This is a genomic window from Streptomyces sp. Ru71, assembly GCF_002920535.1.
In the GTDB taxonomy this organism is placed as follows: Bacteria; Actinomycetota; Actinomycetes; order Streptomycetales; family Streptomycetaceae; genus Streptomyces.
Genome location: NZ_PQSS01000016.1, coordinates 55,870 through 113,540 on the forward strand (window position 1 = coordinate 55,870; position 57,671 = coordinate 113,540).

39 protein-coding genes and 7 pseudogenes (2 of these 46 only partly in view) are annotated in these 57,671 nt (G+C 70.4%); 17 read left to right on the plus strand and 29 right to left on the minus strand.

Going from position 1 to position 57,671, the window contains the following annotated elements; genetic code table 11:
• Positions 1–186, plus strand: the 3' end of a protein-coding gene (locus C3489_RS12905) for an endonuclease/exonuclease/phosphatase family protein (RefSeq protein ID WP_103781915.1). 867 nt of this gene lie to the left of the window's left edge; 186 of the gene's 1,053 nt are visible here — the last part of the coding sequence; the start codon falls outside the window, past its left edge; the stop codon is at positions 184–186.
• A 125-nt stretch (positions 187–311) separates the two neighbouring features.
• Positions 312–1,520: an MFS transporter gene (locus C3489_RS12910; protein ID WP_103781916.1), complete on the plus strand. Its 1,209-nt coding sequence runs from the start codon at positions 312–314 to the stop codon at positions 1,518–1,520.
• Positions 1,521–1,566: 46 nt separating this feature from the next.
• Here the strand turns inward: C3489_RS12910 and C3489_RS12915 are convergent, their stop codons facing one another.
• From C3489_RS12915 to C3489_RS12930, 4 genes are all read right to left on the minus strand, one after another.
• Positions 1,567–3,321 carry an NAD+ synthase gene (locus C3489_RS12915; RefSeq protein WP_103781917.1) on the minus strand — a complete coding sequence of 585 codons (1,755 nt, stop codon included), beginning with the start codon at positions 3,319–3,321 and terminating at the stop codon, positions 1,567–1,569.
• Positions 3,322–3,926: 605 nt separating this feature from the next.
• Positions 3,927–5,867 carry a protease pro-enzyme activation domain-containing protein gene (locus C3489_RS12920; protein WP_103781918.1) on the minus strand — a complete coding sequence of 647 codons (1,941 nt, stop codon included), beginning with the start codon at positions 5,865–5,867 and terminating at the stop codon, positions 3,927–3,929.
• 170 nt (positions 5,868–6,037) lie between these two features.
• Entirely contained in the window at positions 6,038–6,661 is a 624-nt protein-coding gene (locus C3489_RS12925; RefSeq protein ID WP_103781919.1) for a DUF305 domain-containing protein, read from the minus strand.
• The gene (locus C3489_RS12930) at positions 6,658–7,380 is read right to left on the minus strand and encodes a DUF3105 domain-containing protein (RefSeq protein ID WP_103781920.1); all 723 of its coding nucleotides are present in this window, start codon (positions 7,378–7,380) and stop codon (positions 6,658–6,660) included. Before C3489_RS12930 ends, C3489_RS12925 begins: the two co-directional genes overlap by 4 nt.
• A gap of 171 nt (positions 7,381–7,551) precedes the next feature.
• Here C3489_RS12930 and C3489_RS12935 point away from each other — a divergent pair, with 171 nt between their 5' ends.
• Positions 7,552–7,986 (plus strand): Rrf2 family transcriptional regulator, encoded by a 435-nt coding sequence (locus C3489_RS12935; protein WP_103781921.1) that lies wholly within the window; start codon positions 7,552–7,554, stop codon positions 7,984–7,986.
• 68 nt (positions 7,987–8,054) lie between these two features.
• Here the strand turns inward: C3489_RS12935 and C3489_RS12940 are convergent, their stop codons facing one another.
• On the minus strand, positions 8,055–9,242 hold the full coding sequence (locus tag C3489_RS12940; protein WP_103781922.1) for a globin domain-containing protein: 1,188 nt from the start codon (positions 9,240–9,242) through the stop codon (positions 8,055–8,057).
• Between the two features lie 307 nt (positions 9,243–9,549).
• Between C3489_RS12940 and glnA the strand changes: the two genes are divergently transcribed.
• The gene (gene glnA, locus C3489_RS12945) at positions 9,550–10,911 is read left to right on the plus strand and encodes a type I glutamate--ammonia ligase (RefSeq protein ID WP_103781923.1); all 1,362 of its coding nucleotides are present in this window, start codon (positions 9,550–9,552) and stop codon (positions 10,909–10,911) included.
• Between the two features lie 1,108 nt (positions 10,912–12,019).
• Here the strand turns inward: glnA and C3489_RS12950 are convergent.
• The 8 genes and pseudogenes from C3489_RS12950 to C3489_RS39350 form a co-directional block, all read right to left on the minus strand.
• A pseudogene (locus C3489_RS12950) lies at positions 12,020–13,266 on the minus strand (tyrosine-type recombinase/integrase).
• A gap of 75 nt (positions 13,267–13,341) precedes the next feature.
• Positions 13,342–13,580: pseudogene (locus C3489_RS39345) on the minus strand (helix-turn-helix transcriptional regulator).
• A gap of 442 nt (positions 13,581–14,022) precedes the next feature.
• Positions 14,023–15,501 (minus strand): ATP-binding protein, encoded by a 1,479-nt coding sequence (locus tag C3489_RS12960; protein ID WP_103781924.1) that lies wholly within the window; start codon positions 15,499–15,501, stop codon positions 14,023–14,025.
• A 2-nt stretch (positions 15,502–15,503) separates the two neighbouring features.
• A pseudogene (locus C3489_RS12965) lies at positions 15,504–16,360 on the minus strand (bifunctional DNA primase/polymerase).
• A complete protein-coding gene (locus C3489_RS12970; protein WP_103781925.1) occupies positions 16,357–17,088 on the minus strand; it encodes a DNA cytosine methyltransferase in 732 nt (243 codons plus the stop codon). Before C3489_RS12970 ends, C3489_RS12965 begins: the two are co-directional and overlap by 4 nt.
• Before the next feature lie 711 nt (positions 17,089–17,799).
• Positions 17,800–18,263: pseudogene (locus tag C3489_RS12975) on the minus strand (hypothetical protein).
• 217 nt (positions 18,264–18,480) lie between these two features.
• Positions 18,481–19,602 (minus strand): annotated as a pseudogene (locus C3489_RS12980) (ATP-binding protein); the annotation flags it as partial.
• Positions 19,603–19,990: 388 nt separating this feature from the next.
• Positions 19,991–20,137, minus strand: a pseudogene (locus tag C3489_RS39350) (helix-turn-helix domain-containing protein); the annotation flags it as partial.
• Positions 20,138–20,434: 297 nt separating this feature from the next.
• Between C3489_RS39350 and C3489_RS38345 the strand changes: the two are divergent.
• From C3489_RS38345 to C3489_RS12995, 3 genes and pseudogenes are all read left to right on the plus strand, one after another.
• Positions 20,435–21,664, plus strand: coding sequence for a hypothetical protein (locus C3489_RS38345; protein WP_146075314.1), 1,230 nt, complete (start codon positions 20,435–20,437; stop codon positions 21,662–21,664).
• A 158-nt stretch (positions 21,665–21,822) separates the two neighbouring features.
• Positions 21,823–21,909: pseudogene (locus tag C3489_RS12990) on the plus strand (glutamine synthetase); the annotation flags it as partial.
• 163 nt (positions 21,910–22,072) lie between these two features.
• Positions 22,073–22,318: a hypothetical protein gene (locus C3489_RS12995; protein ID WP_103781926.1), complete on the plus strand. Its 246-nt coding sequence runs from the start codon at positions 22,073–22,075 to the stop codon at positions 22,316–22,318.
• Here the strand turns inward: C3489_RS12995 and C3489_RS13000 are convergent.
• The 4 genes from C3489_RS13000 to C3489_RS13015 form a co-directional block, all read right to left on the minus strand.
• On the minus strand, positions 22,315–23,334 hold the full coding sequence (locus C3489_RS13000; protein ID WP_103781927.1) for a TolB-like translocation protein: 1,020 nt from the start codon (positions 23,332–23,334) through the stop codon (positions 22,315–22,317). The two genes, C3489_RS12995 and C3489_RS13000, sit on opposite strands and share 4 nt — an antisense overlap.
• On the minus strand, positions 23,331–24,641 hold the full coding sequence (locus C3489_RS13005; protein ID WP_103781928.1) for an MFS transporter: 1,311 nt from the start codon (positions 24,639–24,641) through the stop codon (positions 23,331–23,333). The genes C3489_RS13000 and C3489_RS13005 overlap by 4 nt, the downstream gene beginning before the upstream one ends.
• A 1-nt stretch (position 24,642) precedes the next feature.
• Complete coding sequence (locus C3489_RS13010; protein ID WP_103781929.1) at positions 24,643–25,530, minus strand: alkaline phosphatase family protein; 888 nt, start codon at positions 25,528–25,530, stop codon at positions 24,643–24,645.
• A gap of 110 nt (positions 25,531–25,640) precedes the next feature.
• The gene (locus tag C3489_RS13015) at positions 25,641–26,117 is read right to left on the minus strand and encodes a VOC family protein (protein WP_103781930.1); all 477 of its coding nucleotides are present in this window, start codon (positions 26,115–26,117) and stop codon (positions 25,641–25,643) included.
• A 703-nt stretch (positions 26,118–26,820) separates the two neighbouring features.
• Between C3489_RS13015 and C3489_RS13025 the strand changes: the two genes are divergently transcribed.
• The gene (locus C3489_RS13025) at positions 26,821–29,817 is read left to right on the plus strand and encodes a bifunctional [glutamine synthetase] adenylyltransferase/[glutamine synthetase]-adenylyl-L-tyrosine phosphorylase (protein WP_103781931.1); all 2,997 of its coding nucleotides are present in this window, start codon (positions 26,821–26,823) and stop codon (positions 29,815–29,817) included.
• On the opposite strand, the gene C3489_RS13030 is transcribed toward C3489_RS13025, so the two are convergent.
• A complete protein-coding gene (locus C3489_RS13030) occupies positions 29,814–30,671 on the minus strand; it encodes a phosphatase PAP2 family protein (RefSeq protein WP_103781961.1) in 858 nt (285 codons plus the stop codon). The genes C3489_RS13025 and C3489_RS13030 overlap by 4 nt on opposite strands.
• 105 nt (positions 30,672–30,776) lie before the next feature.
• Entirely contained in the window at positions 30,777–31,811 is a 1,035-nt protein-coding gene (locus C3489_RS13035) for a LacI family DNA-binding transcriptional regulator (RefSeq protein WP_103781962.1), read from the minus strand.
• 356 nt (positions 31,812–32,167) lie between these two features.
• Here C3489_RS13035 and C3489_RS13040 point away from each other — a divergent pair, with 356 nt between their 5' ends.
• From C3489_RS13040 to C3489_RS13065, 6 genes are all read left to right on the plus strand, one after another.
• Positions 32,168–33,439, plus strand: a complete 1,272-nt coding sequence (locus tag C3489_RS13040; RefSeq protein ID WP_103781932.1) for an extracellular solute-binding protein — start codon at positions 32,168–32,170, stop codon at positions 33,437–33,439.
• A 104-nt stretch (positions 33,440–33,543) separates the two neighbouring features.
• Entirely contained in the window at positions 33,544–34,494 is a 951-nt protein-coding gene (locus C3489_RS13045; RefSeq protein ID WP_103781933.1) for a carbohydrate ABC transporter permease, read from the plus strand.
• Positions 34,495–34,510: 16 nt separating this feature from the next.
• Positions 34,511–35,419, plus strand: coding sequence for a sugar ABC transporter permease (locus C3489_RS13050; protein ID WP_103781934.1), 909 nt, complete (start codon positions 34,511–34,513; stop codon positions 35,417–35,419).
• Between the two features lie 156 nt (positions 35,420–35,575).
• The gene (locus tag C3489_RS13055) at positions 35,576–37,249 is read left to right on the plus strand and encodes a glycoside hydrolase family 13 protein (protein WP_103781935.1); all 1,674 of its coding nucleotides are present in this window, start codon (positions 35,576–35,578) and stop codon (positions 37,247–37,249) included.
• Between the two features lie 167 nt (positions 37,250–37,416).
• Positions 37,417–38,790, plus strand: a complete 1,374-nt coding sequence (locus tag C3489_RS13060) for an alpha-amylase family protein (protein WP_103781936.1) — start codon at positions 37,417–37,419, stop codon at positions 38,788–38,790.
• A 131-nt stretch (positions 38,791–38,921) separates the two neighbouring features.
• Positions 38,922–40,364, plus strand: a complete 1,443-nt coding sequence (locus tag C3489_RS13065; RefSeq protein WP_103781937.1) for a hypothetical protein — start codon at positions 38,922–38,924, stop codon at positions 40,362–40,364.
• Here the strand turns inward: C3489_RS13065 and C3489_RS13070 are convergent.
• Complete coding sequence (locus C3489_RS13070) at positions 40,342–41,748, minus strand: hypothetical protein (RefSeq protein WP_103781938.1); 1,407 nt, start codon at positions 41,746–41,748, stop codon at positions 40,342–40,344. The two genes, C3489_RS13065 and C3489_RS13070, sit on opposite strands and share 23 nt — an antisense overlap.
• A 238-nt stretch (positions 41,749–41,986) precedes the next feature.
• Between C3489_RS13070 and pulA the strand changes: the two genes are divergently transcribed.
• The gene (gene pulA, locus C3489_RS13075; protein WP_103781939.1) at positions 41,987–47,389 is read left to right on the plus strand and encodes a pullulanase-type alpha-1,6-glucosidase; all 5,403 of its coding nucleotides are present in this window, start codon (positions 41,987–41,989) and stop codon (positions 47,387–47,389) included.
• A 27-nt stretch (positions 47,390–47,416) separates the two neighbouring features.
• A complete protein-coding gene (locus C3489_RS13080) occupies positions 47,417–47,773 on the plus strand; it encodes a 5-carboxymethyl-2-hydroxymuconate Delta-isomerase (protein WP_103781940.1) in 357 nt (118 codons plus the stop codon).
• Between the two features lie 6 nt (positions 47,774–47,779).
• Here C3489_RS13080 and C3489_RS13085 read toward each other — a convergent pair whose 3' ends face one another.
• From C3489_RS13085 to C3489_RS13105, 5 genes are all read right to left on the minus strand, one after another.
• On the minus strand, positions 47,780–48,469 hold the full coding sequence (locus C3489_RS13085; protein ID WP_103781941.1) for a TetR/AcrR family transcriptional regulator: 690 nt from the start codon (positions 48,467–48,469) through the stop codon (positions 47,780–47,782).
• A gap of 56 nt (positions 48,470–48,525) precedes the next feature.
• Positions 48,526–49,602, minus strand: coding sequence for a PDR/VanB family oxidoreductase (locus C3489_RS13090; RefSeq protein ID WP_103781942.1), 1,077 nt, complete (start codon positions 49,600–49,602; stop codon positions 48,526–48,528).
• Positions 49,602–50,510, minus strand: coding sequence for a metal-dependent hydrolase (locus C3489_RS13095; protein ID WP_103781943.1), 909 nt, complete (start codon positions 50,508–50,510; stop codon positions 49,602–49,604). The genes C3489_RS13090 and C3489_RS13095 overlap by 1 nt, the downstream gene beginning before the upstream one ends.
• An 83-nt stretch (positions 50,511–50,593) precedes the next feature.
• Entirely contained in the window at positions 50,594–52,513 is a 1,920-nt protein-coding gene (locus C3489_RS13100; RefSeq protein ID WP_103781944.1) for a hypothetical protein, read from the minus strand.
• A 50-nt stretch (positions 52,514–52,563) separates the two neighbouring features.
• Positions 52,564–53,064 carry a tetratricopeptide repeat protein gene (locus C3489_RS13105; protein ID WP_103781963.1) on the minus strand — a complete coding sequence of 167 codons (501 nt, stop codon included), beginning with the start codon at positions 53,062–53,064 and terminating at the stop codon, positions 52,564–52,566.
• 111 nt (positions 53,065–53,175) lie between these two features.
• On the opposite strand from C3489_RS13105, the gene C3489_RS13110 reads away from it, so the two are divergent.
• The gene (locus C3489_RS13110; protein ID WP_103781945.1) at positions 53,176–53,589 is read left to right on the plus strand and encodes a hypothetical protein; all 414 of its coding nucleotides are present in this window, start codon (positions 53,176–53,178) and stop codon (positions 53,587–53,589) included.
• Positions 53,590–53,664: 75 nt separating this feature from the next.
• Here the strand turns inward: C3489_RS13110 and C3489_RS13115 are convergent, their stop codons facing one another.
• From C3489_RS13115 to C3489_RS13130, 4 genes are all read right to left on the minus strand, one after another.
• Positions 53,665–55,203, minus strand: a complete 1,539-nt coding sequence (locus C3489_RS13115) for a DUF1996 domain-containing protein (RefSeq protein WP_103781946.1) — start codon at positions 55,201–55,203, stop codon at positions 53,665–53,667.
• Between the two features lie 132 nt (positions 55,204–55,335).
• Positions 55,336–56,346, minus strand: a complete 1,011-nt coding sequence (locus C3489_RS13120) for an NAD-dependent epimerase/dehydratase family protein (protein ID WP_103781947.1) — start codon at positions 56,344–56,346, stop codon at positions 55,336–55,338.
• Positions 56,347–56,407: 61 nt separating this feature from the next.
• Positions 56,408–57,004 (minus strand): winged helix-turn-helix domain-containing protein, encoded by a 597-nt coding sequence (locus tag C3489_RS13125; protein WP_103781948.1) that lies wholly within the window; start codon positions 57,002–57,004, stop codon positions 56,408–56,410.
• Positions 57,005–57,258: 254 nt separating this feature from the next.
• On the minus strand, positions 57,259–57,671 hold the final stretch of the coding sequence (locus tag C3489_RS13130) for a DUF6891 domain-containing protein (protein ID WP_103781949.1). 505 nt of this gene lie beyond the right edge of the window; only the last 413 of its 918 coding nucleotides appear in the window; its start codon lies beyond the right edge, outside the window; its stop codon occupies positions 57,259–57,261.

A 57,671-nucleotide genomic window follows, 5' to 3' on the forward strand; every position in this document is an offset into this window, starting at 1 on the left:
CGCTCCACCCAGGGTGCGGCCGGCAACGGCTTCGGCTTCAGCTGGCCGGCGTCGTTCCCGATGGCCCGGATCGACCAGATCATGGTCAAGGGCGTCGAGCCGGAGAGCTCCTGGACGCTGCCGGCCACCTCCAGCGATCACCTGCCGGTCGCGGCCCGTGTGAAGGTGACCACACCCCAGTCGTAAAACCGCAGGTCGCAGCAGAGCCGTAACCCGGGCGCCACCTGGCGGAATACTGCGCCTGAGAGACTTTGTTCCGAGCGGAAACATAGAGAGTTTCCGACCGTCCCCAAAGTCTCGAAAGGTACTTCATGCCCCTGGCCCTGCTCGCCCTCGCCGTGGGCGCCTTCGGCATCGGTACGACCGAGTTCGTGATGATGGGGCTCCTGCCCGACGTCGCGGACGACCTGCACATCTCGATCCCCGCCGCCGGCCACCTGGTCTCGGCGTACGCGCTGGGCGTGGTCATCGGCGCCCCGCTGCTCGCGGCGCTCACCGCGCGCATGTCCCGCCGTACGGTCCTGATCGCCCTGATGGCCCTGTTCGTGGTGGGCAACGCCCTGTCCGCGTTCGCCCCCACCGACGCCACCCTGCTGGCGGCCCGCTTCCTCAGCGGCCTGCCGCACGGAGCCTTCTTCGGCGTCGGCGCGGTCGTCGCCACCACCATGGTCGCCCCGGAACGCAAGGCCCGCTCCGTCTCCCTGATGTTCCTGGGCCTGACCGTCGCCAACATCGCGGGCGTCCCCGTGGCCACCCTCGTCGGCCAGCACCTCGGCTGGCGGGCCACCTTCCTCGGCGTCAGCGTGATCGGCCTCGCGGCGATCGCGTCCCTGGCCGCCCTGATCCCGCACGACCACACCCACGCCACCGCGACCGGCCTGCGCGGCGAACTGGCCGCCCTGCGCTCCGTCCCGGTCTGGCTGGCGCTCGGCACCACGGTGGCCGGCTTCGGCGCCCTGTTCGCGGCCTACAGCTACATCACGCCGATGCTCACCGACGCGGCCGGCTACGCCGACGCGAGCGTCACCCTCCTGCTCGCCCTGTTCGGCGTGGGAGCGACGATCGGCAACCTGCTCGGCGGCCGCCTGGCGGACCACTCGATGCGCGGCACCCTCTTCGGCGGCCTGGCGTCCCTGGCGGCGGTGCTGCTGCTGTTCCCGCTCCTGATGCACACGCAGACCTCCGCGGCCCTGGCCGTCACCCTCCTCGGCACGGCGGCGTTCGTCACGGGCTCCCCGCTGCAGCTGATGGTGATGGAGAAGGCGGCGGCGGCCCCCTCGCTGGCCTCCTCCGCCAACCAGGCGGCCTTCAACCTCGCCAACGCGGGCGGCGCCTGGATCGGCGGCCTGGCCCTGGCCGCGGGCTTCGGCACGACCTCCCCGGCCCTGGCCGGCGCCCTGCTGGCCGTCCTCGGCCTGGCCGTGGCGGGAGTCGCCTACGCGGTGGACCGCAGGGCCCCGCACACCGGCAGGGTGGTGGCCACGCACGTCCCGCACGAGACGCCGACGCTCCACCACTGACGACGCGAAAGGGGGGCGCCCGAAGACAGGGCGCCCCCGCCTTCTCTCAGACGGACTCCCGCCACCCATTGGTGATGGGCAGCCGCCGGTCCTTACCGAACCCCTTGGGCGAGATCTTCGTCCCCGGCGGATACTGCCGCCGCTTGTACTCGGCGGTGTCGACCATCCGCAGGGTCCGGGTCACCAGCTCGTGGTCGAACCCGGCCGCCACGATCGCGTCGGCGCCCTGGTCCCGGTCGACGTACAGCTCCAGGATCGCGTCGAGCACCGGATAGTCGGGCAGCGAGTCGGTGTCGACCTGCCCCGGCCTCAGCTCGGCGCTCGGCGGCTTGCTGATGGAGTTCTCCGGAATGGGCGGAGTCTGCCCCCGCTCCACCGCCGCCCGGTTGCGCCACTCGGCGAGCCGCCAGATCCACGTCTTGTAGACGTCCTTGATGGGCCCGTAGGCCCCCACCGAGTCGCCGTACAGCGTCGAATACCCGACCGCCAGCTCGGACTTGTTCCCCGGGGCGAGGACGATGTGCCCCTCCTGGTTGGACAGGGCCATCAACAGCGTGCCGCGCAGCCGGGACTGCAGGTTCTCCTCCGCGAGCCCGGTCAGTTCGGCGGCAGCCATATACGCGTCGAACATCGGGGCGATCGACACGGTACGGAAGTTCAGCCCCGTGCGCCGCGCCAGCTCGGCGGCGTCGTCGCGGGAGTGCTCCGAGGAGTACTTCGACGGCATGGAGACGCCGTACACGTTCTCGGCGCCCACGGCGTCACAGGCGATGGCCGCGACCAGCGCCGAGTCGATGCCGCCGGACAGCCCGATGAGCACGGACCGGAACCCGTTCTTGCGCACATACGCGCGCAGGCCCACGACCAGGGCGGAGTAGACCTCCTCCTCGTCGTCGAGCCGCTCGGCGTAGGCACCGGTGTGCACCGGCTCGTACGCGGGCAGCGGCTCCTCGGACAGCACGACCCGATCGATCCGCAGCCCGTCGTCGACGACGCCCACGGGAGCCTCGGGATCGGCGGCGGGCAGCTCCAGATCGAGCACCACGCACCCCTCGGAGAACTGCGGCGCCCGGGCGACGACCTCGCCGTCGCGGTCGACGACGATCGAGTCGCCGTCGAACACCAGCTCGTCCTGTCCGCCGATCATCGCCAGGTAGGCGGTGGTGCAGCCGGCCTCCTGGGCCCGCTTGCGGACCAGCTCCAGCCGGGTGTCGTCCTTGTTGCGCTCGTACGGCGAGGCGTTGACGGAGACCAGCAGCCCCGCCCGCGCGGAACGGGCCGCGGGCACCCGCCCGCCGTCCTGCCAGAGGTCCTCACAGATCGCCAGCGCCACGTCGACGCCGTGCAGCCGCAGGACAGGCATGGAGTCGCCGGGCACGAAGTAGCGGAACTCGTCGAAGACGCCGTAGTTCGGCAGGTGGTGCTTGGCGAAGTTCAGCACCACCTCACCCCGGTGCAGTACGGCGGCGGCGTTCTGCGGGGCGCCGGCGGGCTGGCCGTACTTGGGCTGGGCGGTCTCACAGCGGTCGAGGTACCCGACGAGCACGGGGAGCTCCCCGAGCCCCTCCTCGACGAGCCGCGCCGCGAGCGTGCGCAGGGCCGCGCGGGAGGCCTCGACGAAGGAGGCGCGCAGGGCGAGGTCCTCGACGGGGTAGCCGGTCAGCGCCATCTCGGGGAAGACAGCGAGATGCGCCCCCTGCTCGGCGGAGTGCCGACTCCAGCGGACGATCGTCTCGGTGTTTCCGGCGAGGTCGCCGACGCGAGAGTCGATCTGATTCAGAGCGAGACGAAGTAGAGGCACGCGCCCAGTGTAATCGTCACCCCGACACAATGTCCCCCCAAACGGGGTCCCCGGTGCTGTGGCTGGCCGGGGTTGGATAGCGCACCCGGCGTTGTTGCTGGCCGGGGGTGGGTGCGCTCACCGGCGCTGGCGGGGTGCCTCCCCCAAGCTCTTCGAGCAGGGGGGACCCCCAGCGCCCACCCGTGCCGCCCTGGGGGCACCTCCCAGGCCCTTAAGGCACTGGGGGAGGCACGACTGCCCGCAGCTTCGTGGGGATGGCGGACGCACGCCATGACGGCGCGGCAGTCGCCCACGGCGGGGAGGGGACGGGGTGGGGGGTGTCCGCCCGCAGCGGCCGGCACCGCCGACCCTCACCGCGTCGGGGACAGTGGGCCGGACCGAGGACGGATACCCCCCACCCCGGCCCCGACTCACGAACCGGCCGTAGGCGCTACATCAGCCGACCACCGGACGGCAACGGGCCGCCGCAGGCATTTCAGGGGCGCGGGGAACTGCGCGACCAGCCACGACGCAACCGCAACGGGCCGCCGCAGGCACCCGCGACGACACCCGCACAAAAGAGCGGCGCCCGCCCCCCGCAGGGACCGGACGCCGCCCGAACAACCTCAGCGGCGCCGATACGACGCCACATACCCCGCCCCCGGCGACCCCACGCCGGTGACATCGTCGTACCCCTTCACGGCCTTCAGCGAGCTGTCCTTGCCCAGACTCCGCACCGACGTGCTCAGTCCACCACTCGCGTCGTACCCGTTGACGAAGTCGACCCGCGCCACGGCCAGCTCCGACCCCGTCGGGTTGTCCGTCACGTCGTGGTACACCTTCGACCCGTACCGGGCATAGATCGCCGGGTTGGCGAACCCGAGCGCCTTCCCGCCCCGAGCCTCCTGCGCCAGCGCCTGCACACCGGCGATCACCGGCGCCGCCAGCGACGTACCGCCGATCCGGTACTCGGCGTAGCGCTGCGAACCGTCAGGGAAGGTCTGCGTCTGCCCGACCAGGAACCCGGTGTTCGGGTCCGCGATCGCCGCGATGTCCGGCACGACCCGGTTGCCGTCGGCACTGTTGGCCTTGGCGAGCGCGTCCGGCACGACCCCCTTCTGGTAGTACGGCTGAGCCACGGTCCGGCTCGTACCGCCACCCGCACCGGAGGTGAACGCCCCGGGGAAGTCCGTCCAGCTCTTGCCGTCAGCCGCCAGCACGGCCTTCCGCGTGCCCCAGCCGGTCTCCCACAGGTACGAGTCGCCCTTGCCGACGGCCAGCGAGGTACCGCCCACCGCGGTCACCCACGCCGAGTTCGCCGGGGTGTCGACCTGCTTGGTGCCGGTGTTGTCGACCTCGTCCCCGTTGTCACCGGAGGAGAAGTAGAACCCGATGCCCTGCACCGCACCGAACTGGAAGACCTGGTCGTACGCGGCGGCGAGGTCCGGCGTCTGGTTGGCCTCGATGTCGCCCCAGGAGTTGGAGACGATGTCGGCCAGATGCCCGTCCACGATCTTGCTGAGCGAGTCCAGCAGATCGTCGTCGTAGCAGGAGGCCGCACCGACGTACGTCACCTGGGCCGCGGGCGCGACCGCGTGCACGGCCTCGACGTCGAGGGTCTCCTCGCCGTACCAGCCGGCGGCCCCGCACTCCTTGGTCTTGGTGTACTTGCCGGGCAGCACCTGCCGCAGCTGCCCGGTGGTCCAGGCCGCGTCCCCGTGCTTGCCCGCGTACGTGGCGATGTCGTACGCGAGCGTCGGCGAGGCGTAGGCGTCGGTGATGGCGACCCGCACGCCCTTGCCGGTGTAGCCGCCCGCGCCGTACGCGGAGCGCAGCTGCTTGCCGGTGTACCCGCGCACCGCGTACGGGATCTTCTGCCCGTACGCGTCCGGCAGGGTCGAGGCGACGTTGGAGCCGTAGTACGACGAGAACGGCCCGGAGTTGCGGAACACGGCGTCCGGCGGCGGCAGCTGGTCCTTGTGGCTTGCCTTGTGCGGCGCGTTGTCCAGACCGGTGACGGTCAGCACGGCATCGCGCACGCCGGCCGGCACGGACGCCGCCGACGCGGGCGCGCGGTAAGTGGCGGAGCCCTTGGCGTAGTTGTGCAGCTGCGTCCCGAACGCCTTCTCCGCGGCGGCCACATCGCCGCTGACGGCGACGTAGTGCGCGGTGACGGACGTGACCTTCAGACCGGCCGACGTCAGCCACGACTTGACCGCGGCCACCTGAGCCGCCGTCGCGCCGAAGCGGGCCTGGACCTGCCGCCCGTTCAGGTACTTGCCGTAACTCGGGGAGGACGGGTCGGAGACGGCACGGGCGTAGGCGGCGAGCCCCGCCGCGTCCCGTCCGGCGAGGTAGACGCGCGCGCTCACCTGGGCGCTGTCCGCCGTCGCGCCCTTGTCCGCCTTGGCCGTGGCCCACGCCGGCTTGGTCCCGGCCAGCGTGTCACGGTGCGGGTTGTCCGCGGCGCTGGCCGCGGGTATACCGAGCGCCAGCGCGCCCGCGAGCATGGGCAGGGTGGCTGCCAGGCTCACGGAGGCGCGCAGCACGGCGCGGTTGGATCTCATGGAACCCCCTGTGCGGTTCGGCGAGTGGATCACTCGACGGAGCACACTCTTTCGATGAACCGTTCATGTCAGGGGAATAAGAAGGCCAAAAGGAGCCCAATAAAGTTTGGCCGCGACCGGCGTCAGCCGGCGCCGGCCGCCCCACGCGACGCGGCTCCACGCGACGCGTTTCAACGCGGTGCGGCCCCACGCTCCTTCAACATCTCGCCCATCAGCCGCAGTTCGGACTCCTGGCTCTCCACCATGCCCCGGGCGAGCCGCTTCTCGGCCCCCACCGTGCACCGCTGGACGCATCCCTTCGCCATGTGGACGCCGCCCTTGTGATGGTCCGTCATCAGCTGGAGCCAGAAGACCTCGGCCTCCCGCCCGCTGAGCCCCTGAAGCCGCCTCAGCTCCGTGTTGGTCGCCATCCCTGGCATCAGGGCCCCGTCCTTGCCGGCGGCCGAACCGCCCATGCCCATCCAGGTCATCGGCGGCTCGGACGACACTTTCGGCAGCTCCCACAGGTCGAGCCAGCCGAGCAGCATGCCGCGCTGGTTGGCCTGCGTCTGCGCGATGTCGTAGGCGAGCCCGCGCACTTCGGCGTCCTTGGTGCGGTCGCGCACGATGTACGACATCTCCACGGCCTGCTGGTGGTGCACGGCCATGTCCCGGGCGAACCCGGCGTCGGCCGACTCGGTGCCCGGCGTGCGCGGGGCCGCCGCCCCCTCCTCCTCGGCGACGGCATAGGTGATCGCACCGGCCGCGACGAGCGCGGCCGCGGCGGCGCCGGCGATCAGCCCGATGTGCCTCACTTCATCATCCCGCTGGAGCAGGAGGCGCCCGGCTCGGGCGTCTGCGGGCCCTGCACATAGGCGGAGAGGAACTTGGCGACGGCGGGATCGGCGGCGCTGCGCACGCCCAGCTGGTGGCCCCAGGCCGACAGCACGATGGGAGCGGACTGGTTCGCGTAGGGGCTCATCAGCGTGTACGGCGTGGACTTCACGCGCTCGGCGAGCGCGGCCACGTCCGACTTCGCCGCCTTGTCGGTGTACGTCACCCAGACGGCACCGTGTTCGAGGGAGTGCACGGCCATCTCGTCCTTGACCGGATCGGTGTAGACGGTGCCGTTGCAGTCCGCCCACACCGGGTTGTGGTCACCGCCGACCGGCGGGTGCATCGGGTACGTGACCGGCGTGGTGACGTGGTTGCGGCTGAGGGTGCCCTGCCAGGTGCGCACACCGTCCGCACCAGTGACGAACCGCCCGCCCGCCGCGCTCTTGGCGCCGACGTCACCGTTCTTGGCGTCGGCACTGGCGCCGGCGGCCGTGTCGGCCTTGCCGCCGTCGTCGCCGGACCGCGCCTTCACCACGAACGCGCCGCCGACGACGAGCCCGGCCGCCACGGCCACGCTCGCGGCGACGGTGAGGCCGCGCATGCGCCGCCGCCGTGCCTGCTCGGCGCGGCGCAGTTCGGCGACGTGGGCCTTGCGGGCGGCGCTGGTGTCGGGCTGCTCGGTGTGGGCGGATCCCATGGGATGTGTCCTTCGGCGAAAGGGACGGGGACGGTGGGGCCCGCTGATCGTAGTGGGGGAGACGGGGTGCGGTGTAGGGAGACACCGGCCGTGTGCGCCGTCCGCGCACGGCACGTTGTGGATGCGCGCACGATATTTGGAATACCAGATGCGTATTACTACGCTGGCGGCATGCGGCTCCTGCGCTCCACCGACCTCGCGCTGCGCGTCCTGATGCGGCTCGCGGTCGCCGGTGCCTCCACGCCGACGACCCGGCAGGTCGCCGCCGACATGGACGTCCCGTACACGCACACCGCCAAGGTCGTCGCCGAGCTGCAGCACCTGGGCCTGGTGGACGCCCGCCGCGGCCGGGGCGGGGGACTCGCGCTCACCGGCAAGGGCCGTACCGCCTCCGTCGGCGCGGTGGTGCGCAGCTTCGAGGGCGACGGCGACGTCGTCGACTGCGAGGGCGCCACGCCGTGCCCCCTGAACTCCGGCTGCCGTCTGCGCGGCGCCCTGCGCCGGGCTCAGGAGGCGTTCTACGCCGCGCTGGACCCGGTCACGGTGGCGGACATCGTCGGCGATCCGACGGGACCGCTGCTGCTGGGAATCACCAGGGCGCCCTGAGCGGCGCCGCACCCGCGCGCCCGGGCGGGCCCCCCGCGGTCGAAAGCCGAAGGGGCCCTGGCTCCGGCTCAGCCCTGGGCCAGCCACAGGTCGGGGCCGAACACCTCGTAGTGGATGTCGGCGGCGGCGACACCCTTGGCCAGCAGCTGCTCACGCACGGCGCGCATGAACGGCAGCGGACCGCACAGGTAGGCGCGCGTACCGGCCGGCACCGTGACGTCGGCGAGGTCGACCAGGCCGGTGCGGGCACCGGCGGGCGCGTCCTGCTCGTAGAAGAAGTGCACGGACGCGTCGGCGAGCTTGCCGGCGTAGGCCTCGTGCTCGGCGCGCAGGGCGTGGGCGGCGGGGGAGCGGTCGCCGTGCACGACGGTGACCGGGGCGGCGTGCGCCTGCTCGGCGAGCTGGGCCAGCATCGCGATGATCGGGGTGACGCCGATGCCGGCGGAGGCCAGCAGCACGGGCGCCTCGGGGGCGTCGTCCAGGACCAGGTCGCCGTACGGCTCGGACAGCAGCAGGGTGTCGCCGACGTGCACGCGCGCGTGGAGGTGGTTCGAGACCTCACCGTCCGGGGTGGCGTCGGCGCCGCTCACGCGCTTGACGCTGAACTGGCGCACGCTCTCGCCCGGGGCGCCGGACAGGCTGTACTGCCGGATCTGCCGGGCGCCGTCGTCCAGCTCGACCTGGACGGAGACGTACTGGCCGGCGCGGAAGTCGCGCACCGGGCCGCCGTCGGCCGGGCGCAGCCGGAAGGTGACGACGTCCGCCGTCTCCTCGATGCGCTCGACGACCTCCCAGGTCCGCCGGCCTGTCCCGGCGCTCTCCTCGTACAGCCGCTTCTCGATCGCGATGAGCGCGTTGGCCATCAGCCAGTAGACCTCGTCCCAGGCGGCGGCCACCTCGGGGGTGACGGCCTCGCCGAGGACCTCGACGATGGCGGCGAAGAGGTGCTCGTGGACGACCTTGTACTGCTCGGGCGTCACGCCGAGGGAGGCGTGCTTGTGCGCGATCCGGCCGAGCATGGCGTCGGGCCGCTGGTCGGGGTGGTCCAGCAGATGCGTGGCGAAGGCCGCGATGGAGCCCGCGAGGGCCTGCTTCTGGGCGCCGGAGGCCTGGTTGCCGCGGTTGAACAGGTCCCGCAGCAGCTCGGGGTGGGCGTCGAAGAGCCGGGCGTAGAAGCGCTCGGTGATCTCGCCGATGGCACCGCCGACGGCGGGCAGGGTGGCGCGGACGGTTGCCGCGGACTGCTCGGACAGCATCAGGACTCCTCCTGGCTCGACTGATCGGACGGTATGAAAAGTTGCATCTGAGATGCAAATTAAAGGGGCGTGGGATCGCTCACGTCCGAACCGAACCGGCCATTACGGATGCCGGTCCGAACAGGCAAGATGGGCGGCAGAGCAGTACACCCCAGGGACACGGGCCGTTCGGCCTGCGGCCGCCCGGCCGATCATGGTCCGCAACGCGCGTGAAACGGTCGTGTGATGGGATGCTGCTCAGGTGCCCGACCGCCTCCCGCCTCGCCGGGGACAGGCGGCCTGACCAGCAAGGATGGGGAAGCGGAAGATGGACAAGCAGCAGGAGTTCGTGCTCCGGACGTTGGAGGAGCGCGACATCCGGTTCGTACGCCTGTGGTTCACGGACGTGCTGGGCTTCCTGAAGTCCGTTGCCGTGGCCCCGGCCGAACTGGAGCAGGCCTTCGACGAGGGCATCGGCTTCGACGGCTCCGCCATCGAGGGCTTCGCCCGCGTCTACGAGTCCGACATGATCGCCAAGCCGGACCCGTCCACCTTCCAGGTGCTGCCCTGGCGGGCCGAGGCCCCCGGCACCGCGCGCATGTTCTGCGACATCCTCATGCCGGACGGCTCCCCCTCCTTCGCCGACCCCCGGTACGTGCTCAAGCGCGCCCTGGCCCGCGCCTCCGACCTCGGCTTCACCTTCTACACGCACCCCGAGATCGAGTTCTTCCTGCTGAAGGAGAAGCCGCTCGACGGCAGCCGCCCCACCCCGGCCGACAACTCCGGCTACTTCGACCACACCCCGACCAACGTCGGCATGGACTTCCGCCGCCAGGCGATCACCATGCTGGAGTCGATGGGCATCTCGGTGGAGTTCTCCCACCACGAGGGTGCCCCGGGCCAGCAGGAGATCGACCTGCGCTACGCCGACGCGCTGTCCACCGCCGACAACGTCATGACGTTCCGCCTGGTGATGAAGCAGGTGGCGCTGGAGCAGGGCGTGCAGGCCACGTTCATGCCGAAGCCGTTCTCCGAGCACCCGGGCAGCGGCATGCACACCCACCTGTCCCTCTTCGAGGGCGACCGCAACGCGTTCTACGAGTCGGGCGCCGAGTTCCAGCTCTCCAAGGTCGGCCGCTCCTTCATCGCGGGCCTGCTGCGGCACGCGGCGGAGATCTCGGCCGTCACCAACCAGTGGGTCAACTCCTACAAGCGCATCTGGGGCGGCTCCGAGCGCACCGCCGGCGCCGGCGGCGAGGCCCCGTCCTACATCTGCTGGGGCCACAACAACCGCTCGGCCCTGGTCCGCGTCCCGATGTACAAGCCCGGCAAGACCGGCTCCGCGCGCGTGGAGGTCCGCTCCCTGGACTCCGGCGCCAACCCCTACCTGGCCTACGCCGTCCTGCTGGCGGCCGGCCTCAAGGGCATCGAGGAGGGCTACGAACTCCCGCCGGGCGCCGAGGACGACGTCTGGGCCCTGTCCAACGCCGAACGCCGCGCGATGGGCATCGAACCCCTCCCGCAGAACCTCGGCGAGGCCCTGACCCTCATGGAGAGCAGCGACCTGGTCGCCGAGACCCTGGGCGAGCACGTCTTCGACTTCTTCCTGCGCAACAAGCGCTCGGAGTGGGAGGAGTACCGCTCCGAGGTCACCGCGTTCGAGCTGCGGAAGAACCTGCCGGTGCTGTAGGGGCAGGTCAGAGCGGGTTCTCCGCTGATGCGGTGCATGGGGCTGACGGCTGCAAACCGTCGGCCCCATGGTGTCTCACTGGGTCTCTGGGCCGTCTCTGGGCCGTCGCAGCGCCGAGACCTCAATCCTCAAGGTGTCCCTGCCTTTGCAGGGAGGCAACCCTGGCTAGTAATGCTTGGTCAGGTTCCTCCGTCGGTGGCGTGTCCCCTTCCGGAGGCCGTCGCTCGCGGGCGCGAGCTGCCGAGGGTCGCGTGGCCGTACGCCGCTCCGCGCGATCAGCGAACTACCGGTACTGCCGGATTAAGCGAGTCGTACTGTGTCGCCACTCGTCCGCTGGCCCACAAGATGCGCACATGCATTTCGAATGAGATCCTTTTATAGGGCCGCGCGGTCACCTGTATGCGGCGACCAGTCCGAATGTGCGGTTTTTTAAGGATTTCTGCGGGTTGGATCTGGCATGGGAGACCCAGACGAAGAGAGCAACAGCAAGCGGCAGGGCAGAGGCGTCGCGATCGCCTCTGTCCTCGTCTCTCTCGCAGCTCTCGGTGTATCCGTAGGCTCTTATATCTCCCAAGATGACATTGGTGAGCGTCAAGTGAGAATTGCTGAGCAGCAGCAGCAATTGGAACAGCGATTGGGGCTGCCCAGAGTGTCATGGTTTCATAGGATTTATTCTGATAAGCGTGCTGACGAGCTGGTCGTCGAAAATCGTGAGGCACTAACGATCACGTCCGTCACCTTCAATGTATACAGTCGCAATGATCCAGACTCCCCCATAATTCAGAGAATTGAAATGCCTATCATTGCGGCATGTCAACGCGCTTGGGCCACGATCCCTCAGGGGAAGCTGAAAGGTAGAGTTCTTTCACTGACTTTCCAAGATTCCACCGGGAAGTACTGGCGCTCCTTTCAGCAGAACCTGACACAAACTCGGCCACCCGACTATTCTCACCTCGAAGATCACGGTACTCTCGACGTGGATATATTTGAGTCATCGAAAGCGATCTGCTAGTCGTGCTCGCGGTAGTCGTGCTCAATGTGCCAGCTCAGGGATAGCTTGCACCATAGTGTTAGCTATCCCGGAAGCCGGGCTTTCCGCCTCCCGTCTCTACGCCGTCAGAGAAGGGGCAGCCGCCTGATACAGGCCGTCCACGGCCTTCCGTGCTCGTTCGTCGCTGCTCGGCATGAGGTGCGTGTAGACCCGGAGCGTGAACCCCGGATCACTGTGTCCGAGGTAGGTGCTCAGCGCCTTGACGTTCTCGCCGGCGTCCAGGAGGACCGAGGCGTAAAAGTGCCTGAGGGCATGCATGCCGTGTTCGCGGGCAGCCTGGTGCCGCTCTCCCGGCATCGGTGCTGGGATCACCCTAGCGGCCACGAGTGCCGGCTTCCATGCGCGGTCGTTGAAGTCGGTACGCCGAACCGCGCCCGCGCCGTCGAGGCGGGTGAACAGCAGCCGTTTCGTGACAGGCGGTCCGTCCACTCGAAGCCAGGGCAGGGTGATCTCTACGGGCGGGAATGCCTCCATGTGCTGCTTGAGGACATGTGCCACGCGGTCCGGCAAGGGTACGTCGCGGATCTTGTTCCGCTTTGGTAGGGCGAAGACGAGACCCTGCTTCGTCACCTTCACCTGGTTCGCGATGTGCAGCCATCCGCAGTCGAAGCCGATTTCATCGGCCGCCAACCCGAAGATCTCCCCTTGTCGGAGTCCGCATCCGCCTCCGAGGTCGACCGTGGCTCGGTAGCGCTCCGGTAGCGCCGCTCGTACGGCGAAGACACGTTCCGCGGTCCACGGCACAACGCGTCCACTCCCCGCAGCAGGCGGACGCACCCATGGTGCGTGGCACGGGTTCTTCGACAGGTGCCCGTCGTCCACTGCCGCGTTGAGAACCGTCGACACGTTGTTGGAGATCACGCGCCGGTACGACACGCGGGGAGGGCCCGTTCCAGATCGCTGAGCCAATCACGGATGTGTTCCGGCTTGAACGAGCCGAGCGGTCGCGGTCCCAGGTAGGGGATGGCGTGGCCGCGAATTGCGGACTCCACAGACTCGCGCGTCGTCACATCGGTGGTCTGTGTGTTCAGCCACTTCTCGGCGTACTGCCGGAAGGTCACTCGGCTCGCGGCCGGGTCTACGTACTGCCCCCGAGACATATCCGCCTCGATGTGCGCGAGCCATTGATCGGCCAGTCGCTTCTGTCCGTCGGGGAATGACTTGCTCTTCTCGGTTCCGTCCGGGCCGATGTAGCGGGCCCGGTAGCGCATTCCGGTGCCGTATCGGTCCGTGCGGACGCGGCGGGGCTTGCCGGCGGCGTCGGGTTCGGTCTTGGACCACCGGTCTTGGATGTGTCCTGCCATCAGGCAGTAGTCCTCTCGACATGCGGCAGGGAGAGCCGCATGGGCGGCTCTCCCTGCCGTGTGGTGGGTGTTCGTTTAGGCGGCGATCTCGGCCTGCTTGCGCTGGTCGACGTAGGCCCGCACGTCGGCGGGGTCGTAGCGCAGGTGCCTGCCGATCCGGAAGCCGCGCGGGCCGGTGCGCTTCTTGCGCCACTGGTAGACGGTCTCCAGTGGGTACCTCGAACATCTCAGGCAATGTCGTCGGGGGTGAGATACGGGTCCGGGAGGCCGTTTCGGAGGGTGGCGCGGGGGTCGGGATCTGTCGGCGTTGCCATAGGGACTCCAAGTGGGGAGGGCATGGCCGCGTCTGTCCGAGGTGGGGATTACTGCGTCACCCGCGTCATCTGCGTCATTCACGCTCCTGACCTGCGGTTTGGAGGTGACGCAGAGTCTGGAGGGTGCGTCATCAGTGACGCAGACCTTCGTCATCGGGGTGACGCAGGTGACGCGGGGTGACGCAGATATGAGCCGTCTGCGTCACCACCTTTTCAGCAGGTCACAAGCCGTTTTCGGGGTGTGGGTGACGCAGGTGACGCACCGTCTCTCTACTTCGGACAAGAAGGGGCTGGTGCCTGTTGTATTGCGCGGCTCAGAGAATGAAGAACGGGCCGCTTCGCGGCGCGACCATCGCTGGGCGGCTCCGCCGCCGAACAGCAAGAGGAGCACGCGGGGGCGGGGTGCTCCTCTTGCTTGTGTGGTGGTCGTAGTGCCGCGCGGTCAGAAAGCCGCTTCCTGCTCGGGTGGGGGCGGCCCGTCGGCCGATCGCGCGATCTCGATGAAGCGGGACGTCTTGGTGCGCCCCCACTCGATGAGGACGCCCCGGGCGGCGAGGGTGGGCTGAAGGCGCTTGAGGCGGTCCGAGAGCACCTTGCCGGTGGTCGGCCAGCCCTTGGGCAGGGGACGGCACTCCTCGCCGCTGTAGAGGCTACTGAGGCAGTGCAGCCATTCGGCGGAGGTCATCCGCTGCTCGGCGCCCGGATCGATGCCGGCGGCGTGCTTCAGCACGGTCTGTGCGAGCAGGTCGCCTTCGATGACGTCGTCGTTGAGGTCGTCGAGGCTGGCCCGGTAGGCGGCGAGCGACCCGAACCCGGTGGCCGCGTCGAGTTGCGCGCACAGGTGGGCGAAGTCGGCCATGCGCAGGTCGGTCGGGATGTCCGCCTGTGCTGCGCGGACCTTGACCGTGAGGTCGAGCAGGGAGCCGAGGATGACCGGCAACGCCTCGGCGTACTCGGCCCACAGTTCCGCCTCCGTGCGCCGGACCTTGGGCCGCTCCAGCCGCAGGGGCAGGAGCCGTTCGGCCAGGTCCGGTCGGATCACGCCCACGTCGATGCCCGTGAGGAGCAGGGGGCGGCGGTAGCGGGCGCGGAAGACGTCGCCGTCGGTGAAAAGGGCGCGCTTGACGTTCTCGGCGCCGGTGACGATGCAGCACATGGCGTCGGACAGGTCGGGGGTCATGTGGGAGAGGTTGTCCAGGGCGGTGACCCATCCGGCGGCAACGGCCGCGATCAGGTTCTCCTCATCCTTCGGAGCGCGGCGCAGGTCCCCGCTCATGCCCTCGACGACGCGCACGAGCATCCGGCCGCCGGTGGACTTTCCCGCGCCCTGCGGCCCGGTGAGGAACGGCGCGGGGACGGGCACGGACGGCTCCAGGCAGCCGATGCGCCAGGCGATGGCCAGGCACTCGGTTTCCGCCGTGGCGAAGTTGCACAGCCTGAGCAGGAGGTCGATGCCCTTGCCGTTGGTGTCCTTGGCCGGCAGCGGCAACTCCCCGGTGAGCTGGGTACGCCGCCAGCACACCTCACGCGGGTCGGGGACGGCGATGTCCCAGCCGCTGGGGTGGATGCGGACGGACTGCCCGTCGTCTCGGCCCAGATCCAGCCAGGTCCCCCCGTCGAATCCGGGGGCGACGCGGATGTGCACGGGCTGCACGTCCTCGGTCAGCGCGAGTGCTTCGATCAAGTCCAATGCCTCTTTGAGGGCGGTGCCGTTGAAGACGCCGACTCCGTCGCGGAAGAGGCCGACCATGAGTTCCTGGCGGTGACTTCCCGTGGTGCCCTGGGAGCGGATCGGGCGGGCCACGGGGTGTCCGTTCTTCTGCGCGTACACGGTGCCGTCGGCGGTCCGGAAGTACCGGAAGTGGGATTGGGCGTAGTCGGTGATGATCTGGCGGGCGGGGTTCTTGTCGTCGTCCGTCATGCTCACAGTCCCAACGTCGTACGGGCGTTTGCCCACGCCTCGGTGCAGTGCCGCAGGGTCTCGCCCTTGGTCTGCGCGGCGGTGAACAGCCGCCCGATGTGAGCGTCGGTGAGGCAGCCACACCGCCCGTGCCTGGACAACACAGCCAGGAACGTCCGGTACACCGTGGCGTGTACTCCGCTGCGCGCCTCTGTGATGCGCTGCTGTGCCATGGCGATACCCCGCTCCAGGTAGGCGGGGGCCCGGTGCGGGCACGCCCCGCCCCCCGCCCCCCCGCCGGCGCGGGCACGGTGACGGATGGCGGTGCCGGCCGGGCCGGGGAGGGCGCCTTGACGGCCAGAGCGCGGACCGCGTCCGGCAACTCGGCCATGGCGCCGGTGCCGGGGCCGAGGTAGCGGGCGTAGGCCATGGTGGACTTGATGTCGACGCCGGGCCGGGCCCCGTTGTGGGAGGTCATGGTGCCCCGGTAGATCCAGTGCTCACCGCGCGTCGTCGCCACCGTCCGGGTGGCGACCAGGGCGGTGCGGGCCCAGGCGAGGGCGTCCGCGTCGTCCAGGTCCACGACGGTCAGCCCGGCGCCGCCCGGGTGGTAGCCGACGCACACCGCCTGCCGCCACGCCGCCAGCCACGGGGGCGAGGCGATGACGGCCGGGTCGGTGGTGGCGGCGGCCCAGGCGTGGCAGACGCCGGGGCACCGGCAGGGGCCGGGGATCTTCATGTTCGGCCGGCCGCCGCACGCGTTGTCCGCGCACGAGGGGCAGTTACCGAACGGCACCTTGCCCCGGCGCAGGGGCAGCACCGGCACCCCGGACGCCGCCAGGCTCAGCGCGGTCTGCATAAGGTCTGGGGCTGTGGTCATGCCGCCACCTCCCACGCGGGCGCGAGAGCTGCGATTGCGGCGCGGCCGATGTGCTCGCTGTAGGCGGGCGGGATGGCCTCCGTCAGTTCCTCGCGCACGTCGGTCCAGTCGACGTCCATGGCCGCTTGCAGCTCCGGGACGGTGGGCTTGCCGCCGCCGTTGCCGTAGGCGGCGACGTAGGGCCTGTCGTAGAAGCGGCCATGCCGCCAGCCACGCACGCGGCCCCGGTGCGGCACGTGCGGGGGCCGGTCGATGCTCCAGCCGCCCAACTCGAAGTTGCGGTGCCGGATCACCCCCAGCCCGAACATCTCCCCACACAGGGTCAGGTCCTTACGGATCTCCGCCCGGCCGTTCGGCTGCTCGATCACGTACGGGAGGCCGGTGGCGTCCAGCAGCTCACGAGTGGGCGCCACGAGATCGACGTGCGTGCCGCCCCAACCCTGCGACCGGTTCGTGCCCACCGTCAGGGAGCACTGGTCCTGGCACGGCGGGGAGGCGTGGACGAACGCGTACCGGCGGATCTCCCCGGTGGTGATCAGGCGGGCGAGGTAGGCGAGCGCGTCGCCCCGGTGGTACAGGAAGGGGTAGTTGGGCCGGTCGGCGATGTCGCAGCCGTGCACGGCGAATCCGGCACGGGCGTATCCCATGGCGGCGCCGCCGGCGCAGGAGAACAGGTCCAGCAGTAACGGTCGGATGACGTCTCGCCGGACGTCAGTCGGATGAGTCATCCTGGTGTCTCCAGATCCTGAGATGGGCTGGGTGACCGAGGCGACCCCACGTCATTGCCGTGAGGGGGGTCGCCTCGTGTGTCTTTGAGGTTCGTGCGTCCTGCTCATGTGCTGCCTCAGAAGGCGCTCAAGTTCCGTTTCGAAGGCCGGGAGAGGTCGTATAAGTGGAGCGTGAGCGGACTTGATTGGGGAACTGTCCCCGCCTGGTTCAGTGCGATTGGCACGAGCGGATCGCTTCTTCTTGGCTTTTTCATCCTGCTTCGAGATCGCAGGAAGGAGGAGCGGCAAGAGGCTCAGAAAGTAGTGACGCACTTTCACGGGGACGCGGAAGAGAACGCTATTAGAGTCCATCTCCTGAACACGGCGGATCGTCCAGTCTTGTATCCGGAGGTAGTGACCACTGGTCCGGAGGAGCAACTGTTCGAATCAGTCAGGGTTGATGCCGGTGAGGAAGTGGACGTCCTTGTGCCTCGATACGCAGGTGGCGTCCGAAACCGTCCTATTGCGGTGCGCTTTTTCGACGCTGATGGCTATCAGTGGGTTCGCGATCTACGTTCCGGTGATGTCTTCCGACGCAAGAGGCTGAGGCGTGGAGACCCGAATGTTCGTCTGTTGCTGCGACCGCATTTCTGGACGCAGTGGCTTGCTTACCTTCTCCAGAGGCGCAGGCTGCGGCGGTAACCGGCGAGAAAGTTCATGCCATGCGGCATGCTAACCATGGAAGTGGTTGCGCTTGAAGACGGCCTTGCGGATGTTGACCGTGGTCCCGGCCCCGGGGCGGTGGCCGAAGACCTGCACGGCGATCCATCCGCCGAAGATGAGGGCGGCGAGGATGATGAGCTGCTGGATGAACGCGGTGAGCGCGGCGATGAACGTGGTGAGCAGCAGCAGCCCGCCGCACACGGCGAGGAACCCGACGCCCCCGAGGGCGACGTTCACCGCCGTGCGGGAGACGGCCGGCTTGGCGGTCACCGGCTCGGGCTTGGCCGGGGTGATGGCGTGCCGGTGACGACCCGCCCGTCCGGCAGGACGACGCTGGCCACGGTCGGCAGGCTGTCCGCCTGGACCGGCACGAGCGGCGCCACGTTGGGCACGGCTGGAGGGGTGAGGGGGGTGGGGTGGTGGACGTTCAGCGCCCGTTCGGCGGGCGCGTGGCCGGGGTGTTCCGGGTGCATGCGGAATCCCTTCGAAGGATGCGGCAGGGAGGCGGAGGCACCCCCTGCCGCAGTGGCGTGCGGAGGGGGTTTTCGGGGGTGTGACCTGCGTGCCTCCCTGACTCCCTGATGGATTATTTGTGCTGGTCATGGCAAGGGAGGCGGGTCAGGGAGGGGGTTAGGGAGTTCTCCCTGCCTCCCTGCCTCCCTGCCCCGGGCGGGGTTCGCCTCCCTGGGGTCAGGAGGCGGAAGCGGAACCGTCGGCGTCGCGGTTGGCGAGGGCGCGGGTGACGCGGTCGCGGGCGACGACCATGCGGCCGTCGGACTTGTAGGGCTCCGCGCCGGTGTCCTCCAGCACGCGGCGCAGGTCGGTGAACGTCCACCGGCCGTAGGCGTCCGGGTTGAGCGCGGACAGTCGCTTGAGCACGTCCTGGGTGACCAGCCGCTGCGTCTCGCCGAACACGGAGTGGATGTCGGCGAGCGGGTCGCGCTCCTCGCTCCGGTCGATGACCCGCAGGGTGGTCACGCCGTCGCGCAGCCGCTTGGCGCGCTCGGCGATCTCGGCGGCGGCGTCATCGTCGATGTAGTGGGTGCGCACCGTGATGGAGGACTGGCCGGCCGGGATGGCGATGCCGTCTGAGGCGACCACGACGGTGCCCTTGTCCAGGCCCTGGCGCAGCAGGTGCGGGGCGGCGCCGCTGTTGACGGCCTTGTCCCCCAGCGCCATCCGCGCCTGGGACTCCGTGCCGAGGGCGAGCGCGGCGCGGGTGTGGGCGCCCTCGCGGACCAGCTTGGGCAGGTTCTGGTCGGTGGGGTCCTGGGTGCCTTGCCACAGCAGGACGTTGACCGTACGGCCCTGGTTGTGGATCTTGCGGGCGGCGTTGAAGTAGCGGCTGGTCGACCGCTGCCCGCCGTAGGGGCGCTTCTCCTCGTCGACCGCCGGGCACATGAACGCCACCTGCGCCTCGTCGACGATGATGACCAGCGGCGGGAACTCGGTGCCGGCGGGCGCCTGGAGGCGGCGGTTCATCTCCTCCACGCCGTTCTCCACCATCTCGGTCACCTGGATGACGTGGTCATCCGTCGGGCCCATGATGAGGACGCCGGCGATGCCGTCGAACATCTTCCAGTCCTTCAGGCCCTTGAGGTCACCGATCCAGAACTCCACCGACCGGTCCAGGGCCAGCCACAGGGCCAGTGCCCGCAGGGCGGCGGTCTTGCCCTGGTTGGACAGACCGGTGATGAGCAGGTGCCGCTGATACAGGCTCAGGGCCGCCGCGTCCCCGCGCAGGTCCTGCCCCCACGGGGCGCGTCCCTTGGCGTAGTCGGCGGTCAGCGTCTCGTCGGTGGTCAGCGGGGACGCCGTCAGCGCGGGCATGGGCATCAGCGGCCTGGTCCTGCTCGGCATCGCAAGCGGCGCAAGCTCGCCGAGAACCTGACCCGGCATGAGCAATGCGCAGTCTGTAGCAGCGCAGGGAGTGTGGCGATGACGCTGCCGAGCCGCCCGCCCTGGTAGTCGTTCCATGCTTGCTCCACACGCACGGCCACGGGCGCAGGTGTGGGCAGCTGCACCTCGGCCTCAGGGCCGAAGAGCAGGCGGACAGTCGGCGGGGGCTCATGAGCGCGTCGCGCACGGCGGGAACGTCATCCTGCTGTCGCTCGTCCTCCATGAGCACCGTCTGGCCGAGCAGGTCCCCGAGGGGCACCCGCAAGATGCGCGCCAAATCCGCGAGCATGTCGATGCGGGGCGGCTTCCTCCGCCCAGTCTCAATCTTCGCCAGCCAATCGGCGCTTCGGCCGACGAGGCCGGCCAGTACCTCTTGCGTGTAACCCCGGCGCCTGCGGTAGAACGCGATCCGCTCGCCGGTGCTCAGGTGATCTCCGAGACCACGCATTGCGTGCTGCCTCCTGCTGTTGAAGGGGCCCACCTCAAGGTACAGAGGCGGTGAGGAGAGAGGTAGGCGCTCCCGCGACGTGACGCCGCGACGGAGCGAGCGGAGCCCTCTTGGTGTGGCCCTCTGAGGCTCACACGAGAATCAGGCGGCGGAAGCCGCCGAGAGACGGCACAATAAGGGGCACTGGGAGCAACTTGGGGTGGGATCGTGGTACAGGAAGTTGAAGGCGGGGCGGTAGTCAACACCAGTCCTCGTCCGAGATTGCTGGTCTGGGGTTTTTGGAAAGAGGAAGGGCTAGTGGCGGAGCTTCTCAAACTCTGCCCGACGTCTCGGTATATTAAGAGCCTCAGGCAAGTGCGGCAGGCTGAGTGGGACATACTGGTTACGGATCAGGGCTGTGAAGAAAGTCAGCAGTATCTCGGCGTTACTCGGGTTGATCCGCATCTTTTTGTAGTGCACCGCACTCCCTCCGATGTCTTCATATTTACGGCAGAACAGCGCCCTGGATGGGTGAGCTCGATATCGGCACGGTCTGGCGTGATCTGCCAAGAGATCCAGCGCATGCGAAACCTGCCAGAACGCATCGCGACTTTGGTCCATGAGAAGCTTGAGCCTGTCATTGTGCAACGTTCATCTCATTGGATTTTTGAGCACCAGCGGGCATCGCCTCCAGTTAGTGAGCCTGCCCCCAATATCACTCCGTTCATTGCGACGGCAGACCAAGCCCCGCTCGCGGGAAGATATGCGCGTAGTCATTCTTCCGAAGCCTGGCTGCTGCCCCCCGACACTCCGGACCTCTGTGCTTGGGTGCAAGCCGCTTTGGGTGAATGGAACGGTTTGGCGCCCGAGCGCTTCCCGGGCGTACCAGACTGGTCGTCGCGAGACGCTTGGCTTACACAAGAAGAACTAACCCTTAAGGCGCAGATCGCAGAGGTTGAAAGGGAGCGGGCCGAGCAACTCGATCGTCTCCAAAAGGTCGAGGCCGAACTGCGTAGTCGTCTAGGCGTGGCTCGTGAGTCTGCTGACAGATATGAGCGCGCTCTGCTCACTGCTCAGTCTGATGAATTGAAGCAGGTGGTTATTCGTGTCCTGCGCGAACTCGGATTTACGGTTATTGATGCCGACGATAGTGCCTCGCCAGACGATCACCTGGAAGATTTGCACATCAAGGATCCTGAGCATCCGACGTGGATTGCGCTGGGTGAGGTTAAGGGTTACACCCGAGGGGCCAAGACCGAAGGGATGACGCAGTTTCTGCGCTTCAACATGCGTTACACCGCCAGGACGGGACGTAATCCAGATGCGTGTTGGTATATCGTGAACCAATTCGCCAAGCGGGACCCTTCGACTCGTCAACGAGCGCTGCACGGTAAAGATGAGGACGTGAATGCGTTCGGGGCTGCCAACGGTCTGCTGCTAGATACAGTGCAGCTCTTCCGGCTGCTCCGCATGGTCAGGGACGGCAGTTTGACCGAGAAGGCCGCGCGAGAACTGCTGAGGAGCGCCTCGGGTCGTTTGGACTTCTGAGGGCCTGCGAGTCTGCGGTGTCGAGTCTCCGTCGGGGCCGTCCATGGGCCGTCGAAGGGCAGCCCGCAGTGACCAACGACGACCAACGAGTAGCGTTCCATCGCAGGTCGCCGCCGTGCTGGCGTTGATTGTCCGAGGTCGCTAAGGGTCGACGTCTCTTCCTGCGCAACAAGCGCTCGGAGTGGGAGGAGTACCGCAGCGAGGTCACCGCGTTCGAGTTGCGGAAGAACCTGCCGGTGCTGTGATGTGAGCCGTTTCCGGGTGCTGTGTCGCTGAGCCGTCCCGTGTGCCGTGGTGTGGTGCGCGGGACTGTTCGAAAATGCCAGTGGCATATGTCTTGACTGTCCGGTTCGATGTGACAAGCGTGGGTCGCGTCACATCTCAGAGCAGGACAGGAGGCCCAGCACCATGTCGGCCGGACTCACCGCGCGGCGGATCGCGACAGCGATCGGAGCCGGTGCCGCTGTCGTCGCCCTAGGTCTCGGCAGCGCCGGCGTCGCCGACGCCAAGATTCACCAGGAAGACGTCTCCTGCACCAACAACGGAGGCAATGAACCCGGTGGCCAGCAGCCGACCTGTACGGGCGGCGGGCTGACGCAGAACACCGAGAACCAGAACCCCGCCGGCCACGCCCCGCCCGGACAGAACCCTTAAGGGAGGAATGCCGGGGACACCGCCGCGGTGCTGAGGCGCCGCGGCTTTCCCGTGCCGTCGGCCGGGACCTGGTAGAGGTCGGCGCCGTAGTCGCCGGGCAGGGCGTAGACCAGGGTGTGGTCGTCGCGCCAGACCGCCTGGTCGTCGACGCTGCGCGACTCGGCCAGCGGGGTCTCGCGCAGCGTGCGCAGGTCCAGGACGTACAGCCGCCACGGGGCGTCCTTCGGCAGGCCCGGCACCCGCTTCTTGAAGGCGATCCGGGTGCCGTCGGGGGACAGGGACGGGCACTCCACGTTCGTGCGCAGCGTGGTGACCGTACGGGCGTTCAGGTCGCCGCGCACCAGGTAGGTCCGGCCCTTCGTGGCCAGCGTCGCGTAGAAGGTGCGGTCGTCGGCGGCGAACGTCACCCCCCAGAAGTTCACGTCCGCCGCGCGGTAGCGGTGGCCGTCCTTGACGATCCGGAACGACTCCAGCGACGGGATCAGCGTCCCCGTGCGCACGTCCACGATCGCCGCGCGCGTGGAGAAGTTCGTCCCCGCGTAGGAGTCGCCGCCCACGAACGCCGTCCAGGCCGCGAAGTGCCCGCTCGGCGACACCCGGGCGCGGGACGGGATGCCGGGGACGTCGTAGTGGTGCGTCTCCTTCAGGCGGGCGTCGAGGAGTACGGCTCGGTAGGTGTCGGACACCGGACCGTGCACCGCCTGCAGACACACACCGGTGCCGGCGGCGGCGTGGAAGCGCAGGCACTTCACGCCGGAGGCGGTGCGCGGGCCCGTGGGGTCGGCGGCCGGCACGCCGGTCAGCTCGTCGCGGTGCGGGCCCCATGCCATGTTGCGGAAGATCACGCGGTGGCGGTCGCTCAGCGTGAGCGGGCCCCGGCTCACCCTCGGCCCGCCGGGCTGGGCCTGGTCCCGCCGCTCCGCCCGGGCCGAGGCGTGCAGCACCGACGCGACCCCGACCCCCGCCAGTACGGCGACGGCGGCGAGCAGGACCAGGATGCGGGTACGGGCGGTCATGCGGTGCCTTTCGGGCGCTGGGTGTCCGGGAGCGTTGTGGTCGGGTGCGGTGTGGTCGGGCGCAGGGTGAAGGAGAACGCTGCGCACAGGGCCAGCGCGAGGGCCGACGCCGTCAGCGCCGTGCGGTCGCCCCAGACCGTCCACAGCGCGCCGAACGCCAGCGAGCAGGCGAACCGGGCCAGCGCCTGGCCCGTCTGCACGAGCGCCAGCCCCGAGGAGCGCAGCGCCTCGGGCACGCTGTCCGAGGCCGCCGCCATCAGCACCCCGTCGGTGGCCGCGTAGAAGGCGCCGTGCAGCAGCAGCACCGCGTACGGCAGCGCGCTCCCGTGCCAGGACGTCAGCAGCAGGGCGTACGCCGTGAGCAGCGCGCCGTGTCCGGCCAGGAACATCCGCCAGCGGCCCACCCGGTCCGCCAGCCGGCCCGCCGGCACCGCCAGCAGCAGGAACGCGGCCGCCGTGCCCAGCGGCAGCAGCGCGAACCAGCGGTCGGACACGCCCAGGCGGCGCTGCAGCAGCAGATAGACGAAGGAGTCGCTGACCGTGGCCAGGCCCAGCATCAGGGCGCAGATCGTGATGCGGCGCAGGTCGCGTTGGCGCAGGAGCCCGACCGCGCCCCGCAGCGTGGGGCGCGTCTCGTCGGGTGTGGCCGGTGCCGTACGGCCGCCGGGGACGAACAGGACGAGTACCAGCACGCCCACGGCCGCCACGCAGAAGCTCACCGTGAACACCGCGTCGTAGCCGTCCACCGTGGCCCGCAGGATCCAGAACGCCACGAGGGGGCCGAGCAGGGCGCCCGCGGTGTCCATCGCCCGGTGCACCCCGAAGGCGCGGCCACGGGTCTCGGGGGTGCTGGACAGCGAGATCAGCGCGTCGCGCGGGGCGGTCCGCAGGCCCTTGCCGGTGCGGTCGGCCGCCAGGACCAGGCCGATGGGGGTGAGTGAGTGCGCCAGGAGGAGAAGGGGTTTGCAGGCCGCCGAGATGCCGTAGCCGAGGCCCGCCACCCACTTGTGCCGGCCCCCGCCGCGGTCGGCGAAGTGCCCGCCGAGAAGCCGTATCAGCGCCGAGAAGCCGTTGTAGACACCGTCCAGCAGCCCGAAGCCGAGCGGGGACAGGCCGAGGCCCGCCACCAGGTACAGCGGCAGGACGGCGGTCACCATCTCCGACGACACGTCGGTGATCAGGCTGACCGTGCCGAGCGCGAGGACGGTCGGGGCGACCGCGGCACGGCGCCGCCCGGCGGTCGGCCGGGCGGCGCCGTCCGCGGACGCCGGCGCCGGGGTGCCGGCGCGGCTGTCCGCGACGTACATGTCAGGCGGTCCAGATGCCGGTGATGTCCTTGGCGGAGGCCGCGTTGCCCGCGTGCGCGGTCAGGCCCTTGAGGTCCTCCAGGGTGCGCAGCAGGTCGTAGTGGTTGTACGTGGTGGCCGTGGAGGAGCCGGGGGTGACGGGCTGGCCGTAGAACACCGTCGGGATGCGGTTGCCGGACAGGCGGTTGTCCTCGTCGAAGGTGACGACGAGCAGGCTGTTGTGCGTCTTGGCCCAGGTCGCGTACGCGCCGAGGTTGTTCTTCAGCCAGGTGTCACCGGTGGACACCGAGCAGTCGTGCATGTCGCTGCACAGGTTCGGGACGACGAAGGAGATGTCGGGCAGGGTGGTGTAGTCGGTCGGGAACTGGCCGAACGTCTTCGCCGTGGAGGTGGGGACGTTGCTGAAGCCGAACCACGGGTTGTGCTTGCGGGCGTAGTTGCCGCTGCTGCACGTCGTCGAGCCCTGGCTGGGCAGGGACTCGTTGTAGCTGGCCCAGGTCTTGCCGGCCGACTGCAGTTCGGAGGCGAGGTTGGGGGCGGAGGAGAAGCCCGGGGTGTAGCAGCTGTCGTCGGTGATGCCCTGGGTGGAGCCGGAGAACAGGGCGAAGTAGTTCGGCTGGCTCGGGTGGGTCTCGGCGTAGGCCTGGCTGAGGTTGGCGCCGCCGGTCTTCAGCGAGTTGATGTACGGGGCGCTGGAGGAGCCGATGACCTGGCTGTAGGAGTGGTTCTCGAAGACCACGACGACCACGTGGTCCGGGGTGGGCACGGCGCCCGCGGCGTGCGCGGACTCACCGCCGAGCCCGGTCCACAGGCCTACCGCGGCGGCGGCCATGGCTGTGGCCGAGGCGAGGGCGGTACGGGCGCGGCGGTACACGGAACTGCCGGACACATCAACCTCCGAGGTGGGGACGGGCGGGGCTGGCGGTGCGGACAGAGCATGCACGCGTCAACATTCCCTTGCCTCGCGTTGTTGAACCCGGGGGGTGAAGAGCTGGTGAATTACTGGCTGTGCGTTGACTGTGTGGCGGGCTGTGTGGCCTGCGCGGCCAGCTCGGCCAGCACGCGGTGCAGTGGTTCCGTGGCGCGGCGGCGGTACTCCTGGATGGCCCAGCCGTTGCCGTCGGGGTCCGTGAAGTACATGAACGTGGCGCCGTCGTCCGGGGCGTACCGCACCGGGTCGGACACGTCCAGGCCGCGCTCCACCAGTTCGGCGTGGGCGGCCTCGATGTCGGCCACGCAGAGCTGGAGGCCCTGGTAGGAGCCCGGGGCCGGGCGGGGGCCCTTCGTCATCTCCCAGATGCTGTCGCCGAGGGCGATCGAGCAGCCGGAGCCGGGGGGTGTCAGCTGGACGATCCGCATGCCGGGCATGACCTCTGTGTCGATGTCGACGTGGAAGCCGACCTTGTCGCGGTAGAAGTCGCGGGCTCGGTCGATGTCGCTGACGGGGAGGGGGATCACTTCGAGGGTGAAGTCCATGGGGTCTCCTTCGGCTTCTCTCCACCGAACCGGAAATCGGGGGGCTTCGCCACCGGGTTCTGTTGCTCGCGGGTGCCTGCGGCGGCCTGTGCGGGTTGCGTTGTGGTTGCTCGCGGGTGCCTGCGGCGGCCCGTTGCTGTTGCGCTGTGGCTGGTCGCGCAGTTCCCCGCGCCCCTGAAATGCCTGCGGCGGCCCGTTACTGTCCGGTGGTCGGCTGGTGTAGCGCCTTCGGTCCGGTGGGTGGGTCGGGGCCGGGGTGGGGGGTATCCGTCCTCGGTCCGGCCCACTGTCCCCGACACGGGTGCCGTTGGCGGTGCCGGCCGCTGCGGGCGGACACCCCCCACCCCGTCCCCTTCCCGCCGTGGGCGACTGCGGGCCGTCGTCGGCTTAGCCGCGGGCCGCCGCGCGGGGCGGCACCCGTATCCGCATAGCTGCGGGCAGTCGTGCCGCTGGGGCGGCACGGGTGGGCGCAGCGGCACCTCGTCGCGCCGAGCTGCGCTGCCCACCCCCGGCCCGCTGCAGTGCCGGGTACGAGTCGGCGCCGGGTGCGGGTGGCCCGCCGTAACGCCGGGTGCATAGGCCAGGGTGGCTTAACCGGAACCCCCGTCGGCAGCCCGGCACCCTGGCTGCTGGACCCGGCTCATCCTCGCGGCTGCGGATAGGCTCTGGCCATAGGACCACCTGGATGTGAAGGAGGCCGGGGATGACGGTGCCGGGGCGCAGGAGCAGTACCTTTTCGCGGCTGCTGCGGCACGGATTCACCGACCCGTCCGCCGCCGAGCGCCTCCTGGACGGCCCGGAGCTGGCCGCCGTCCGCAGTGACCCGGTGCTGCTGGAGGCGCTGGGGGCCACCGCCGATCCCGATCTCGCCCTGCACGGGCTGGTGCGGCTGCTGGAGGCGCAGCCGGACCCCACGGCGCGGCGCGAGCTGCTGGACACGGTCATAGCGGCCAAGCCGCTGCGGGACCGGCTGCTGGGGGTGCTCGGCGCCTCCGCCGCGCTGGCCGACCATCTGGCCCGGCACCCCAGGGACTGGCACGCCCTGGTCACCTACGAGCCGTCCGACCTGCACCCCGGGCTCGTGGAGTTCGAGCGCGGGCTGCGGGAGGCCGTCGATCCCGTGTCGCTGCGCGTCGCCTATCGGCGCTGCCTGCTGTCCATCGCCGCCCGTGACGTCTGCGGTACCCGGGACGTCGCCGAGACCGCCGCCGAGCTGGCCGACCTGGCGACGGCGACGCTGCGGGCGGCGCTGGCCATCGCCAAGGCGGCCGCGCCGGAGGACGCCGCCGCCTGCCGGCTCGCCGTGATCGCGATGGGCAAGTGCGGCGGCCACGAGCTGAACTACGTCTCCGACGTGGACGTCATCTTCGTCGCCGAGGCCGCCGAGGGGGCCGAGGAGGGCAAGGCGCTGAAGTCCGCGACGCGGCTCGCCTCGCAGCTGATGCGGATCTGCTCCGAGTCCACCGTCGAGGGGTCCATCTGGCCCGTCGACGCCAATCTGCGGCCCGAGGGGCGCAACGGGCCGCTGGTGCGGACCCTGGCCAGCCATCTCGCCTACTACCAGCGCTGGGCCAAGACCTGGGAGTTCCAGGCGCTGCTCAAGGCCCGGCCGGTCGCCGGGGACGCCGAGCTGGGGCGGGCGTACGTCGAGGCCCTGGAGCCGCTGGTCTGGCAGGCCGCCGAGCGGGAGAACTTCGTCGCCGACGTGCAGAAGATGCGGCGGAGGGTCGTCGAGAACATTCCCGCGGACGAGGTGGAGAGGGAGCTCAAGCTGGGGCCCGGGGGGCTGCGGGACGTCGAGTTCGCCGTGCAGTTGCTGCAGCTCGTGCACGGCCGCGCCGACGCGTCGCTCCGCAGCGGTACGACGCTCTCCGCCCTGCAGGCCCTCGCGGCCGGCGGCTATGTCGGGCGGGCCGACGCCACGCAGCTCGACGAGGCGTACCGGTTCCTGCGCTCCATGGAGCACCGCATCCAGCTGTACCGGCTGCGCCGCACCCACCTGGTTCCGGAGGGCGAGGCCGACCTGCGGCGCATCGGGCGTTCGCTGGGCCTGCGCACCGATCCGGTGGCGGAGCTGACGCGTGAGTGGAAGCGGCACACCGGTGTGGTGCGCCGGCTGCACGAGAAGTTGTTCTACCGGCCGCTGCTCGACGCCGTCGCCCAGCTCGGGCCGGGAGAGGCGAGGCTGAGCCCGGAGGCGGCCCGCGAGCGGCTGATCGCCCTGGGGTACGCCGATCCCGCCGCCGCGCTGCGGCATCTGGAGGCGCTGGCCTCCGGTGTCACCCGCAAGGCCGCCATCCAGCGCACCCTGCTGCCGGTGCTGCTGGGCTGGTTCGCGGACTCCGCCGATCCGGACGCCGGGCTGCTCAACTTCCGCAAGGTCTCCGACGCGCTGGGCAAGACGCCCTGGTACCTGCGGTTGCTGCGGGACGAGGGGGCCGCCGCGGAGAACCTGGCGCGGGTGCTGTCCGCCGGGCGGCTCGCCCCGGACCTGCTGATGCGCGCCCCGGAGGCCGTCGCGCTGCTCGGCGACGGGGACGGCGGCGGGCTCGCGCCGCGCTCCCGGGCCCATCTGGAGCAGGAGGTCCTCGCGGCGGCGGGGCGCGCGGAGAACGCCGAGCAGGGTGTCACCGCGGCCCGTGGCGTGCGGCGCCGGGAGCTGTTCCGGACCGCCGCCGCGGACATCGTCGGGTCCTACGGCACCGAGACACAGCCCGCCGAGGCCGACCAGGGCGCCCTGGTGGACCGGGTCGGCGCCGCCGTCTCCGATCTGACGGCCGCGACCCTGGCCGGCACGCTGCGTGCCGTCGTGCGCGAGGGGTGGGGGGACACGCTGCCCACGCGGTTCGCCGTCATCGGCATGGGGCGCTTCGGCGGGCACGAGCTCGGGTACGGCTCCGACGCCGATGTGCTGTTCGTCCACGAGCCCCGGGACGGCGTCGACGAGCGGGAGGCCGGGGACGCCGCCAACAAGGTCGTCGCCGAGATGCGCCGGCTGCTGCAGATCCCCAGCCTGGACCCGCCGCTGCTGATCGACGCCGATCTGCGCCCGGAGGGCAAGTCGGGGCCGCTGGTGCGCACCCTGAAGTCGTACGAGGCCTACTACCGCCGCTGGTCCCTGGTGTGGGAGTCGCACGCGCTGCTGCGGGCCGAGCCGGTCGCCGGGGACGAGGACCTGGGGCGCCGGTTCGTGGAGCTGATCGATCCGCTGCGGTATCCGGCGGGCGGGCTCGACGAGGAGGCGGTGCGCGAGATCCGGCGGCTGAAGGCCCGCATGGAGTCCGAGCGGCTGCCGCGCGGCGCCGACCCCAAGCTGCACACCAAGCTCGGGCCGGGCGGGCTGTCCGACGTCGAGTGGACGGTGCAGGTGCTGCAGCTGCGGCACGCGGCGAAGGTCCCGGGGCTGCGCACCACCCGGACCCGGCAGGCGCTGGCCGCCGCCCGGGAGGCCGGGCTGCTGTCCGCCGAGGACGCGGAGATCCTGGACGAGGCATGGGTGCTGGCCACCCGGGTGCGCAACGCGGTCATGCTGGTGCGCGGGCGGGCCGGGGACACCTTCCCCACGGAGAGCCGCGAACTGGCCGCCGTCGGGCGCTATCTGGGATACGGGCCCGGGCACGTGGGCGACATGCTCGACGCCTACCGCCGTACGACCCGGCGGGCGCGCGGTGTCGTGGAGGAGCTGTTCTACGGGGGCTAGCCGGCCGCCGGGAGCGGTTCGTCGGCCGTGCGCGCCGCCACCTGTCTCGGCAGCGCGTACGGCAGCCTGCCGTACCAGAGCCACGCGACCGCGTACCCGAAGGTCAGGCACAGCACGCCGCCCACCGCGTCCAGCCAGAAGTGGTTGGCCGTGGCGACGATGACCAGGAGGGTCGCCGCCGGGTAGAGCAGGCCCAGCACGCGCGCCCAGGGCGCCTTGGCCAGCGCGAAGATCGTCAGGCCGCACCACAGGGACCAGCCGATGTGCATGGACGGCATGGCGGCGTACTGGTTCGACATGTGCTTCAGGTCGCCGGAGGCCATCGAGCCCCACGTCTGGTGGACCATGACGGTGTCGATGAAGCGGCTGCCGGTCATCAGCCGGGGCGGTGCGAGCGGATACAGGTAGTAACCGACCAGGGCGACACCGGTCGTGGCGAACAGGACCAGGCGGGCCGCACCGTAGCGGCCGGGATGGCCGCGGTAGAGCCATACCAGTACGCCGATCGTCACCACGAAGTGCAGCGTGGCGTAGTAGTAGTTCATGCCGATGATCAGCCAAGTCACCGAGTTCACGGCATGGTTCACGGACTGCTCGACGGCCAGGCCGAACTGGTGCTCCAGATGCCAGATCCAGTCCGCGTTGCGCAGGGCCTGCCCGCGCTGCTCGGGCACGGCGTTGCGGATGAGGGAGTACGTCCAGTAACTGAGCGCGATCAGAAGGATCTCGAACCACAGCCGCGGCGCCCGCGGGGTGCGAAGCCGGCCGATCAGACCCCGCCCCGAAGTGGCCGCGACGGCCTGCGGAACGGCCGCTTCCCGGCCTTCCTGAGTCGTCACGGTCGTGTCACCCATGAGCACGAATTCTGCCAGAAAAGCCCTCTGCGACCGATCATCCTCCGGTCGGGTCCACAGCGCACCTTCTACACCCTGTGGAGTATTTGCACCCTCTGTGGACCCTTACGGGCGGTTGCGGTCGCCGGGCGCGGAGGCGGTCGAGCCGCGCACCACCAGCTCCGGCATGAACACGAACTCGCTGTGCGGGGCGGGCGTGCCGCCGATCTCCTCCAGCAGCGTGCGCACGGCCGCCTGGCCCATGGCCGGGACCGGCTTGCGGATCGTCGTCAGGGGCGGGTCGGTGAAGGCGATCAGCGGGGAGTCGTCGAAGCCGACCACCGAGATGTCCTTCGGGACCTCCAGGCCGCGCTGGCGGGCCGCCCGTATGGCGCCGAGCGCCATCATGTCGCTGGCGCACACCACGGCCGTGCACGCGCGGTCGATCAGCGCGGTCGCCGCCGCCTGGCCGCCCTCCAGGGTGTACAGGGAGTGCTGGACCAGCTCCGCCTCGATCACGTCCGGTGCCAGGCCCAGCTGCTCCTGCATGGCCCGTACGAAGCCCTCGATCTTGCGCTGGACCGGCACGAACCGCTTGGGGCCGAGCGCCAGGCCGATGCGGGTGTGGCCGAGCGAGGCCAGGTGCGTGACCGCGAGGGTCATCGCCGCACGGTCGTCGGGGGAGATGAACGGCGCCTCCACCTTGGGCGAGAAGCCGTCCACGAGCACGAACGGCACGCCCTGCGCGCGCAGCTGCTCGTAGCGCTGCATGTCGGCGGTGGTGTCGGCGTGCAGCCCGGAGACGTAGATGATGCCGGACACCCCGCGGTCGACGAGCATCTCGGTCAGCTCGTCCTCGGTGGAGCCGCCGGGGGTCTGGGTGGCGAGCACCGGGGTGTAGCCCTGGCGGGTCAGCGCCTGGCCGATGACCTGGGCCAGGGCCGGGAATATGGGGTTCTCCAGCTCCGGGGTGATCAGCCCGACGAGGCCCGCGCTGCGCTGGCGCAGCCGGACGGGGCGTTCGTAGCCGAGCACGTCGAGTGCGGCCAGCACGGACTGACGGGTGGTGGCGGCGACGCCGGGCTTCCCGTTGAGGACGCGGCTGACGGTCGCTTCGCTCACCCCCGCCTGCGCAGCGATGTCGGCAAGCCGTGTGGTCACGGCACTGGACTGTACCGGCCGGATGCCGGCTTGCACACCGACCGGGCGCCGGGTGCGGGCCGTCGGGCGTCCCGCGGTGGGCTGCTGCGTCATCGCGCTCCCTCGTGCAATCGGTGGCAAGAGCTTGCAGAGTCTTGCACAAGGCGGCCCCGCCCTGCCCAACCCCTGTAAACAACAGTCTCACAGCGGTCTCATGTCGGTCGAGGCCCGGTCACGCCCGGGTAACTTCGGAGATCCCTTGCACTTTTTTGCTGCAAGGTCTTTCGTGACGCTTACATCGCTGTTACGTTCTCGTCGCCCGACGGCAAGCAAAGACGCGGTCGGCACCACTCGGGCTTTCACCTCAAGGAGAACTCATGCGGCGTGGCATAGCGGCCACCGCGCTGGCGGCGTCCCTCGCGCTGGCGGCGACGGCCTGCGGCGGCAGTGACAGCGGCGACAAGGCCGACGGGCCGGTCACCATCACCTGGTGGGACACCTCCAACGCCACCAACGAGGCGCCGACGTACCAGGCCCTGATCAAGCAGTTCGAGGCTGCGAACAAGGACATCAAGGTCAACTACGTCAACGTCCAGTTCGACCAGGCCCAGAACAAGTTCGACACCGCCGCCGGCTCCAAGGGTGCCCCCGACGTGCTGCGCTCCGAGGTCGGCTGGACCCCGGCCTTCGCCAAGAAGGGCTACTTCCTACCGCTGGACGGCACCGAGGCCCTCGCCGACCAGGCCAAGTTCCAGCCCAGCCTGATCAAGCAGGCCCAGTACGAGGGCAAGACCTACGGCGTGCCGCTGGTCACCGACACCCTGGCGCTCGTCTACAACAAGCAGCTGTTCGCCAAGGCCGGCATCACCGAGGCGCCCAAGACCTGGGACGACCTGAAGAAGGCCGCCGCCACCGTCAAGGACAAGACCGGCGTCGACGGCTACTGGGGCTCCACCCAGGCCTACTACGCCCAGCCCTACCTCTACGGCGAGGGCACCGACACGGTCGACGCCGCCGGCAAGAAGATCACCGTCACCTCCGCCGCCGCCAAGAAGGGCTACAGCACCTGGCTGAGCCTGTTCGACGGCAAGGGCCTGCACAAGGCCGACACCACCGCCGACGCCTACGCCCACATCCAGGACGCGTTCGTCAACGGCAAGGTGGCCGCGATCATCCAGGGCCCGTGGGAGATCACCAACTTCTACAAGGGCTCGGCCTTCAAGGACAAGGCCAACCTGGGCATCGCCACCGTCCCGGCCGGCTCCGCCGGCAAGGCGGGCGCCCCGACCGGCGGCCACAACCTCTCGGTCTACGCCGGCTCCGACGCCGCCCACCAGAAGGCCGCGCTGAAGTTCGTCAACTTCATGACCTCCGCGAAGTCGCAGACCGAGATCGCGCTGAAGAACTCCACGCTGCCGACGCGCGACGACGCCTACACCGCCGAGGTCAAGGCCGACCCGGGCATCGCCGGCTACCAGACGGTCCTGCCCGCCGCCCAGCCCCGCCCGGCCCTGCCGGAGTACAGCTCCCTGTGGGGCCCGCTGGACACCGAGCTGCCCAAGATCGCCGGTGGCAAGGAGTCCCTGGACAAGGGTCTGAGCAACGCCGAGCTGGCCATCACCAAGCTGGTGCCGGACTTCAGCAAGTGAGCCCGCGTGGCCGCCGGATCCCCCACGTGCAGCGGGGGGAGGGATCCGGCGGCCACCGGCCTGTGCGCCGTACTCCCTGATCGTCTCCGAAGGTGCCGAGAACCATGACAGTGGCCCAACGTCTCAAGCACAGCTACCAGAAGCACTGGTACGCCTACGCCATGATCGCCCCCGTGGCCGTCGTGCTCGGCGTCCTCGTCCTCTATCCGCTGGTGTACGGCCTCTATCTCACGCTCACCGACGCCAACAGCCTCAACACCGCCCGCACGATCGGCGTCAACCACATCGACGCCACCTACAAGTTCATCGGTCTGGACAACTACCAGGACATCCTCTTCGGCCCGACGGCGTACGACCGCTTCTGGTCGCACTTCATCTGGACCATCGCCTGGACCGCGCTGTGCGTCGCCCTGCACTACTCCATCGGCCTCGGCCTGGCGCTGCTGCTCAACCAGAAGCTGCGCGGGCGCACCTTCTACCGGCTGATGCTGATCATCCCGTGGGCCGTGCCGACCTTCGTCACCGTCTTCGGCTGGCGGATCATGCTCTCCGACGGCGGCGTCATCAACACCTTCCTGGACGCCCTGCACCTGCCCTCGCCGGCCTGGCTGGAGGACACCTTCTGGCAGCGGTTCGCCGCGATCATGGTGAACACCTGGTGCGGTGTGCCGTTCATGATGGTCTCCCTGCTCGGCGGCCTGCAGTCCATCGACGCCTCCCTGTACGAGGCCGCCGAGATGGACGGCGCGAGCGCCTGGCAGCGGTTCCGCTACGTCACCCTGCCCGGACTGCGCTCGGTCAGCTCCACCGTGGTGCTGCTCGGCATCATCTGGACCTTCAACCAGTTCGCGGTGATCTTCCTGCTGTTCGGCTCGACCTCCGCGCCGGACGCCCAGATCCTCGTCACCTGGGCCTACTACCTCGGCTTCGGACAGCAGCCGCGTGACTTCGCCCAGTCCGCGAGCTACGGCATGCTGCTGCTGGCCATCCTGATCGTCTTCACCTCCTTCTACCGCCGCTGGCTCAACCGCAACGACCAGCAGCTCGCGATCTGAGGCAGGAGTTCCCCTCATGACCACGACCACTGTCGAGTCCTCCGCCGCGGTGACCGAGAAGTCCTCCACGGGCACGCCCCGCAAGGCGCGCGGCCGCGGCGAGCGCTCCCTGGCCGCCACCCTCGCCTCGCACGGCCTGCTGCTCCTCGCGAGCCTCGTCGCCCTGTTCCCGGTGGCCTGGCTGGTGTTCCTCTCCCTCGGCCCGGACAAGGACGACTATCTGCACCCCGGCAAGATCTGGGGGAAGATGACGCTGGACAACTACTCGTTCGTCCTGCAGCACACCAGCTTCTTCGACTGGCTGAAGAGCTCGCTGATCGTCTCGCTCGGCACCACCGTCATAGGCGTGCTCGTCGCCGCCACCACCGGCTACGCCGTCTCCCGCATGCGCTTCCCGGGCTACAGGAAGTTCATGTGGATCCTGCTGGTCACCCAGATGTTCCCGGTGGCCGTGCTGATGGTGCCGATGTACCAGATCCTGTCCGAGCTGCAGCTGATCGACAACTACCTCGGTCTGATCCTCATCTACTGCTCGACCGCGGTGCCGTACTGCGCCTGGCTGCTCAAGGGCTACTTCGACACCATCCCGTTCGAGATCGACGAGGCCGGACGCGTCGACGGCCTGACCCCGTTCGGCACGTTCGCGCGCCTCATCCTGCCGCTGGCCCGGCCGGGCCTGGCGGTGGCCGGCTTCTACAGCTTCATCACCGCCTTCGGTGAGGTCGCCTTCGCCACCACCTTCATGCTGGACGACAGCAAGTACACCCTCGCCGTCGGCCTGCAGAGCTTCATCAGCGAGCACGACGCCCAGCGCAATCTGATGGCCGCCACCGCGGTCCTGATCGCGATACCCGTGTCCGCGTTCTTCTACCTCGTGCAGAAGAACCTGGTGACCGGCCTCACCGCCGGCGGCACCAAGGGCTGACACACCGTCAGCCGACCACGGCTCCCGCGCGCCTTGCCGCGCGGGCAGGCGGCCGCGGTGCCCATCCGACCCCGCTGCACCGCGGCCGCCTCAACACCCCCGCCGCCGTCACCCACAGACCCGATGACCGCACTCTCCTTACGCATCAAGGAAGCCATGACCCAGCACTCCTCGGCACCGAACTCGGCCCTCGCCACCGTCGCCCAGCGCCGCGACTGGTGGCGGGACGCGGTGATCTACCAGGTCTATCCGCGCAGCTTCGCCGACGCCAACGGCGACGGCATGGGCGACCTGGAGGGCGTACGCTCCCGCCTGCCGTATCTGCGCGACCTGGGTGTGGACGCCGTCTGGCTCAGCCCGTTCTACGCCTCCCCGCAGGCCGACGCCGGCTACGACGTCGCCGACTACCGGGCCGTCGACCCCATGTTCGGCAACCTCCTCGACGCCGACGCCCTGATCCGCGACGCCCACGAGCTGGGCCTGCGCATCATCGTCGACCTGGTCCCCAACCACTCCTCCGACCAGCACGAGTGGTTCAAGCGCGCCGTCGCCGAGGGCCCCGGCTCCCCGCTGCGCGAGCGCTACCACTTCCGCCCCGGCAAGGGGAAGAACGGCGAACTGCCGCCCAACGACTGGGAGTCCATCTTCGGCGGTCCGGCCTGGACCCGGGTCACCGAGCCCGACGGCACGCCGGGCGAGTGGTACCTGCACCTCTTCGCGCCCGAGCAGCCCGACTTCAACTGGGACCACCCGGCCGTCGGCGACGAGTTCCGCTCCATCCTGCGCTTCTGGCTCGACATGGGCGTCGACGGCTTCCGCATCGACGTCGCACACGGCCTGGTGAAGGCGGACGGGCTTCCCGACCTTGGAACCCACGACCAGCTGAAACTGCTGGGCAACGATGTCATGCCGTTCTTCGACCAGGACGGCGTGCACGCCATCTACCGGCAGTGGCGCACGATCCTCGACGAGTACGCGGGTGAAAGGATCTTCGTCGCCGAGGCGTGGACCCCGACCGTCGAGCGCACCGCGAACTACGTCCGCCCCGACGAGCTGCACCAGGCGTTCAACTTCCAGTACCTGGCGACCGCCTGGGACGCCGCCGAGCTGCGCGAGGTCATCGACCGCACCCTGGACGCGATGCGCCCGGTCGGAGCGCCCGCCACCTGGGTGCTGTCGAACCACGACGTCACCCGGCACGCCACCCGCTTCGCCAACCCGCCCGGCCTCGGCACCCAGATCCGCCTCGCCGGCGACCGCGCGCTGGGTCTGCGCCGGGCCCGTGCCGCCTCCCTGCTGATGCTGGCGCTGCCCGGTTCGGCCTACGTCTACCAGGGCGAGGAACTCGGCCTGCCGGACGTCGTCGACCTGCCCGACGAGGTGCGCCAGGACCCGGCGTACTTCCGCGGCGAGGGCCAGGACGGCTTCCGTGACGGCTGCCGGGTGCCGATCCCGTGGACCCGCGAGGGTTCGTCGTACGGCTTCGGCAGCGGTGGCAGCTGGCTGCCGCAGCCCGCGAGCTGGGGCGAGCTGAGCGTCGAGGCGCAGACCGGTGCTCCCGGCTCCACGCTGGAGCTGTACCGGGCCGCGCTCGCCGCCCGCCGTGAGCACCCGGACCTCGGCGCGGGCGACAGCGTGGAGTGGCTGCGCGCACCCGAGGGCGTCCTCGCCTTCCGCCGCGGTGACTTCGTCTGCGTCGCCAACACGACGGGGGAGTCGGTGACGACCCCGGCGTACGGCCGGGTCCTGCTCGCCAGCGGTGAGGTGACCGAGGCCGGCGGCGAGGCGAAGGTGCCGGCCGACACCACGGTGTGGTTCACGACCGCCTGACGGGCGCCTTGCGGGGGCTCCGCAAGAATCTTCAACAACTTCACTCCGGCCCGCTGCCTTTTCAGGCGGCGGGCCTTTAACATCTGCGTCACCGCAAGTTTGCTGAAATATTTCAGCAAGTACTTGCGGGCCATCCCCACATGCCTTCGACGAAGAAGGAACCCCACATGGCACGCAGATCCCTCTCGGGGGCGCTGGTCCTCGCGGCCGCCTCCCTTGTCATGACCCCGTCCGTGGCGCACGCCTCCCCGCCCGGCGCCAAGGACGTCACGGCCGTCCTCTTCGAGTGGAAGTACGACTCGGTGGCGAAGGAGTGCACCAGCACCCTCGGCCCCGCCGGCTACGGCTACGTCCAGGTCTCGCCGCCCGCCGAGCACATACAGGGCTCCCAGTGGTGGACCTCGTACCAGCCGGTGTCGTACAAGATCGCGGGTCGGCTCGGCGACCGGACCGCCTTCAAGAACATGGTGAACACCTGCCACGCGGCCGGGGTGAAGGTCGTCGTCGACACCGTCATCAACCACATGTCGGCCGGCAGCGGCACCGGCACCGGCGGCTCGTCGTACACGAAGTACACCTACCCCGGGCTGTACTCGTCGTACGACTTCGACGACTGCACCAGCCAGGTCGGCAACTACCAGGACCGCTGGAACGTCCAGCACTGCGAGCTGGTCGGCCTCGCCGACCTGGACACCGGCGAGTCCTACGTCCGCGGCGCGATCGCCGGGTACATGAACGACCTGCTCACCCTCGGCGTCGACGGCTTCCGCATCGACGCGGCCAAGCACATCGACACCGCAGACCTGGCGAACATCAAGTCCCGGCTGACCAACCCGTCCGTCTACTGGAAGCAGGAGGTCATCTACGGCGCCGGCGAGGCCGTCCAGCCCACCGAGTACACCGGCAACGGCGACGTCCAGGAGTTCCGCTACGCCTACGACCTCAAGCGCGTCTTCAACAACGAGAACCTCGCCTACCTGAAGAACTACGGCGAGGGCTGGGGCTACCTGAACAGCTCGGTCGCCGGTGTCTTCGTCGACAACCACGACACCGAGCGCAACGGCTCCACCCTGAACTACAAGGACGGCGCCAACTACACCCTCGCCAACGTCTTCATGCTGGCCTGGCCCTACGGCGCCCCCGACATCAACTCCGGCTACGAGTGGTCGGACACCGACGCGGGCCCGCCCAACGGCGGCACGGTCAACGCCTGCTGGCAGGACGGCTGGAAGTGCCAGCACAAGTGGCCGGAGATCATCCGCATGGTCGGCTTCCGCAACGCCACCCGGGGCGAGGCCGTCACCAACTGGTGGGACAACGGCGGCGACGCCATCGCCTTCGGACGCGGCTCCAAGGGCTTCGTGGCCATCAACCACGAGTCGTACAGCCTGAGCCGCACCTACCAGACGTCCCTGCCGGCCGGGACGTACTGCAACGTCCAGAACAACACGACGGTCTCGGTGAACAGCTCCGGCCAGCTCACCGCCACCCTCGGGGCCAACACCGCCCTCGCCGTCTACGCGGGCAAGACCGGCTGCTGACCCGCCCCCCGGGCCCGCCGGGCCCGCGGCCCCGTGCACGGCCGCCGTGGGCCCGGCGGAAGGCGCCGCGGGCGCTTCCGAGCGGAGCAACAGCGCATGCGGGCCCCCGGCCCAGGCCGGAGGCTGGCGTCATGAGCATCCGTCCGTGGGTCGTCGTCGAGGCGCCAGACGAGCGCGGCCTTCGCCGGGTCACGGTGGGGGGCAGTGCCGCGGGCAGCGTCTGGTCGCTGCGCGAGCTGCGCAGACTGCTGGACCGTCTGGGTTACCCGGACGTCGACATGGAGGACCCCGCCTCGGTGTGCTGGCGCGGAGGCGACAGCGGCACCTGGCCCGACCGGCCCGTCAGGCGGCGCGCGACCATGGCCGTCATGGCGGCCGGGCTGCTCGCCTCCGGGATCCTCAACGTGGTGATCGGCTGGCCGGACGCCTCCGGCGCCCTGACATTCGCCCAGCGCATCACCGGGGCCGCGCTGGTGGTGTCCGGCGTGGTCCAGGGCGTCGGGGCGGTCCTGGTGGCCGACCACTGGGGCCGGCGGGAGTTCCGGGCCTCCCGCGCGATCGTCCTGCTCGGCGCCTTCATCGCGCTGGCCACGAACAGTCTTCTCTTCCTGCTGTGGCTGGAGGAGAAGGAGATCACGCCCTACCTGTTCGCCTTCATACCGCTGTGGTGCTGGGCGGTGTGGGCGTTCACCGTGCTGATCAGGGAAAAAGCCTGGAAAGGGCTGCCCCAGCCCAACAAATTCGTCGCGGGATTCTATGCGACCGCTCTGCTGTCCGCGGTCAGCCTCGCGTACTCCACCCTGTACCAGCCCGCGACGGCTCCCCTGCGTTTCTCCCTCACTGCGGAATTCGGGAGGGCCCGCCAGGATCGTTCCCTCCCTTTCGTCCAGGTTCCGCTGAAACTCTCCGTGAAGAACACGGGGGAGGTGTCGGTGTACGTCATCGTCAACGACTTCACCGTGTACGGCAGGACCGCCAAGTATTCCGAGTCGGGGGATTCGTCGGCCGAGGCCTGGAAGGAGAGCTTCGGTGCCGAGGAGGAGGCGGAACGGCACGTCGACCGGCTCTCCTACGAGCGGCTGAGCAGCGGACGCCTGTACCAGCCCGGGGACGTGCTGGAGGCGGGGCAGGAGGACACCCGCGTGCACGTCTTCCAGATACCCAGGGACGTGCCGTACGACGTGATCCACGTGGACCTGCAGATCACCTACATGAGGAAGGACCGGGGCCGGATCGACGTGGAGCACTACCGCAAGCCGTTCCAGTCGTGGCGGCATCCCCGGTACGCCTGCCGCGCCGCCGAGTGCGCCGCGGACACCCTCACCTACGTCGGCCGGGTGCGGCACGACAACAACCTCGTCAACGTGACCCGTGCACCGCTCTATGTGACGGCGTTCTGGTCTCCGGACGCTCCGCCGGTGTACTCCATCTCCTCTTTCCACTTCACGGGCGGCTGGATAGATTACGCTGCGGAGAAGAGGGAACTGAGGAAATTCGGCATCGCGACCCGGTACGCCGATGCCGAGGTGTCCGTCGCGGAGTTGCTGAGGTTCATACCTGCTGCGCCGCGCTGAGCCAGCTGCCCGACTGGACGCCCGCTTCCGCGTCGAGCCGCACAGCAGCCTGCAGGCAGTCGAGCGCGTGCACGCCGAGCGACGAGAAGATGTCCTTCGCCGGGAGCGAGTCTGCCAGCTGGGGAATCATCTGCTTGATGGCCAGCGCGGTGTTGTCGACCTTGTCGTTCCGCAACTGGGCGAACACGTCCAGGGATTCGTTCTCCGATTCCCTGGACTTCCAGAAGTCCTGCACGCCCTCGCTGTTCCAGGTGTCGGGAGTCAGGTTCTGCAGATCCTCGGCGAGGGTGGTGTCCGGGACGGATTCGAAGACGGCGTTGGTGCAGACCTCGGCCGCCTTGCCGAGCGGTTCGTCCGGCAGGCCCTGATCGGCGATCGCCGCCTTCAGGTCCTGCTCCAGCCGGCGCTTCTTGTCCGCTGCTCCCGGGTCGCCGGGCCGGGTCCGGCTGTTCTCGTGCGCGCCTTGCGCGATCCCTTTCCGCTTGTCGTCGGCAGTGTTCGGGTCGCCCCCGGTCTCCACCGCGGTCGCCGTCAGCATGTGCCACGCCAGCTGACCGCCGGCGCCGCCGGCACCGGTGCCCTCGTCCTCGTTCGCCGTGCCCTCCTGCACGGACGAGAACAGGTTGTCCGCGGCCCCGACGAGGTCGTTCTCCACGTCCGGCGGCACGTCCTGGCGGGCGACGACCCCCAGCACGGATGCCGACCTGGCCACGACCACCCCGAGCGTGCCGCTCACCTGCGGTGTCTGCGCCCCGTTCGCCTCACTCAGGGCGGCGGCCACCTGCTGCACCAGCCCGGTCAGCCGGTCGCGTACCGCGGCGGGTGTGCCCGGGTCGGCGATCACCTCCAGCGCGGATTCCACCTGCTGTGCGCTGCGGACGGCACCGTCCCGCTCCTGCGGCGGGGTCTGCGTGTCGCTCACGGCCTGCAGTACGTCGGTCAGCTGGTCCACGCTCGGCACCAGCTCCTCGGGGACGTCGGCCTTCTTGTCCTCCAGGTCCGCCGCCAGGGTGCCGGCCTCGTCCTGCTGCTGTTTCAGGGCGGCGGTGGCCGCGGTGCCGCCGTCGTCCGAACCGGACGACGTCGCGGTGCTCGGTGCCGTGGTCCTGGTGTCCTCCGGCTGTGACGACGAGGACGACGAGGAGGCGGTCGGCGTGTCCGGTGTCGACGGGACGGGCGCTGTCGTCGTCCCGGGATTGTCCGAGGGGGGCTCTGGGGCGGGAGGCGTGGAGTCGGCCCGCACCGAGGAGGGCAGCCGGTCCGTCCCGGCCCCGCCGGGAGCCGCGGCCCCCGGGGCCACCGGGCCCATGGTCAGCGCCAGCGCTGTGACCACGGCGGATGCGCCGGTCAGAGGGAGGATGTGTCGCCGTGTGGTTCTGGTCATGACGGATCCAGAGGGGGGTTCGCGCACGGTTTGCGCCACACCAGCCACTCTTCCCCCATCCGGGGTACTCCGCAACGTCGCGCGAAGTCCCTGGTGAAAGTTCTTGCTGGGTGTTTCAGACCTCTTGCTGTAAGTCTTTCGTCGGCGATACGGTCCCCCGCGGGCGCCCGCAGCGCAGCCCGCGCCAGGACGCCGGGGTCGGACCCGAATGAGCCGCAAGCACAAGGAGTTTCCGCCTGTGATACCGAGATGGCCGGCGCCCGGGACGCGCCGCAGTGCACGGGGAAGGCGGGTCGCGGCCGTCACCGCCGCCACCCTCGCGGCAGCGCTGGTGCAGCCGCTCGCCGCCCACGCCGACACCCCGCCCCCGCCGCCGTCGGACAAGGCCCTCGCCGCACAGCCCACCCGGCACGACGCCACCCGCGAGCAGTTCTACTTCGTGCTGCCGGACCGCTTCGCCAACGGCGACGGCGCCAACGACCGCGGCGGACTGACCGGTTCGCGCCTGGCCACCGGCTACGACCCCACCGACAAGGGCTTCTACCAGGGCGGCGACCTCAAGGGCCTGACCCGGCGCCTCGACTACATCAAGGGCCTGGGCACCACCGCCATCTGGATGGCCCCCATCTTCAAGAACCGGCCCGTGCAGGGCAGCGGTGCCAACGCCTCGGCCGGCTACCACGGTTACTGGATCACCGACTTCACCCAGGTCGACCCGCACTTCGGCACCAACCAGGACCTGAAGACCCTCATCGCCCGGGCCCATGCCAAGGGCATGAAGGTCTACTTCGACGTCATCACCAACCACACCGCCGACGTCGTCGACTACGAGCCCAAGTCCTACGAGTACCTCTCCAAGGGCGCCTTCCCCTACCTCACCAAGGACGGCCGCCCCTTCGACGACGCCGACTACGCGGCCGGCGGCAAGGGCTTCCCCGCCGTGGACGCCGGCTCCTTCCCGCGCACCCCGGCGGTCACGAGCGGCGCGAAGGTCCCGGCCTGGCTCAACGACCCGGCGATGTACCACAACCGGGGCGACTCCACCTACGCCGGCGAGTCCACCACCTACGGCGACTTCTCCGGCCTGGACGACCTGTGGACCGAGCGCCCCGAGGTCGTGCGCGGCATGGAGAAGATCTACGAGCGGTGGGTGAAGGACTTCGCCGTCGACGGTTTCCGTATCGACACCGTCAAGCACGTGAACATGGAGTTCTGGACCCAGTGGGCGACGGCACTCGACAAGTACGCCGCCCGGCACGGCCGTGAGGACTTCTTCATGTTCGGCGAGGTCTACTCCGCCGACACGTCCGTCACTTCGCCGTACGTCACCCAGGGCCGGCTGGACGCGACCCTCGACTTCCCCTTCCAGGACGCGGCTCGCTCCTACGCCTCGCAGGGCGGCAGCGCGCAGAAGCTCGCTAAGGTCTTCGCCGACGACTACAAGTACACGACCGACAAGGCCAACGCGTACGAGCAGGTCACCTTCCTCGGCAACCACGACATGGGCCGCATCGGGACCTTCCTGAAGCAGGACAACCCGAAGGCGGACGACGCCGAACTCCTCGCCAAGGACAGGCTCGCCAACGAGCTGATGTTCCTCAGCCGCGGCAACCCGGTCGTCTACTACGGCGACGAGCAGGGCTTCACCGGCGCGGGCGGCGACAAGGACGCCCGCCAGACGATGTTCGCCTCGAAGGTCGCCGACTACCTCGACGACGACCAGATCGGCACCGACCGCACCCACGCGAGCGACGCCTACGACACCTCCGCCCCGCTCTACCGGCAGATCAGCGCCCTGGCCGCGCTGCGCAGGGCCAACCCCGCCCTGGCCGACGGGGTGCAGCAGGAGCGGTACGCGGCCGACGGGCCCGGGATCTACGCCTTCAGCCGTACCGACGCCCGGACGGGCCAGGAGTACGTCGTCGCCTTCAACAACGCCGGCTCCCCGCAGACGGCGACCTTCGCGACCGGGTCCGCCGACATGGCCTACCAGGGGATCCACGGCGCCGACGGGACCCTCACCACTGACGCGGACCGCAAGCTCACCCTCACCGTCCCGGCCGGTTCCGCCGTCGTCTACAAGGCGGCCGGCAAGCTCGCCGCCCCGGCCACCCGGCCGTCGCTCACCCTGACGGCCCCGGCCACCGGCGCCATGGGGACGGTGGACGTCACCGCCGACGTCTCCGGCGGCGCGCTCGACCGCGTCGTCTTCGCTGCCCAGGTCGGCAACGCCCCGTGGCAGGTCCTCGGTTCCGCCGACCACGCCCCCTACAAGGTCACCCAGACCCTCGGCAAGGACGTTCCGGCCGGTACCGCCCTGCGCTACAAGGCCGTCGTGGTCGACTCCGCCGGGCACACCGCGAGCGCCACGGCGAGCAGCACCACGGGCACCCCGCCCGCGCCGGAGGTCCCCACCGCCTCCTCCCGCGACTACGCGATCGTGCACTACAAGCGCGCCGACGGCGACTACGCGAACTGGGGCCTGTACGCCTGGGGCGACCTGGCCGACGGTGAGGCGACGAACTGGCCCGCCAGCCACCCCTTCGCCGGCCGGGACTCCTATGGCGCCTTCGCCTACGTCAAGCTGAAGCCCGGCGCCTCGAACGTCGGTTTCCTGGTCATCGACAAGGACGGCGACAAGGACGTCTCCGCGGACCGCTCGATCGACGTCACCAGGACCGGTGAGGTGTGGATCGAGCAGGGCAAGCCCGACGTGCTGACCGAGCGGCCCGACCACCCGGCCCAGGACACCACCAAGGCCGTCCTGCACTACCACCGCGCCGACGGGAACTACGACGGCTGGGGTCTGCACGTGTGGACCGGTGCCGCGAACCCCACCGACTGGTCCAAGCCGCTGCAGCCGGTGCGCACCGACGCCTACGGCGCCGTGTTCGAGGTGCCGCTGGCCGCCGGGGCGAGCAGCCTCAGCTACATCCTCCACAAGGGCGACGACAAGGACCTGCCCACCGACCAGTCCCTGGACCTGAAGGCCACCGGCCACGAGGTGTGGCTGCTGGCCGGGCAGGAGAAGTACCTGCTGCCGCAGCCGCAGGGCTCCTCCGCCGCGCTCGACCTGAGCACGTCCAAGGCGGTCTGGATCGACCGGGACACCGTCGCCTTCAACGGCTCCGACGCGGCCGCCTCCACCCAGCTGCTGTCCTCCCGCGACGGCTCGATCACCGTCAAGGACGGGGCCCTGACCAGCGACGACGAGCGCTGGATCCGGCTGTCCAGGAGCACGCTGACGGGCGCGCAGAAGGCGAGGTTCCCGCACCTGAAGGACTACACCGCCTGGTCCGTCGACCCGCGGGACCGCGACCGGGTGCGCGGGGCGCTCCAGGGCCAGCTCGTCGTCTCGCAGCGTGCGGCCAACGGCGCCGTACTGGCCGCGACCGGCGTGCAGATCGCCGGCGTCCTGGACGACCTGTACCCGGGTGCGACCGAGGCCCGGCTGGGGCCGACGTTCCGGGGCGGGCGGCCGACGCTGGCCGTGTGGGCGCCGACCGCGCAGAGCGTGTCACTGGAGCTGGACGGCTCGCTCAAGGCCATGCACCGTGACGCCGCCACCGGGGTCTGGTCGGTCACCGGCCCGGCCTCCTGGAAGAACAAGCCGTACCGGTACGTGGTGAAGGTCTGGGCGCCCAGCGTCCGCAAGGTCGTCACCAACAAGGTCACCGACCCGTACTCCGTCGCCCTGACCGCGAACTCCCAGCGCAGCCTCGTCGTCGACCTCGACGACAAGTCCCTGGCGCCGAAGGGCTGGTCGGCGCTGGCCAAGCCGAAGGCCGTGCCGCTGCGGGACGCGCAGATCCAGGAGCTGCACATCCGGGACTTCTCGGTCGAGGACCCGACCGTCCCCGCCGGGGACCGGGGCACCTACCGGGCCTTCACGGACACCGGCAGCGAGGGCTCGAAGCATCTGCGGGAACTGGCGGAGGCCGGCACCTCCTACGTCCATCTGCTGCCCGCGTTCGACATCGCCACGATCCCCGAGAAGAAGGCCGACCAGGCCACCCCGGACTGCGACCTGGCCGCCCTGCCCGCCGACTCCGACCGGCAGCAGGAGTGCGTGACGAAGACCGCCGCCAAGGACGCCTACAACTGGGGCTACGACCCCTACCACTACACGGTCCCCGAGGGCTCCTACGCCACCGACCCGGACGGCACCGCCCGCACGGTGCAGTTCCGGCAGATGGTCCAGGCGCTCAACCGGGACGGGCTGCGCGTGGTCATGGACGTCGTCTACAACCACACCGCTGCCGCCGGCCAGGCGGACACCTCGGTCCTGGACCAGGTCGTGCCCGGCTACTACCAGCGGCTCATGGCCGACGGCTCGGTGGCCACCAGCACCTGCTGCGCCAACACCGCGCCCGAGAACACGATGATGGGCAAGCTCGTCGTCGACTCGATCGTCACCTGGGCCAAGGAGTACAAGGTCGACGGGTTCCGCTTCGACCTCATGGGCCACCACCCGAAGGCCAACATCCTCGCCGTCCGCAAGGCCCTGGACGCGCTGACCCTCGCCAAGGACGGTGTCGACGGCAAGAGGATCATCCTGTACGGCGAGGGCTGGAACTTCGGCGAGGTCGCGAACGACGCCCGCTTCGTGCAGGCCACGCAGGCCAACATGGCCGGCACCGGCATCGCCACCTTCTCCGACCGGGCCCGCGACGCCGTGCGCGGCGGCAGCCCCTTCGACGCCGACCCCGGCGTGCAGGGCTTCGCCAGCGGGCTGTACACCGACCCGAACCCCTCCACCGCCAACGGCACCCCGGCCGAGCAGAAGGCCCGCCTGCTGCACGACCAGGACCTGATCAAGGTCGGCCTGTCCGGGAACCTCGCGAAGTACCACTTCACCGACAGCGCCGGCAAGGAGGTCACCGGCGCCGAGATCGACTACAACGGCCAGCCCGCAGGCTACGCGGCCGCCCCCGGCGACGCCCTCGCCTACGCCGACGCGCACGACAACGAGGCCCTCTTCGACGCGCTCGCCTACAAGCTGCCCGCCTCGACGAGCGCCGCCGACCGGGCCCGGATGCAGGTCCTGGCGATGGCCACGGCCACCCTGTCGCAGGGCCCGGCGCTCTCCCAGGCCGGCACCGACCTGCTGCGCTCCAAGTCGCTGGACCGCAACTCCTTCGACAGCGGCGACTGGTTCAACGCCATCCACTGGAACTGCGCCGACGGCAACGGCTTCGGGCGCGGGCTGCCGCCGGCCGCCGACAACGCGTCCAAGTGGCCGTACGCCGAGCCGCTGCTGGGCCAGGTCCAGGTCGGCTGCCCGCAGATCGACGGCGCGTCCGCCGCGTACCGGGACCTGCTGAGGATCCGTACGACGGAGAGCGATTTCTCCCTCGCCACGGCCGAGCAGGTGCAGTCCCGGCTCTCCTTCCCGCTGTCCGGGGCGGATGAGACGCCCGGCGTGATCACGATGGAGCTCGGCGATCTGGTCGTCGTCTTCAACGCCACGCCCGAGCGGCAGGAGCAGCGCGTCGGCGCCCTCGCCGGGACGGCCTACGGGCTGCACCCGGTGCAGGCATGGGGGGCCGACCCGGTTGTCAAGGGCTCGTCCTACCAGTCGGCGACCGGCACCTTCACCGTTCCGGCGCGGACGGTCGCCGTCTTCCGTCACCTAGGCTGACGGCGACGCCGTAGAACAGGAGTGCCCATGCCGCAGATCACCGTCGACTACTCCGAGCGCCTCGCCGACGCCTTCGACCGGCCCGGTTTCGCCCGTGCGCTGCACGAGGCCACGGTCGAGATCGCGGCAGCCAAGCCGCCGGCGTGCAAGACGCAGTTCCGCCGGACCGAGGACACCGTCGTCGGTCCGGACACCGAGGGCCACGCCATCGTGCACGTCACGATCGGCCTGCTGGCCGGCCGCACCGAGGAGACCAAGGCGCGGCTGGCCGAGCAGGTGCTGGAGCTGCTGCGGCAGCACGTGAAGCCCACCGAGGGCCTCGCGCTGCACGCCTCGGCCGAGGTGCGCGACCTCGACGCGTCCTACCGCAAGTACGACGCCTAGGGATTCCTAGGAGGCCAGGGTGATGAGCCGGGCGATCAGGTCCGCGAAGGGACCGTCGCCCGGCTCGTCCTTGAGGACGCGGCGCAGCAGCGCCCCCATCTCCGCGTCGAACGCCGCGCTCACCGCGAGCAGCGCGGCGAAGTCGTGCACGAGCTGGGTCTGCAGCTCCTCGCGCGGGATGCGCCGGCCGTCCAGCCAGATCAGCGCGGTGGACTCGGCGAGCGAGATCCAGGAGCGGATCACCAGCTCCAGGCGGGCGGGCGGCTCCTCGACCCCCAGGTGCGCCAGGATCTGGACGTAGGCGGCCTGCCGTACGGAGTCGATGAGGGCGTTCGTGGTGGACGAGCCGACGGCCGGGCCGCCGCGCATCAGCGCGGAGAAACCGGGGCCGTGGTCGTCGACGAAGTCGAAGAACCGGGCCATCACCCGCAGCAGCCGGGCACCCAGCGGGCCCTCGTGCGGCTCCACGAAACGGGCGGCCAGTTCGTCCGAGGCGCGCTGCAACGCGGCCTCGTACAGGCTGAGTTTGCCGGGGAAGTAGTGGTAGACGAGCGGCCGCGAGATGCCCGCGGCCGAGGCTATCTCGTCGATGGAGACCTCGTCGGGCGAGCGGCGGCTGAACAGATCGAGGGCGACGCCGATCAGCTGCTGCCGACGCTCCTCCACGCCCATTCTGCGGCGTACCCCGGTAGTCATGCGCACACCTTACCGATCGGATCCGGCCGCCCACGGACCCGATCGGACGTGGATGTTCACATATCGAGCACGAGTCGGTCACCGCGGGCGCGGGAGACACAGATCAGCATCGAGTCGTCGCGCTCCGCGTCCGTGAGCAGCTCGTCACGGTGGTCGATCTCGCCCTCCAGCACCCGCTGCTGGCAGGTCCCGCAGAAACCCTGCTCGCAGGAGTAGACGGTGTCGGGCAGTTCGGCGCGGACGGCGGCCAGCACGGTGGAGTCGGCGGGGACGCTCACCACCCGTCCGCTGCGCCGGAGTTCGACCTCGAAGGCACCGCCGGACGCCGCCTTTGGCGTGAACCTTTCCATGTGGACGTCCGGCACCCGCTCCGCCACGGCCGCCATCAGCCCTTCCGGCCCGCAGCAGTACACGGCCGTGCCCTCGGGCAGTTCACCGAGAAAGGCGTCGAGGTCCGGCCGCCCGGCCTCGTCCTCGGCCACCACGGTGACCCTCCCCCAAGTTCTCGACTCCGCTCGAACAGGGGGGACCCCCATGCCGCCCAGTTTCTCGATCTCCTCCAGGAACGGCATCGAGGCCCGGCTGCGGCCGCCGTACAGCAGCCGCCAGTCGGCGTCCTGCGCGGTGAGCGCGCGCAGCATCGGCAGGATCGGGGTGATGCCGATGCCGCCGGCGACGAACACGTGGCGCGGCGCCTTCGTCAGCGGGAACCGGTTGCGCGGGCCGCGAACCTCCAGCTCCATGCCCTCGCGCACCTGCTCGTGCACCTCGCGCGAGCCGCCCCGCCCGTCCTCCACCAGCCGCGTGGCCACGGTGTAGGAGGAGGTGTCCTCGGGGTCGCCGCACAGCGAGTACTGGCGCACCAGGCCCGACGGCAGCACCAGGTCCAGATGCGCCCCGGGCTCCCAGCGCGGCAGGTCGTGCCCCTCCAGGCGGAGCTGCACGACCCCGTCGGCGACCTGCTCGTGCCCGGTCACCAGCAGCGTCAGCGCCCGCGACCGCGGCTGCCCGCTGATCGGCGTCGGCAGCGCGGGCATCGGCCACAGCGGCGAGCCCTGCACCCGGCGGCGCAGCGCCCGCCGGGCGAGCAGCGCGGCACCCGCGACGACCACGACGGTCCGCAGCTTCGGCATCAGGCGGTCCTCTTCTCTGCCGCGAGGGCTGCGGGGGAGGAGGCGAGGTAGGCGACGGCCTGCTCGGTGGAGCCCTCCTGGGACGGGTGGTAGTCGCGGCTCAGATAGCGCGGGATGGACCTGAGCATGTCCTCGGTGGTCGGCAGCACACCGCGCCGGCCGCGCACGTGGAAGTCGCGCAGGGTGGGCTTGCCGTCCAGCAGGGTCGGGTCGTTCGCCATGAAGAACCGCACCCCGCGCTGCCACAGGAACACCAGCGCCGTGAACGCGGTCGCCCAGGTGCGCGCCCGCCGCCGGTAGCTGCCGTCGACGTGCAGGAACAGGTCGAAGGCGACCGAGCGGTGCTCGACCTCCTCGGCTCCATGCCAGCGCAGCAGGTCCAGCATCGTCGGGTCGGCGCCGCGCCGGTCCAGCTCCTCGGCGTTGAGCACCCAGTCGCCGAGGAAGGCGGTGTAGTGCTCGATCGCCGCGATCAGCGCGACCCGCTCCATCAGCCACCAGCGGCTCGCCCGGCCGGGCGGCAGGGTGCGGTCGCCGAGCAGCTTCTCGAAGAACCAGTCGACCTGCGCGGTGTACGGCGTCGGGTCGAGCCCCTGCTCGCGCAGGTGCGGCAGCACCTCGTCATGGGCCTGGGAGTGCATCGCCTCCTGCCCGATGAACCCGATGACGTCCTCGCGCAGCCGCTCGTCCCGGATGTAGGGCAGCACCTGCTTGTAGACGTGCACGAACCAGCGCTCGCCGGCCGGCAGCAGCAGATGCAGCACATTGATGGTGTGCGTGGTGAACGGATCCCCGGGCACCCAGTGCAGCGGCGTGCGCTCCCAGGAGAAGGACACCTTCCGGGCCTTGAGCGGCACCCGCTCGGCCTCGACCGGCTGGGGTGCCCGAGCGGACTGCTTGTTAGACATGGCGTCAATGTACTGATGGGTAGGCCGAGGGGGAACCCCTCGTACCCCACCTTGTTGACGCAGCTGTCAGCAAGCCCCGGGGCTCAGTGCAGGCCGCCGATCGTCCGGCCGTCGTCCAGGGTGCCCTTGAGCTGAGCCCGCAGCCCCTGCCTGGCCCGCACCGCGAGCACCTGGCCGTCCGCGTCGGCCGTCAGACCGCCCGTGGCACGGATCGACGCGGTGTCCTTGCCGCCCGCGGCCAGCAGGTACCAGGTCCCGCCCTGCGACTTCCACAGCACCCCGGCCAGCACCTGCGGATCGCGCGGACCGCACGCCGGCACGTCCTCCGCCTTCGCCGCGACCGCCCCGTAGGTGCCGCCCGGCGTGTGGAACTGCGCCAGCACCCGCGCCCCGCCGCCCCGCCAGGTCTCCGCCCGGGTGCACACCCAGTCCGCGGTGCCGCCCGTGCCCGGCAGCTGCTGCTCGGCGTACTCCCAGGCGTTCACCGACCGCACGCCCTGCGAGCGCACCGCGCCCAGCGAGCAGGCGTACGGCGCCCATGCGTGCAGCGCCTGAGCCCCGGACACCTCGCGCTCCTTGCCGGGATGCCCCACGGTCAGCCGGGCCGGGACCAGCTCACCGAGGTCGGTCAGGACGTGCGTGCCGGTGTCGTCGGTGACCTGCAGGGCGTTCCACGACGTACAGGGGCCGGCCTTCGTCGCCGGGCTGGCCATCGGGGAGGTGACGCTGTCGGTCACGGTCAGGTCCATCGCGCCGGCGGCCGGCTTCATCAGGTCCCGCTCGGCGACCTGGGTCACCCACGGGGCGGTGAGATAGCGGACGTTGCCGTCGGCCCGGCCCAGCACCACCGCGTCCGCCTCGGTGCCGCTCGCGCCGTCCGCGCGGGCGAAGTCCAGCGCCGCGCCCTGGGTGCCGTCCTTCGGCTCGGCGTACCGGGTGATGCGCAGACCGTCGTAGAGGATCACCACGCGCGCGTTGTCGACGGTCCCCGCGTACAGCAGCTGCGGCGGGCCGGCCGGGCCGCCGGAGGGGGTGCCGAGCGTCGCCGAGACCCGGACCGTCTCGCCGGGACGCGCCCACACGGCGAGCGCGCGGCGCAGCAGAGCCGTGTCCCCGGTGAGGTCGCCGCGCGCCGGCCAGACCGAGAAGTCGGTGCGGGACGCCGTCTTCCAGGCGCTCGGCGCGACCTTCAGCAGCCGGCCCGGGTCCAGGGCCGCCTCGGCCGCCGGGTTCTGCGCGTACACCGGGGCGGCCGCGCCGTCCGGCCCCCAGCCGCCGCCCGGCAGCGCGACCAGCGCACCGCACACCGCGATGGCCGCGGCGGCGGCGAGCGCGGCCTTGGTGTGCTGGCGCCGGCGCATCAGATCGGTCGGCCGGGCCTGCAGCGAGCACGGGTCGAACTCGGGGGACGCCAGCAGTCCGTACTGCGCGGGCACGTCGTCGGCCTCCCGCAGCGCCGCGTCCACGTCGGCGACCCCGGCCGCCGTCAGGATGCGGTGCACCTCCCCGTCGGGCAGCTGCTCCAGTCCGCGCAGCGCGTAGACGGCGCGCGCCGGGCCCGACAGGGCCGACAGCCGCTGGTCCAGGGCGAGTTCGTCGGCGCCGCCCGAGCGCGGGAACAGCCGCAGGCCCCACACCTGCGGCAGCAGCGGCGGCAGCTGGGCCCGCCTGAGCCGGCCGCGGCGCCCGAGCGGCAGCCCCGCCTCCAGCGCGGCGCGCAGCACCTGCTGGCGGACGAAGGTGTAGCCCGGGTCGCCGTCCCGGCCCGCCGACTGGGCCGGGATCACCGGGGTGGCCGACTTGCCGCGCGGCAGCGCGCGCTGGGTGAGGGCGTGGGCGGTCAGGACGCGCCGGCTGCGGCCGAGGCTCGGCGGGAGCACCAGATAGGCCAGCCGGACCAGTCGCGGGTAGTGCTCGACGAGCGCGGCCTCGGCCTGCTCGACGTCGACGACCGGGCCGGCGGGGGACGATGAGGGGCGCGGGGCGACATCCTGTGACTGCACGTTCAGCAGAACGAGCGAATCGGTGGATGGTCACCCGCCGCCCGGGTGCCTCAGTCCCCGGACTCGACCAGCGCGCGGGCGTAGTTGGCCATCGACCGCTGGTAGCGCGGCAGATGCGGCGCGAGCGCGCCCAGCACCAGCGACAGCCCCTCGCGGTCACGGCCCAGGCTGGACAGGCACAGCGCGAGCGTGGCCCGCACCGCGTCGTCCAACTCGTCCGAAGGGGCGTCCAGTTCGGGCGTCAGCAGCTTGACGCCCTCCTCCGGCTGCCCGAGGTTGCGCAGGGAACTGGACAGCTGGATCTTCGCCCGCCGCCCCAGGTATCCGTCCAGGCCGCGCGCCAGCGCCTCCCGGTACAGCGGTACGGCCTTGTCGGAGTGGCCGGTCGAGTCGAAGGCGCAGGCCCGCTCGAAGGGGCCGCGCGGGCTGTCACCGGGCAGCTCGGCGACGAGCGCGTCGATCGCGGCGCGCAACTCGGCCGCCCCGTCCTCGGGGTGGTCCTCGAAGGCGGCCCAGACGGCGGCCACGCGGTTCTCCCAGTCCTGGTTCACCGGCACACTGTCGCACGGAGTGGCGGCGGACGGCACCGGATTTGAGCGCCGGGCGCCCGGCAGCCGTATCCACCGGCGTTCCCGCACCCCGTCCGGACCCGGAGGAGACACATGAGGGTGACCCGACCGATGCTCGCCGTGAGCGGTGCCCTGGCCGCGCTGGCGCTCGCGGGCTGCGGCACCGGCGGCGGCCAGGACGACGCCGTACCGCCCACCGCGACCGGCAGCCTGGAGCAGCTGGCCGCCGAGGCCAAGTGCCGCCCGGACATGCAGACCGACGCCGACGAGATCCGCCAGGCCATCTGCACGACCGGCGACGGGAAGTTCGTGCTGGCCACCTTCGCCACCGACCGCGGCCAGCGGGAGTGGATCAACGAGGCCAAGGACTACGGCGGTCACTATCTCGTCGGCCGCAAGTGGGTCGCCGTCGGCGACGACGGCGTGGTCAGCGCGCTGCGCTCCACGCTGGGCGGAACCGTCGAACAGGGCAAGCAGCACGGGGGAGCGCACTCCGGTCACCACTGACCGGACGCGCGGCATACGAAAGCCGGCGGTGGGGGAGGGGCACCGCCGGCTTTCGCATGTGGGGGGTTCAGCAGGTCACTGGCACTTCTGGCCCCGGTTGAGGCAGCTGGCGATCTTGCTGTTCAGGCCGGCCGACATCACGTTGATGAAGTCGTCGTGGTCCGTGATCGCCTTGTGCAGCTGCTCCGGGAAGCCGTCGACCGCGTAGGCGTTCTTCACCTGCCCGTTCTCGATCACCGGCGCCGGCACGTCGTACACCAGGCGCATGGTCAGCTGCGGGATCGCCTTGAAGCCGTTCTGGCAGCGGCCGTTCGCGTCGGCGAAGGCGACATGGGTGCGGTGGTTGGCGCTGTCGATGTTCTGGCCGTCCCAGCAGGACTGGAAGGCGAAGGTGCGCACCACGCTGCTGCCGTCGGGGCAGATCGGGTACTTGTCGGTCAGCTGCACCTTGTTCTCGAAGCCGGTGCAGCTCCAGTGCGCGTTGGCGTTGCCGGGGCCGTTGGTGAAGGCCTTGGCGTCACCGGTGATGATCCGCAGGAACTGCGGCATCGCGACGACCTTGCTGGTCGGGTTGCCGACGAACTTGATCTGCGCCTGCCGGGCCACCAGGATCTTGCCGACGTTGCCCTCCTTGCCGCCGCCGTCGTTGTTCTGGTCGAAGTCCTGGGTGCCGTCCTGCACCCGCACCACCGGCCAGTAGTACGACGACTTGTCCTGCTGGTTCTGGCAGGTCGTCTCGGCCCCGGCGAAGGTGTCGTTGTTGGCGAAGGCGTCGTTCGACTGGTTGCCGACGTAGTCGTGCAGGTGGTGGGCGCCGTTCTTGACGCCCGGGGCCACGATGACGTTGTCGGTGTTGTGGTTGCCGTTGGCGTTCACACCGCAGCGGGTGACGAAGACGCCGGTGGAGGCGTTGCGGCCGTTGCGCGGCTTGGCGGGGACGTTCGGCTGGACCGTGGTGATGTCGACGAAGTCGGCGGCGGAGGGGCCGTTGCCGGCCTGGCCCTGGTTGTTCTGGCCGCCCTGCTGCTGACCGCCGTTGTCCTGGCCGCCCTGCTGCTGGCCGTCTCCGTTCTGCCCGTTCTGCTGCTGGCCGTCTCCGTTCTGGCCGTCGCCGTTCTGGCCGTCGGTGGTCTGCGGCTGGTCGGCGGGGCTGGCGGTGCAGCCGGCGAGGTCGTCCAGGCGGTCGGGGGCGTTGCCGCCGACCCGGTTGATCTCCAGCTGGATGCGGTCGATGATCGCCTGCCGCCGGTCCTTGAGCGGCTGCAGGATCGAGTTCTGCACGAAGCTCGCGTCCTGGGCCTGCGCGTCCCGCGTGGTCGCCAGCCGCTGGTAGGCGTCGGTGATCTGGCGGTCCAGGTTCGCCAGTTCACCGTCCACCTCGGTGCGCGCCTGGCCCGGCACGTCCGTGAGCTGCTGGCCGACGTCCGGACAGGAGATCGTCGCCACCTGGGCGGAGGCGGACTTCGTGCGGCTCTGCCAGGAGTCGTGCGACTCGTGGGCCGACGCGTAGAAGTTCGCCCACAGCAGCCCGCCCCCGCCGAGCGCTAGGGCCGCCGAAGCGGCCACGGCCTTGGTGGCCATCGACGAACGGCGTTTTCGTGTGTTGCGTCCCATGGAACTCCTCTGACTTCCTTGCGGGGCTTGCGGGGCGGCAGCGAGGCGCCCGAAGGGTGAAAACGGCGCCCTCTGATACGCGAGTGGCCGCGGATGTGTTCAAAGCCCCGGGGAAATCAGCGGAGTTACCGGTCAGGCCGGGTGCGTGGTGCCGAGCACCTTCGCCTCGACCTCCGGGTCCAGCCCCTTGGCCGTGCGGTCCGGGCGCATGGGAGCCACACCGCCGAGATCGCGCAGCCAGCGCCAGGTGTCGGCGACGGTCTCCCCGACCGGCCGGCAGCGCAGGCCCGTGGCGAGGGCCCGGGAGACGTCCGCTGCGTGCAGCGCGTCGTGCAGGTCGCCGTCCGGCGGCACCCACACCGGCAGCTGGGTCCACGGCTCGATGCCCGCGTCGAGGATCGTGCCGGGGTCGGTCCAGCGCAGCTCGGCCGGTCCCGAGGTGGCCCGCACACAGGACTCCAGCAAGGTGGCCATGGTGGCGTGGCCTTGGGGGCTGATCAGGTTGTACGGTCCGCTCAGCTCCTGCTCCACGGCCCCGAGCGTCCACTCGGCGAGGTCGCGGACGTCGATGTACTGCAGGGGCAGCTCGCGGGGGCCGGGGGCGAGCACCGGGCCGCCGCGGGCGATCCGGTTCAGCCACCACGGCAGCCGGCCGACGTTCTCGTACGGTCCGAGGATGAGACCGCAGCGCACCAGCAGCGAGCGGTCCGCGCCGAACTCCGCGGCGGCGGCCAGCTCACCGCCCCGCTTGTCGCGGGCGTAGTCGGTCTGCCCGGCGTCGGCGGACGCGCCGTCGACGAGCGTCGCGTCCTCCCCGTATCCGGCGGGCCGTGGATAGGCGTACACCGAGCAGCTGGAGACGTACACGTACCGCGGGACGCGGTCCCGCAGCAGCCGCGCCGCGTCCCGCACCGCCCGGGGCGCCGCCGACCAGGTGTCGACGACGGCGTCCCAGGTGCCGTCCGCCTCCGCCAGGGCGGCGAGGCCGTCGGGGGAGGTGCGGTCGCCGTGCAGGGACCGCGCCCCGGCCGGGGCCGTATGCCGGCCCCGGTGGAAGACGGTCACCTCCCAGCCCCGGCCGAGGGCCGCCTCGACCACGGCCCGCCCCACGAACTCCGTACCGCCCAGCACCAGAAGTCTCATACCGCCGACTGTGCCGGACGCGGAGGCGGGGCGGAACCGCGCTCTGCCGGAGGCAGAACGGTCAGCGGCCGGTGGGCGGCGCGTACTTGTAGCCGACGCGGCGCACCGTCTGGATCGCCTTGCGGTGCTCGGCGCCCAGCTTGCGGCGCAGGCGGGCGACGTGGACGTCGACGGTACGGCCGTCGCCCACGTGGCCGTAGCCCCACACCGTGGTGACCAGCTGGTCGCGGGTGTGCACCCGGTGCGGATTGGCCACCAGATGCGCGAGCAGCTCGAACTCCAGGTAGGTCAGGTCGAGTTCACGCCCCTCGACCCAGGCGGTGCGCCGCACGGTGTCGATCCGCACCAGCGGCTCGTCCGCGTCGGGACCGGCCTGCTGCTCCGGCTGCTCGGGCTGGTCCGGGACGGCCACCGGCAGGAACGGCGGCTGCTGGTCGGCCGGGACGAGCACCAGGTAGCCGACCATCGGCGGCCGGCCGGGCAGCGTGGGCAGGGCGTGCTGCGGGGCCGGCAGCCAGGTGGCGCCCGGCGGCAGGAAGTCCGCGACGTCGACGACCTCGTCCCGGTCGACGGCTCGCAGCCGGTGGCGGGCGGCCGGGACCGGGGCGGGGGAGGGGGCGGGCAGGGTGGCGGTGCTGAGGGAACGAGTGGTCGCCATGAGAGGTCAGCTCTTTCGCGCGAGAGGTCCGTCGAGGGAAGACGTTCGATGCGCGCGGGCCGAAGGCCGGGAACCAGGGCGTTCGAAGCCGTGGACGGTTTTAGAGGGCCGGCGCGTTCACCGCGCGGCAACACACCCGGTCGAAGTCGTGGTGCTGACGGGAAGGCCAGAACGGCTCCAGGTCATCGCGACCTGTCGCTGCGTACGTTCTCAAGCCTGCCATGCTCCCATTGAAGCAGACACCCCGGCGTCTTTCACCCCACCAGGCGTCTGCGCCATAGCAGCGGCGTGACCTCGACGGCCCGGCCCGGGTCGCCGTCCCAGTCGGTGGACAGCCCGGCCGCCTGAAGCGCCGTGACGACCTCCCGGCCGATCGCCGCCGTGGTCTCCTCCGAACCGTCGAACCCGCCGTAGTACAGGGACAGTCCGTGCCCCTCGGCGGCGGCGCGGGTGCCCTGGTGGTGGAAGAACACGAACCCCCGGGTCTTCTCCGGCTCCCGCACCTCGCCCCCGATCTCCGCCATGCCGCAGCTGTGGCAGCAGGTGAAGTCCTCCCGGGCGACGATGCCGTCCCGCTCCAGCGCGGCGAACGCCTCCGTCAGGCGGTCCGGGTCGGTGGGCCCGCTCCAGCCCTCCTGCTCGGCGACCCGCTCCAGCCACAGCCGCT

Coding starts and splice junctions, on each gene's coding strand:
- C3489_RS12910 (WP_103781916.1), top strand. CDS start 312: ATGCCCCTGGCCCTGCTCGCCCTCGCCGTGGGCGCCTTCGGCATCGGT.
- C3489_RS12920 (WP_103781918.1), bottom strand. CDS start 5,867: ATGAGATCCAACCGCGCCGTGCTGCGCGCCTCCGTGAGCCTGGCAGCC.
- C3489_RS12930 (WP_103781920.1), bottom strand. CDS start 7,380: ATGGGATCCGCCCACACCGAGCAGCCCGACACCAGCGCCGCCCGCAAG.
- C3489_RS12935 (WP_103781921.1), top strand. CDS start 7,552: ATGCGGCTCCTGCGCTCCACCGACCTCGCGCTGCGCGTCCTGATGCGG.
- C3489_RS12940 (WP_103781922.1), bottom strand. CDS start 9,242: ATGCTGTCCGAGCAGTCCGCGGCAACCGTCCGCGCCACCCTGCCCGCC.
- glnA (WP_103781923.1), top strand. CDS start 9,550: ATGGACAAGCAGCAGGAGTTCGTGCTCCGGACGTTGGAGGAGCGCGAC.
- C3489_RS12960 (WP_103781924.1), bottom strand. CDS start 15,501: ATGACGGACGACGACAAGAACCCCGCCCGCCAGATCATCACCGACTAC.
- C3489_RS12970 (WP_103781925.1), bottom strand. CDS start 17,088: ATGACTCATCCGACTGACGTCCGGCGAGACGTCATCCGACCGTTACTG.
- C3489_RS12995 (WP_103781926.1), top strand. CDS start 22,073: ATGTCGGCCGGACTCACCGCGCGGCGGATCGCGACAGCGATCGGAGCC.
- C3489_RS13000 (WP_103781927.1), bottom strand. CDS start 23,334: ATGACCGCCCGTACCCGCATCCTGGTCCTGCTCGCCGCCGTCGCCGTA.
- C3489_RS13005 (WP_103781928.1), bottom strand. CDS start 24,641: ATGTACGTCGCGGACAGCCGCGCCGGCACCCCGGCGCCGGCGTCCGCG.
- C3489_RS13015 (WP_103781930.1), bottom strand. CDS start 26,117: ATGGACTTCACCCTCGAAGTGATCCCCCTCCCCGTCAGCGACATCGAC.
- C3489_RS13025 (WP_103781931.1), top strand. CDS start 26,821: ATGACGGTGCCGGGGCGCAGGAGCAGTACCTTTTCGCGGCTGCTGCGG.
- C3489_RS13030 (WP_103781961.1), bottom strand. CDS start 30,671: ATGGGTGACACGACCGTGACGACTCAGGAAGGCCGGGAAGCGGCCGTT.
- C3489_RS13040 (WP_103781932.1), top strand. CDS start 32,168: ATGCGGCGTGGCATAGCGGCCACCGCGCTGGCGGCGTCCCTCGCGCTG.
- C3489_RS13045 (WP_103781933.1), top strand. CDS start 33,544: ATGACAGTGGCCCAACGTCTCAAGCACAGCTACCAGAAGCACTGGTAC.
- C3489_RS13050 (WP_103781934.1), top strand. CDS start 34,511: ATGACCACGACCACTGTCGAGTCCTCCGCCGCGGTGACCGAGAAGTCC.
- C3489_RS13055 (WP_103781935.1), top strand. CDS start 35,576: ATGACCCAGCACTCCTCGGCACCGAACTCGGCCCTCGCCACCGTCGCC.
- C3489_RS13060 (WP_103781936.1), top strand. CDS start 37,417: ATGGCACGCAGATCCCTCTCGGGGGCGCTGGTCCTCGCGGCCGCCTCC.
- C3489_RS13065 (WP_103781937.1), top strand. CDS start 38,922: ATGAGCATCCGTCCGTGGGTCGTCGTCGAGGCGCCAGACGAGCGCGGC.
- C3489_RS13070 (WP_103781938.1), bottom strand. CDS start 41,748: ATGACCAGAACCACACGGCGACACATCCTCCCTCTGACCGGCGCATCC.
- C3489_RS13080 (WP_103781940.1), top strand. CDS start 47,417: ATGCCGCAGATCACCGTCGACTACTCCGAGCGCCTCGCCGACGCCTTC.
- C3489_RS13085 (WP_103781941.1), bottom strand. CDS start 48,469: ATGACTACCGGGGTACGCCGCAGAATGGGCGTGGAGGAGCGTCGGCAG.
- C3489_RS13090 (WP_103781942.1), bottom strand. CDS start 49,602: ATGCCGAAGCTGCGGACCGTCGTGGTCGTCGCGGGTGCCGCGCTGCTC.
- C3489_RS13095 (WP_103781943.1), bottom strand. CDS start 50,510: ATGTCTAACAAGCAGTCCGCTCGGGCACCCCAGCCGGTCGAGGCCGAG.
- C3489_RS13110 (WP_103781945.1), top strand. CDS start 53,176: ATGAGGGTGACCCGACCGATGCTCGCCGTGAGCGGTGCCCTGGCCGCG.
- C3489_RS13115 (WP_103781946.1), bottom strand. CDS start 55,203: ATGGGACGCAACACACGAAAACGCCGTTCGTCGATGGCCACCAAGGCC.
- C3489_RS13120 (WP_103781947.1), bottom strand. CDS start 56,346: ATGAGACTTCTGGTGCTGGGCGGTACGGAGTTCGTGGGGCGGGCCGTG.
- C3489_RS13125 (WP_103781948.1), bottom strand. CDS start 57,004: ATGGCGACCACTCGTTCCCTCAGCACCGCCACCCTGCCCGCCCCCTCC.